Source organism: Shewanella sp. FDAARGOS_354, assembly GCF_002209245.2.
Taxonomy (GTDB): domain Bacteria; phylum Pseudomonadota; class Gammaproteobacteria; order Enterobacterales; family Shewanellaceae; genus Shewanella; species Shewanella xiamenensis.
The window spans coordinates 3,843,187-3,887,500 of sequence record NZ_CP022089.2 but is presented as its reverse complement, the minus strand read 5'-3'; the positions used below and the strand labels follow the sequence as shown (position 1 = coordinate 3,887,500).

Annotated in this window: 55 protein-coding genes and 4 tRNA genes (2 of these 59 running past the window's edge); 8 read left to right on the top strand and 51 right to left on the bottom strand. The window is 46.1% G+C overall.

From position 1 onward, the window contains the following. The 3 genes in view from nrfF to CEQ32_RS17460 are tightly spaced (at most 11 nt apart) and all read right to left on the bottom strand, a layout consistent with a single transcriptional unit that may run on beyond the window. Nucleotides 1-350, bottom strand: the 5' portion of a protein-coding gene (nrfF, locus tag CEQ32_RS17470; RefSeq protein ID WP_037422794.1) for a heme lyase NrfEFG subunit NrfF. 130 nt of this gene lie to the left of the window's left edge; only the first 350 of its 480 coding nucleotides appear in the window; its start codon is at nt 348-350; the stop codon falls past the left edge of the window. Then, the gene (locus tag CEQ32_RS17465) at nt 347-901 is read right to left on the bottom strand and encodes a DsbE family thiol:disulfide interchange protein (protein WP_037422791.1); all 555 of its coding nucleotides are present in this window, start codon (nt 899-901) and stop codon (nt 347-349) included. Before CEQ32_RS17465 ends, nrfF begins: the two co-directional genes overlap by 4 nt. Before the next feature lie 11 nt (nt 902-912). Continuing rightward, complete coding sequence (locus tag CEQ32_RS17460) at nt 913-2,892, bottom strand: heme lyase CcmF/NrfE family subunit (protein ID WP_037429822.1); 1,980 nt, start codon at nt 2,890-2,892, stop codon at nt 913-915. Nucleotides 2,893-3,291: 399 nt separating this feature from the next. Here CEQ32_RS17460 and ccmI point away from each other — a divergent pair, with 399 nt between their 5' ends. Continuing rightward, nucleotides 3,292-4,539, top strand: a complete 1,248-nt coding sequence (gene ccmI / locus CEQ32_RS17455; protein WP_037429823.1) for a c-type cytochrome biogenesis protein CcmI — start codon at nt 3,292-3,294, stop codon at nt 4,537-4,539. An 84-nt stretch (nt 4,540-4,623) separates the two neighbouring features. Here ccmI and scyA read toward each other — a convergent pair whose 3' ends face one another. Further along, entirely contained in the window at nt 4,624-4,923 is a 300-nt protein-coding gene (gene scyA / locus CEQ32_RS17450) for a monoheme cytochrome c5 ScyA (RefSeq protein WP_037422782.1), read from the bottom strand. Between the two features lie 324 nt (nt 4,924-5,247). On the opposite strand from scyA, the gene ccmA reads away from it, so the two are divergent. The 6 genes from ccmA to CEQ32_RS17420 all read left to right on the top strand — a co-directional run bounded on the left by ccmA (nt 5,248) and on the right by CEQ32_RS17420 (nt 9,145). Next, nucleotides 5,248-5,898: a cytochrome c biogenesis heme-transporting ATPase CcmA gene (ccmA, locus tag CEQ32_RS17445; RefSeq protein ID WP_037422780.1), complete on the top strand. Its 651-nt coding sequence runs from the start codon at nt 5,248-5,250 to the stop codon at nt 5,896-5,898. A gap of 11 nt (nt 5,899-5,909) precedes the next feature. After that, nucleotides 5,910-6,596: a heme exporter protein CcmB gene (gene ccmB / locus CEQ32_RS17440; RefSeq protein WP_037422777.1), complete on the top strand. Its 687-nt coding sequence runs from the start codon at nt 5,910-5,912 to the stop codon at nt 6,594-6,596. 1 nt (nt 6,597) lies between these two features. Next, a complete protein-coding gene (locus tag CEQ32_RS17435; RefSeq protein ID WP_055646935.1) occupies nt 6,598-7,344 on the top strand; it encodes a heme ABC transporter permease in 747 nt (248 codons plus the stop codon). After that, nucleotides 7,344-7,544 (top strand): heme exporter protein CcmD, encoded by a 201-nt coding sequence (gene ccmD / locus CEQ32_RS17430; RefSeq protein ID WP_037422771.1) that lies wholly within the window; start codon nt 7,344-7,346, stop codon nt 7,542-7,544. Before CEQ32_RS17435 ends, ccmD begins: the two co-directional genes overlap by 1 nt. Beyond that, the gene (gene ccmE / locus CEQ32_RS17425) at nt 7,541-8,026 is read left to right on the top strand and encodes a cytochrome c maturation protein CcmE (protein WP_037422767.1); all 486 of its coding nucleotides are present in this window, start codon (nt 7,541-7,543) and stop codon (nt 8,024-8,026) included. Before ccmD ends, ccmE begins: the two co-directional genes overlap by 4 nt. Nucleotides 8,027-8,212: 186 nt before the next feature. Further along, on the top strand, nt 8,213-9,145 hold the full coding sequence (locus CEQ32_RS17420) for an ABC transporter substrate-binding protein (RefSeq protein ID WP_226871842.1): 933 nt from the start codon (nt 8,213-8,215) through the stop codon (nt 9,143-9,145). A 62-nt stretch (nt 9,146-9,207) separates the two neighbouring features. Here CEQ32_RS17420 and rplQ read toward each other — a convergent pair whose 3' ends face one another. The 45 genes from rplQ to CEQ32_RS17195 form a co-directional block, all read right to left on the bottom strand. Then, nucleotides 9,208-9,603 carry a 50S ribosomal protein L17 gene (rplQ, locus tag CEQ32_RS17415; RefSeq protein ID WP_007644470.1) on the bottom strand — a complete coding sequence of 132 codons (396 nt, stop codon included), beginning with the start codon at nt 9,601-9,603 and terminating at the stop codon, nt 9,208-9,210. A 40-nt stretch (nt 9,604-9,643) separates the two neighbouring features. Continuing rightward, nucleotides 9,644-10,633 (bottom strand): DNA-directed RNA polymerase subunit alpha, encoded by a 990-nt coding sequence (locus CEQ32_RS17410; RefSeq protein ID WP_011070632.1) that lies wholly within the window; start codon nt 10,631-10,633, stop codon nt 9,644-9,646. A 24-nt stretch (nt 10,634-10,657) separates the two neighbouring features. Continuing rightward, nucleotides 10,658-11,278, bottom strand: a complete 621-nt coding sequence (rpsD, locus tag CEQ32_RS17405) for a 30S ribosomal protein S4 (RefSeq protein WP_037421477.1) — start codon at nt 11,276-11,278, stop codon at nt 10,658-10,660. 31 nt (nt 11,279-11,309) lie between these two features. Next, on the bottom strand, nt 11,310-11,702 hold the full coding sequence (rpsK, locus tag CEQ32_RS17400; RefSeq protein ID WP_006083577.1) for a 30S ribosomal protein S11: 393 nt from the start codon (nt 11,700-11,702) through the stop codon (nt 11,310-11,312). A gap of 14 nt (nt 11,703-11,716) precedes the next feature. Continuing rightward, nucleotides 11,717-12,073: a 30S ribosomal protein S13 gene (gene rpsM, locus CEQ32_RS17395; RefSeq protein ID WP_011070630.1), complete on the bottom strand. Its 357-nt coding sequence runs from the start codon at nt 12,071-12,073 to the stop codon at nt 11,717-11,719. A gap of 114 nt (nt 12,074-12,187) precedes the next feature. Then, on the bottom strand, nt 12,188-12,301 hold the full coding sequence (rpmJ, locus tag CEQ32_RS17390; protein ID WP_006083579.1) for a 50S ribosomal protein L36: 114 nt from the start codon (nt 12,299-12,301) through the stop codon (nt 12,188-12,190). A 22-nt stretch (nt 12,302-12,323) separates the two neighbouring features. Next, nucleotides 12,324-13,664, bottom strand: coding sequence for a preprotein translocase subunit SecY (gene secY / locus CEQ32_RS17385; RefSeq protein WP_011621032.1), 1,341 nt, complete (start codon nt 13,662-13,664; stop codon nt 12,324-12,326). Between the two features lie 7 nt (nt 13,665-13,671). Then, nucleotides 13,672-14,106, bottom strand: a complete 435-nt coding sequence (gene rplO, locus CEQ32_RS17380; RefSeq protein ID WP_011070628.1) for a 50S ribosomal protein L15 — start codon at nt 14,104-14,106, stop codon at nt 13,672-13,674. Nucleotides 14,107-14,109: 3 nt separating this feature from the next. Continuing rightward, the gene (rpmD, locus tag CEQ32_RS17375; RefSeq protein ID WP_007644440.1) at nt 14,110-14,292 is read right to left on the bottom strand and encodes a 50S ribosomal protein L30; all 183 of its coding nucleotides are present in this window, start codon (nt 14,290-14,292) and stop codon (nt 14,110-14,112) included. Nucleotides 14,293-14,298: 6 nt separating this feature from the next. Beyond that, nucleotides 14,299-14,802, bottom strand: coding sequence for a 30S ribosomal protein S5 (gene rpsE, locus CEQ32_RS17370; RefSeq protein WP_007644438.1), 504 nt, complete (start codon nt 14,800-14,802; stop codon nt 14,299-14,301). A 12-nt stretch (nt 14,803-14,814) separates the two neighbouring features. Then, the gene (gene rplR / locus CEQ32_RS17365) at nt 14,815-15,165 is read right to left on the bottom strand and encodes a 50S ribosomal protein L18 (protein WP_011715467.1); all 351 of its coding nucleotides are present in this window, start codon (nt 15,163-15,165) and stop codon (nt 14,815-14,817) included. 10 nt (nt 15,166-15,175) lie between these two features. Then, nucleotides 15,176-15,709, bottom strand: a complete 534-nt coding sequence (gene rplF, locus CEQ32_RS17360) for a 50S ribosomal protein L6 (RefSeq protein ID WP_037421473.1) — start codon at nt 15,707-15,709, stop codon at nt 15,176-15,178. Between the two features lie 10 nt (nt 15,710-15,719). Continuing rightward, nucleotides 15,720-16,112, bottom strand: a complete 393-nt coding sequence (gene rpsH / locus CEQ32_RS17355) for a 30S ribosomal protein S8 (protein ID WP_007644434.1) — start codon at nt 16,110-16,112, stop codon at nt 15,720-15,722. 24 nt (nt 16,113-16,136) lie between these two features. Then, complete coding sequence (rpsN, locus tag CEQ32_RS17350) at nt 16,137-16,442, bottom strand: 30S ribosomal protein S14 (protein WP_011070625.1); 306 nt, start codon at nt 16,440-16,442, stop codon at nt 16,137-16,139. Between the two features lie 10 nt (nt 16,443-16,452). Next, on the bottom strand, nt 16,453-16,992 hold the full coding sequence (gene rplE, locus CEQ32_RS17345) for a 50S ribosomal protein L5 (RefSeq protein WP_011070624.1): 540 nt from the start codon (nt 16,990-16,992) through the stop codon (nt 16,453-16,455). Between the two features lie 12 nt (nt 16,993-17,004). After that, complete coding sequence (gene rplX, locus CEQ32_RS17340; protein WP_011070623.1) at nt 17,005-17,319, bottom strand: 50S ribosomal protein L24; 315 nt, start codon at nt 17,317-17,319, stop codon at nt 17,005-17,007. An 11-nt stretch (nt 17,320-17,330) separates the two neighbouring features. After that, nucleotides 17,331-17,699 (bottom strand): 50S ribosomal protein L14, encoded by a 369-nt coding sequence (rplN, locus tag CEQ32_RS17335; RefSeq protein WP_006083590.1) that lies wholly within the window; start codon nt 17,697-17,699, stop codon nt 17,331-17,333. A gap of 177 nt (nt 17,700-17,876) precedes the next feature. Next, the gene (rpsQ, locus tag CEQ32_RS17330) at nt 17,877-18,125 is read right to left on the bottom strand and encodes a 30S ribosomal protein S17 (protein ID WP_011070622.1); all 249 of its coding nucleotides are present in this window, start codon (nt 18,123-18,125) and stop codon (nt 17,877-17,879) included. Continuing rightward, complete coding sequence (rpmC, locus tag CEQ32_RS17325; RefSeq protein ID WP_007644429.1) at nt 18,125-18,316, bottom strand: 50S ribosomal protein L29; 192 nt, start codon at nt 18,314-18,316, stop codon at nt 18,125-18,127. Before rpmC ends, rpsQ begins: the two co-directional genes overlap by 1 nt. Beyond that, the gene (gene rplP / locus CEQ32_RS17320) at nt 18,316-18,726 is read right to left on the bottom strand and encodes a 50S ribosomal protein L16 (RefSeq protein WP_006083593.1); all 411 of its coding nucleotides are present in this window, start codon (nt 18,724-18,726) and stop codon (nt 18,316-18,318) included. The genes rpmC and rplP overlap by 1 nt, the downstream gene beginning before the upstream one ends. 11 nt (nt 18,727-18,737) lie before the next feature. Continuing rightward, nucleotides 18,738-19,430, bottom strand: a complete 693-nt coding sequence (rpsC, locus tag CEQ32_RS17315) for a 30S ribosomal protein S3 (RefSeq protein WP_011070621.1) — start codon at nt 19,428-19,430, stop codon at nt 18,738-18,740. Between the two features lie 9 nt (nt 19,431-19,439). After that, complete coding sequence (gene rplV / locus CEQ32_RS17310) at nt 19,440-19,772, bottom strand: 50S ribosomal protein L22 (protein WP_006083595.1); 333 nt, start codon at nt 19,770-19,772, stop codon at nt 19,440-19,442. A gap of 15 nt (nt 19,773-19,787) precedes the next feature. Then, entirely contained in the window at nt 19,788-20,066 is a 279-nt protein-coding gene (gene rpsS / locus CEQ32_RS17305) for a 30S ribosomal protein S19 (protein ID WP_006083596.1), read from the bottom strand. Between the two features lie 14 nt (nt 20,067-20,080). Beyond that, a complete protein-coding gene (rplB, locus tag CEQ32_RS17300; RefSeq protein WP_011621028.1) occupies nt 20,081-20,905 on the bottom strand; it encodes a 50S ribosomal protein L2 in 825 nt (274 codons plus the stop codon). Between the two features lie 16 nt (nt 20,906-20,921). Beyond that, nucleotides 20,922-21,224, bottom strand: coding sequence for a 50S ribosomal protein L23 (gene rplW / locus CEQ32_RS17295; protein WP_037421480.1), 303 nt, complete (start codon nt 21,222-21,224; stop codon nt 20,922-20,924). Continuing rightward, nucleotides 21,224-21,829, bottom strand: coding sequence for a 50S ribosomal protein L4 (rplD, locus tag CEQ32_RS17290; RefSeq protein ID WP_011070618.1), 606 nt, complete (start codon nt 21,827-21,829; stop codon nt 21,224-21,226). Before rplD ends, rplW begins: the two co-directional genes overlap by 1 nt. Before the next feature lie 17 nt (nt 21,830-21,846). Then, a complete protein-coding gene (gene rplC / locus CEQ32_RS17285) occupies nt 21,847-22,485 on the bottom strand; it encodes a 50S ribosomal protein L3 (protein ID WP_011070617.1) in 639 nt (212 codons plus the stop codon). 27 nt (nt 22,486-22,512) lie between these two features. After that, nucleotides 22,513-22,824, bottom strand: a complete 312-nt coding sequence (rpsJ, locus tag CEQ32_RS17280; protein WP_011070616.1) for a 30S ribosomal protein S10 — start codon at nt 22,822-22,824, stop codon at nt 22,513-22,515. Between the two features lie 330 nt (nt 22,825-23,154). Beyond that, nucleotides 23,155-24,339, bottom strand: a complete 1,185-nt coding sequence (gene tuf / locus CEQ32_RS17275) for an elongation factor Tu (RefSeq protein ID WP_069453807.1) — start codon at nt 24,337-24,339, stop codon at nt 23,155-23,157. Between the two features lie 71 nt (nt 24,340-24,410). Beyond that, the gene (gene fusA / locus CEQ32_RS17270; protein WP_037418387.1) at nt 24,411-26,507 is read right to left on the bottom strand and encodes an elongation factor G; all 2,097 of its coding nucleotides are present in this window, start codon (nt 26,505-26,507) and stop codon (nt 24,411-24,413) included. Between the two features lie 78 nt (nt 26,508-26,585). Continuing rightward, the gene (gene rpsG, locus CEQ32_RS17265) at nt 26,586-27,056 is read right to left on the bottom strand and encodes a 30S ribosomal protein S7 (RefSeq protein ID WP_011070613.1); all 471 of its coding nucleotides are present in this window, start codon (nt 27,054-27,056) and stop codon (nt 26,586-26,588) included. An 80-nt stretch (nt 27,057-27,136) separates the two neighbouring features. Next, nucleotides 27,137-27,511 carry a 30S ribosomal protein S12 gene (rpsL, locus tag CEQ32_RS17260; RefSeq protein WP_011070612.1) on the bottom strand — a complete coding sequence of 125 codons (375 nt, stop codon included), beginning with the start codon at nt 27,509-27,511 and terminating at the stop codon, nt 27,137-27,139. A gap of 179 nt (nt 27,512-27,690) precedes the next feature. Further along, a complete protein-coding gene (rpoC, locus tag CEQ32_RS17255; protein WP_047539809.1) occupies nt 27,691-31,908 on the bottom strand; it encodes a DNA-directed RNA polymerase subunit beta' in 4,218 nt (1,405 codons plus the stop codon). 83 nt (nt 31,909-31,991) lie between these two features. Beyond that, nucleotides 31,992-36,029 carry a DNA-directed RNA polymerase subunit beta gene (gene rpoB, locus CEQ32_RS17250; RefSeq protein WP_037418393.1) on the bottom strand — a complete coding sequence of 1,346 codons (4,038 nt, stop codon included), beginning with the start codon at nt 36,027-36,029 and terminating at the stop codon, nt 31,992-31,994. A 242-nt stretch (nt 36,030-36,271) separates the two neighbouring features. Continuing rightward, nucleotides 36,272-36,640, bottom strand: a complete 369-nt coding sequence (gene rplL, locus CEQ32_RS17245) for a 50S ribosomal protein L7/L12 (RefSeq protein ID WP_007644333.1) — start codon at nt 36,638-36,640, stop codon at nt 36,272-36,274. A gap of 54 nt (nt 36,641-36,694) precedes the next feature. Next, nucleotides 36,695-37,195 (bottom strand): 50S ribosomal protein L10, encoded by a 501-nt coding sequence (rplJ, locus tag CEQ32_RS17240; protein ID WP_011070609.1) that lies wholly within the window; start codon nt 37,193-37,195, stop codon nt 36,695-36,697. Nucleotides 37,196-37,460: 265 nt separating this feature from the next. Continuing rightward, nucleotides 37,461-38,162 carry a 50S ribosomal protein L1 gene (rplA, locus tag CEQ32_RS17235; RefSeq protein WP_011070608.1) on the bottom strand — a complete coding sequence of 234 codons (702 nt, stop codon included), beginning with the start codon at nt 38,160-38,162 and terminating at the stop codon, nt 37,461-37,463. A gap of 4 nt (nt 38,163-38,166) precedes the next feature. Next, nucleotides 38,167-38,595, bottom strand: a complete 429-nt coding sequence (gene rplK / locus CEQ32_RS17230; RefSeq protein WP_037430687.1) for a 50S ribosomal protein L11 — start codon at nt 38,593-38,595, stop codon at nt 38,167-38,169. Nucleotides 38,596-38,722: 127 nt separating this feature from the next. Next, nucleotides 38,723-39,274 (bottom strand): transcription termination/antitermination protein NusG, encoded by a 552-nt coding sequence (gene nusG, locus CEQ32_RS17225; RefSeq protein WP_011070606.1) that lies wholly within the window; start codon nt 39,272-39,274, stop codon nt 38,723-38,725. A 9-nt stretch (nt 39,275-39,283) separates the two neighbouring features. Continuing rightward, nucleotides 39,284-39,655, bottom strand: coding sequence for a preprotein translocase subunit SecE (secE, locus tag CEQ32_RS17220; RefSeq protein ID WP_037418403.1), 372 nt, complete (start codon nt 39,653-39,655; stop codon nt 39,284-39,286). Nucleotides 39,656-39,926: 271 nt separating this feature from the next. Continuing rightward, on the bottom strand, nt 39,927-41,111 hold the full coding sequence (tuf, locus tag CEQ32_RS17215) for an elongation factor Tu (RefSeq protein ID WP_069453807.1): 1,185 nt from the start codon (nt 41,109-41,111) through the stop codon (nt 39,927-39,929). A gap of 116 nt (nt 41,112-41,227) precedes the next feature. Further along, nucleotides 41,228-41,303, bottom strand: a tRNA-Thr gene (locus CEQ32_RS17210). Between the two features lie 9 nt (nt 41,304-41,312). Beyond that, nucleotides 41,313-41,386, bottom strand: a tRNA-Gly gene (locus CEQ32_RS17205). 35 nt (nt 41,387-41,421) lie between these two features. Beyond that, a tRNA-Tyr gene (locus CEQ32_RS17200) sits at nt 41,422-41,506 on the bottom strand. A gap of 7 nt (nt 41,507-41,513) precedes the next feature. Beyond that, a tRNA-Thr gene (locus tag CEQ32_RS17195) sits at nt 41,514-41,589 on the bottom strand. Nucleotides 41,590-41,823: 234 nt separating this feature from the next. Here CEQ32_RS17195 and coaA point away from each other — a divergent pair. After that, nucleotides 41,824-42,774, top strand: coding sequence for a type I pantothenate kinase (coaA, locus tag CEQ32_RS17190; protein WP_037417855.1), 951 nt, complete (start codon nt 41,824-41,826; stop codon nt 42,772-42,774). A 2-nt stretch (nt 42,775-42,776) separates the two neighbouring features. Here the strand turns inward: coaA and birA are convergent, their stop codons facing one another. Beyond that, nucleotides 42,777-43,736, bottom strand: a complete 960-nt coding sequence (birA, locus tag CEQ32_RS17185) for a bifunctional biotin--[acetyl-CoA-carboxylase] ligase/biotin operon repressor BirA (protein ID WP_088586506.1) — start codon at nt 43,734-43,736, stop codon at nt 42,777-42,779. Then, nucleotides 43,729-44,314: the 3' portion of a UDP-N-acetylmuramate dehydrogenase gene (gene murB, locus CEQ32_RS17180; RefSeq protein WP_088587007.1), read on the bottom strand. 440 nt of this gene lie beyond the right edge of the window; 586 of the gene's 1,026 nt are visible here — the last part of the coding sequence; its start codon lies beyond the right edge, outside the window; the stop codon is at nt 43,729-43,731. Before murB ends, birA begins: the two co-directional genes overlap by 8 nt.

Below are 44,314 nucleotides of genomic sequence, written 5' to 3'. Positions count from 1 at the left end.
AAACCCACTGGACCTAACCAAAGAATATAGGTTTTAGTTTCCATTTTCGGTTTGTAGAGTACAAACTCACCATAACGGCTGGTCATAAACTCGATGATTTCATCGTCACCTTTGCCTTCATCGACCATTTTATACACTTCAAGGCGCAGATCTCGTGCAACTGGCGAGTTGGAATCGATCAAGTTTTGGTTCTGACATTGCGGGCAACGCAACTCATGCGCTAATGACAAACCTCGTTTTTGGTTTTCGGGTGATTTAAATTCGTAAGTATCAACCGGTGTGGCCATTACGGTTGTCACCATACTCAGCATTAACACCAGGCCACCAATGATTTTTGTCAAAATTCTCACGCTGCACCATCCTTCGCCGCTTCAGCTTGGAGTTGTTGAATCATAGGATAGAGAGTTTCACTCCATACACGCTGGTCAATAGGCCCTGCGTAGCGATAACGAATAATGCCATTATGATCAACAATAAAGCTTTCCGGTGCACCGTAAACGCCAAGATCTAAGCCTAAGCGTCCATCCTTATCAAAAATATTGATATTGTAAGGATCACCCTGGCGTTTTAATTCTTCCAGCGCGGGGATACGTTCGTCACGATAGTTAATCCCATAGATAGGCAGAATATTCTGACGTTTCAGCATGACTAAGAAAGGGTGTTCATACTTACAAGAGGGGCACCAAGTAGCCCAAACGTTAAGTAATGACACTTTTCCTTTCAGTTGCTCATTGGTAATCATCTCGTTTGGTGTTTCGAGACGTTCCAGTTGGAAAGCCGGAATAGGCTTTCCTTCCAGAGCTGAATCCAGTTTCTGCGGATTTAAAAACAATCCTTTGTATAAAAATACCCCCATGCCAAGAAAAATGACTAATGGGATAAACAGAACCAACTTCTTCATACATTCCCCAATTATTGAGCGGTAGCTAATTTCGCTTTTTCAGTTTGCGGCTTAACGATAGCAGCCACTTTTGAGCGATAGCGTTTATCCGATGCGGCAAAGAAACCACCGACCATCATGAATATTGCCCCAAACCATAACCAACGAACAAAAGGCTTGTAGTTCAAACGCACAGCAAATTCAGTGCTGCTGATTGGATCGCCCATGGTGACATATAAGTCACGGAACAGACCCCAATCGATACCGGCTTCGGTCATGTCCATAGTACGCACATTGTATTGGCGACGATCAGGCTTGAGTAACGTCAGCAGCTTATCGCCTTTGTAGATCTCAATTTGACCTTGTTGTGCGGTGTAGTTAGGACCAACGACGTTCTTAGTCTCAAGATATTTAAAGGTATAACCCGCAAGCTCTTGGCTTATGCCAGGCCCCATACGCACACTTTTCTCAACCGAGTAGTTAGATACCATAGTGGCACCGATAACCGACACAGCAATACCTAAGTGAGCTAAGATCATACCCAGCTCACTACGGCCCATACGTGCCACGCTTAATTCACCATCTTTAGGCTTCACGATATTGTAAGCGGCTCTAGCGGTTGCCAACACAATCCAAGCAGCGGCGGCGATACCCAAAGCAACCCACACGTTAAAAGCACCATCGACAATAAATGGCGTCACGATACCAATCGCGGCTGATACTAATGCAGGCACCAGCAATTGGCGTTTTAACTCACCCGCTTTTGATTTCTTCCAACGGATGATCGGACCCACGCCCATAAACGCAAACAGCACGAGCACGATCGGTACAAACACAGCATTAAAATATGGAGGTCCAACAGAGATCTTGCCCATACCTAAAGCATCGATCAGCAGTGGATATAACGTCCCTAACAGGACTGTACCAGCAGCGACAGTCAGCAATACGTTACAGACTAACAGCATGGTTTCTTTTGATTTCAATTCGAAGCGTGCTGGGCTGCTCATTTCACTTGCGCGGAAGGCAAACAACGTGAGCGAACCACCGATAGCTAAGCCAAGTAATAACAGAATAAACATACCGCGGCTTGGATCGGCTGCGAATGAGTGAACCGATGTCAGTACGCCGGAACGCACGATAAAGGTACCCAGTAAACTTAACGAAAATGCAAAGATTGACAGCAATACTGTCCAGTTACGGAACGCACCACGTTTTTCGGTCACAATCAGCGAATGCACTAAAGCAGTACCCACTAACCAAGGCATAAAGGAGGCATTTTCTACTGGATCCCAGAACCACCAGCCACCCCAGCCTAATTCGTAGTATGCCCACCAAGAACCTAATGCAATACCGCCAGTGAGGAAAATCCAAGCAGCCAAGGTCCAAGGACGAGACCAACGAGCCCAAGCCGAGTCAAGATGGCCACTCATCAATGCAGCAATTGCAAACGCAAAGCTTACAGAGAAACCCACATAACCTAAATACAACATTGGCGGATGGAAGATTAAGCCTACATCCTGCAACATTGGGTTCAAGTCGCGACCTTCGGCTGGCATTGGAAATAAACGTTCAAATGGGCTAGAAGTGAGCAGCATAAATAAGCTAAAACCAATCACAATCAGCGCCAATACAGCCAGCACCCTTGCAGTAAACACTTCTTCCAAGCCTTTACTGAATAATGCGACAGAAGCGGCCCAAGTCGATAACGCAAACACCCAGAACAACAGAGACCCTTCATGACCGCCCCATACGGCCGCAATCTTAAAGAAAATAGGTAACTGAGAATTAGAGTGATGTGCCACGTAGGCCACGGAGAAATCATCAACAGCGAAGCTATAACCAAGCGATACTACGGATAAAGCAATAAAAAAGAACATTCCGTAGGCTAACGGCCAAGCATACCTCACTAGGTATTGGTCTTTACGGGCAACACCTATAAGGGGAACGCTGGTTAACAAGAAGGCGAATGCCACTCCTATAATCAGCGAAAAGTGTCCAAGTTCTGGGATCATGGGTTTTCCTCAGTCTCTAATAATATGTTGATTTAGAAAAATTCCAAACCAACGCACAACATGCTGTTCACACAAATGCACGAAATTTGGTTCATTTTAGTATTTGCTATTGTTCCTGTCTGCCTCTTTCATACAAAACTGGGTGACTTGTCTCATTCTCGATTTTTGCCCAAATGGAGCCACCGCAGGCCTACAGTTTTGCATGTGACAGATAAATGAGCCTTAAGTTTCATATAAAATTTACCAGATGGAACAATTTGTGAACCAGTGCCCAACTCTCAGCTTTCACAGTTGTGAAGGTCTTATATTACTGTTCAATGAATAATCTTTACGTATAATCTTGCTTCCAAGCCAGCGGTAACAACCGCTTTTATGCAAACTAAAGTGAATATAGAAACAATGACGACATTTTGGATTTTTATTGCGCTTGTTGTGTTGGTCAGCTTAACACTGATCTGGATCCCACATTTCAGACAGCAAAAGTTATTGCGTACTGAGGAAGCTGGTGTTCGCAAACAAACGAACCTCGAATTGTTCAATGAACGTCTTTCCACCCTTGAGAAAGAACTTAATGAAGAACTGCTCGACCAAGCAGAATTTGATGCGCTTAAGAAAGAACTCGAAATCAGTTTACTCCAAGACATCAAACAAGCGAGCGATGATTCCCTTGTCAATCAAATCAAACCTAAAAGTATCCTTTGGCCATCAGTCATGTCGGTATGCTTGATTGCGATCTCAGGTTACCTTTATCAGCAATTAGGGGCCTTTGAAAATATTGGCAATACCCAAGCGGCTAACCCACATGCTGGTATGGATACTGCGCAAATCATGGGGCAGCGCGTACAAATGATGGAAGCCCAAGTGCAAGCCGAGCCAGAAAATAGTCAGGCTTGGTTTAGTCTAGGTCATGCATATATTTCGGCTAACCAATTTGATAAAGCAGTCGCGGCCTTCGACAAAGTGATGGATTTAGTGGGCAAACATGCCGAGTTAATCGGACCAAAGGCCACGGCGTTGTACTACAAAGCCGGTCAGCAAATGACACCAGAAATTCAAGCCTTAATAGACGAATCGCTAGCATTAGATCCACAGGATCCATCAACACTGTTGTTAGTTGGTATGGATGCTTTCTTTACTGCTAAGTACCAAAAAGCCATTGATTCATGGCAGACCATTCTTAATAGTGACCGCACAGATGTGGATCGCGCCGCACTGATGAATGCCATCGAAACAGCTAACTTACGTATGCAAGCCGAAACGACAGGTATGCCTAACGATGATGTACACAAGCAGGCAAAAGTCACAAGCAAATCAGTAAGTATTGAAATTTCAATTTCACCTGAACTTGCAGCGAAAGCGAGCCCAGAAGACACTATCTTTGTCTTTGCACGTGCAACTGAAGGTCCTAAAGTACCGCTAGCAGCAACCAAAGTTAGTGCAAAATCATTGCCTGTTACAGTGACACTAGACGACAGCACAGGCATGGGTGGCGATGTAAAATTAAGCCAAACTGCTAGCGTTGAAGTTATTGCAGTCTTATCCAAGCATGGCAATATCAAACCTCAGGCGGGTGATATTCAAGGAAAAATCAGCAAAGTTAATGTGGGTGAAACGGCAAACTTAGTACTGGATACCCAAGTGCAATAAGTTATCCGCACCTAGCACTAAGTTTCAGCTTAGCGCAGACATAAAAAAACCGGCTAATGCCGGTTTTTTTAACACTGCAAAAAATTACTTAGCTTTAGACATAAACTCGATAGCTGCTTTGTAATCATCATCAGTACAATCAGTACACATACCACCTGGTGGCATTGCGTTTAAACCTGTTTTTACACTTTTAACTAGATTATCAACACCTTTAGCTAAACGTGGTTCCCACTCCGCTGCATTGTGCGCTTTTGGAGCACCAGCAACACCCATGCTATGGCACACGGTACATGCCTTGTTGAAAATAGCTTCAGCATCTTGAGCTGAAACGTTGACTGACATAGTCAAAGCAGCGACTGCAGTCATTGCTAACAGTTTTTTCATGTTCAATGTTCCTAATGCAAATACGTACAAAGCTCGCGCTGCCCTTTGAGGCAGACTCATTATAGCGGACTAAGATTACTACAAACTTCAATAAATCTCATCTTTTTGTGATTAGAATCTCAGCACAAATGATATAAGGCGACAAGCGTGACAAATTCGTTAATATATTAGCAAGTATTAAAAAAGTTCGATTTGTACGAGAAATATTGCGGTTATTGGAACCACATCAAATTGCTGACATCTAGTCCCAAGCAAGTGTAAACCCGCAATATCGTTTGTGTTAGAATCACTTGTGTTTCCTTCCGGCTTGAGATAGAGGGTTCAGTGACAAATATAACTTCAGTAAACACACTGTTATCAGCGAGCAAGCTGACATGCATCCGTGAAGAACGCATTCTATTTGATGAATTAAGTTTTGAGATTAATGCTGGCGATATCGTCCAGATTGAAGGCCCTAATGGTGCCGGCAAAACCAGTTTATTACGCATATTAGCAGGTCTATCTCGTCCCTATGCGGGGCAAACCTTCTATATAAATGAAGATATCAACCGCTGTCGTGACGAATATAACGAAGATCTACTGTATTTAGGCCACCTTGCGGGAGTGAAATCCGAATTAACCGCTGAGGAAAACCTTAACTTCAATTTAAGAATCAGTGGCTATGATGATTTTGATACGTCTGCCATATTAGCTAAAGTAAATCTATCAGGTTTTGAGGAAGCACTTGCTGGGCATTTGTCCGCGGGCCAACATCGCCGAACAGCATTGGCAAGGCTTTGGCACAATGATTGTAAGGTGTGGATCCTAGATGAACCTTTTACCGCAATCGATAAAAAAGGCGTCGAAGAGCTTGAACAGTTATTTATTCAACATGCGGATAATGGTGGCTGTGTGATCCTGACCACTCACCAAGATATGGGCATTATCAAAGATGATAGGCTTCGTAAAATTCGTCTAGATTATCGCTTCGTATAAGGTTTGGCATAATGAAAAGAGGCATCAGCTTTACTCAAGCGTTTTTAACGTTACTTCAGCGGGATCTAAAGATTGCCATTCGACACCGTGGTGATATTTTTAATCCCCTATTATTCTTCATTATGGTTGTAACCCTATTTCCACTCGGCATTGGCCCAGAACCACAAATGCTAGCCCGTATTGCCCCAGGGATTATTTGGGTTGCGGCATTGTTAGCATCCATGTTGTCGCTGGAGCGTCTATTTAAAGCTGACTTTAGTGACGGCAGCTTAGAACAGATGCTACTTAGCCCACAACCTTTGTCTGTTTTAGTCTTAGCCAAAGTGTTAGCCCACTGGATACTTACGGGTGTTCCATTGATTATTATTGCCCCACTGCTGGCCGTGCTACTGAACTTAGATGCTAATAGTTATGGTGCATTGATTGCCACACTGGCTTTAGGCACCCCAGTGTTGTCACTCTTAGGTGCTATTGGCGTGGCATTAACCGTTGGTCTACGTAAAGGCGGCGTACTATTAAGCCTTTTGATTCTGCCACTTTATATTCCAGTGCTCATTTTCGCGACCAGCGCCATTGATGCGGCAGGAATGAATTTACCCTATGACGGTCAGCTCGCTATAATTGGCGCCATGTTGATCGGTTCGTTAACCTTAGCACCTTTTGCAATCGGTGCATCTCTGCGAGTGAGTACTAACTAAAATGTGGAAATGGTTACACCCTTACGCGGATCCTGAACGCGCATATAAGTTATCAGGAGCATTATTTCCATGGTTTGCCACCTTAGCCTGCCTTTTCCTTACAGTTGGCACCGTATGGGGTTTATTGTTTGCCCCGACAGATTACCAGCAAGGAGATAGCTACCGTATTATCTTTATCCATGTACCAGCTGCATCAATGTCAATGGCGGCCTACATGGGTATGGCGACAGCGGCATTTATTGGTCTTGTCTGGCAGGTCAAATTAGCAGACTGGGCAGCTGCGTCTATTGCTCCTATAGGAGCTGTCATCACCTTTATAGCACTCTTTACTGGTGCCGCTTGGGGCAAACCTATGTGGGGCACTTGGTGGGTATGGGATGCGCGTCTGACCTCTGAATTAGTACTACTATTCCTCTACTTAGGTGTGATTTCCCTCTACGCTTCTTTTGAAGACAAAGTGCTGGCTGCACGTGCAGCAGGGATCTTGGCAATCGTAGGGGTAATTAATATCCCCATTATTAAATATTCAGTTGAATGGTGGAGCTCATTGCATCAACCATCAACCATCAAAATTACCTCTAAATCGACCATGTCGAGTGACATGTTATACCCACTTTTAATCAATATTTTAGGTTTCGGGCTTATGATAGGCGCTATCACTATTGTGAGATTTAGAGCAGAAATCTTAGCAAGAAACGGCATGCGCCCTTGGGTACGTGAACTTGCTAAAGCTGAGGAGGTCAAATAATGCAATTCGATTCTATCAGTGATTTTTTCAACATGGGTGGCTATGCCTTTTATGTATGGCTTGCCTATGGTGTGACCTTCTTCTGTGTATCGACGCTGATCATCACTAGCGCACGCCAAAAGCGTAAGGTTTTGATTGAAATAGCGAAAAAGATGAACCGCGAAGAGCGCCTCAAAGAAACTAGGAGTAACAAATCGTGAACCCAAGACGCAAAAAGAGACTGACGTTAGCTATAGCACTAATCGGTGGCGTAGCCGCGATTGCTTCACTGCTGCTGTATGCGTTGAACTCCAACTTAAACTTATTCTATACACCGTCAGAAATCGTAAACGGTAAAACCGATACAGGCGTTAAACCCGAAGCGGGCCAACGTATTCGTGTAGGTGGCATGGTAACGGTAGGCTCTATGGTACGTGATCCAAACAGCCTGCATGTGCAATTTGCAGTACACGATTCCTTAGGTGGCGAAATTCTAGTGACCTATGACGATCTATTACCGGATCTATTCCGCGAAGGACAAGGCATCGTCGCCCAAGGTGTATTAGGGGAAGATGGTAAGTTGGCCGCAACTGAAGTCTTAGCAAAACATGATGAAAACTACATGCCTCCAGAAGTTGCAGAAGCAATGGGGCAAAAACATGAGAAGCTAGATTACAGTCAGCAGAAAGCGACAGCACAATAACGTAAGCACATCGCCGAAAAAATATTTAAAGCCTCATTATGAGGCTTTTTTATTGCCCGCCGGATACTCGAGGTTGGACTATACTCAAAGCTATATTCCACTAGGTATCTCTCCATGAATTTAATTAAGTTATTAATTAAAAGATGGCGACAGATTTTTACCTTAATGCTGGCATGTTTCATACCAATGGCATATGCGGCCAAGGTGGTTGTCATCGAGAGCTATCACCAAGGTTACACGTGGGATAAGCAGTATTATCAAGCCATACTCGATACATTGACACCTCTCAATGAGGTAAATCACTTTGAAATGGACACAAAACGGCTACCTAAAAATCTTCATGCAAAACGGGCAGAACTAGCATGGCAATTTATTCAACAACAAAAACCACAGTTAGTGATCCTAGCAGATGATAATGCCGTTAATTATCTACACCAACGGTTAAACTCAAGCCAAATTCCAGTGGTATACCTTGGCATTAATATGAACCCAAGAGAATATCACTTAAATGAATATAAGCGTTTTACGGGTGTGCTTGAAAGACCTCTACTCAGACGCTCTCTGCTATTACTGCAACGAATATTACCAATATCAAAGCACCGAAAAATCTTAGTTCTGTTCGATCAAAGTGATACGTCTAGACTTGCAGCGGAATATATCAGTAAGCAGCAACTGAGCATGTTGAGCGATGTGGAAGTTGAAATATTACAACTAAATCAACTTAGTGAATGGCAAAAGCAAGTCATTGCAGCTAAAGACAATGGCTTTAGTGCGATAGTCGTTGCACTTTATCATGCAGTGAGGGATGACAAAGATCAGTCGGTTGATGCTGAAGAATTATTAGGATGGGTTTCAGCTAACACGCCAGTACCCAATTTTGGTTTTTGGGGATTTAGCGTATACAACAACGGCAATATCGGCGGCTATGTTCTCGATGGTTACCAACACGGCAAGATCGCAGCCAAAATGGCCTCAAGGATCCTCGCAGGTGAGAAACCGGAAAACATATTCCCAGTAACAGATGACCTAGGACAATTTATGTTTAGCCGTAAAGGGTTAAGTAAATGGCACTTAACATTGCCTAAAGAAATCGAGAAACAAACGACTTGGGTCGAGTAAGTTAAAACGAGCTGAAATAAAAAGCCGGGCTTAGAGCCCGGCTTTTAAATTTGTAACCTTAATTACTCAGCAGCTTCAACATCAACAGCTTGAGCAGCTTCTGGACGACCTACTAGCTCGATGTAAGCCATTGGGGCTTTATCACCAGCACGTAAACCGCACTTAAGGATACGGGTGTAGCCACCAGGACGTTCCTGGTAACGTGGACCCAATTCAGTGAATAACTTACCTACGACTTCAGCGTCGCGAGTACGTGCAAACGCTAAACGACGGTTTGCAACGCTGTCACTCTTAGCAAGTGTTATCAGAGGCTCAACTACGCGACGCAGTTCTTTCGCTTTAGCTACGGTTGTCTTGATGATCTCATGACGAACCAGTGAGCTTGCCATGTTACGGAACATAGCTTGGCGGTGGCTGCTGTTGCGGTTAAGTTGACGACCACTCTTACGATGGCGCATGACCTAATCCTTATAACCTAAATCTGTACAAACCTGAGACTTATAGGTCGTCTGCTAAACTAGCTGGAGGCCAGTTTTCCAGACGCATACCTAACGACAGTCCGCGAGAAGCTAAAACGTCCTTAATTTCAGTAAGAGATTTCTTACCTAAGTTAGGGGTTTTCAGCAGCTCAACTTCAGTACGCTGTACCAGATCTCCGATGTAATGAATCGCTTCGGCTTTCAAACAGTTAGCCGAACGTACAGTTAGCTCTAAATCGTCGACAGGACGCAACAGAATCGGATCGAACTCCGGCTTCTCTTCCTTCATTTCTGGCTCAGTCACGTCACGCAGCTCAACAAACGCATCCAGCTGTTCAGCTAAGATGGTTGCAGAACGACGGATAGCTTCCTCAGGATCAATAGTACCATTAGTGGTCATATCGATAACGAGTTTATCCAAGTCAGTACGCTGTTCAACACGAGCTGCTTCTACATTGTAGGCAATACGTGCGACTGGCGAGAAAGAAGCATCAACCAGCAAGCGGCCGATTGGGCGATCATCGTCTTCTGTCTGTGCACGAGCAGATGCTGGCACATAACCACGACCACGCTCAACGCGAATACGCATGCTGATATCATTGTTACCTGTTAAATGACAGATAACATGATCAGGATTCACGATAGTGACATCACCATCATGCGTGATATCTGCTGCGATGACAGGGCCTGCGCCGGACTTGCTTAATGTAAGCATAGCCTCGTCTTTACCCTCGATAGTCACTGCTAATCCTTTCAGATTAAGCAAGATTTCAAGGATATCTTCTTGTACGCCTTCCTTACTGCTGTATTCGTGCAGTACACCGTCAATCTCGACTTCGGTAACCGCGCAGCCGGGCATAGACGACAATAGGATGCGACGCAACGCGTTACCTAAAGTGTGGCCGAAACCACGCTCAAGCGGTTCCAAAGTAACCTTGGCACGTGTTGAGTTAACCTGCTCGATATCAACGAGACGCGGTTTAAGAAATTCTGTAACAGAACCCTGCATTGTGTCCTCTCTTGTTTGTTAGCCTTACTTAGAGTAAAGCTCGACGATCAGCTGTTCGTTAATTTCCGCAGACAAATCGCTACGTTCTGGAATACGCTTGAAAGCACCTTCCATTTTCGCGCTGTCGACTTCAACCCATGTAGGCTTCTCGCGTTGACCAGCCACTTCTAAAGCCGCTTTGATACGAGCTTGAGTGCGTGACTTTTCACGGATGCTTACAACATCATTCGCAGACACTTTGAATGACGGAATGTTAACAACACGACCGTTAACCATAACAGATTTATGGCTTACTAGCTGACGTGATTCTGCACGAGTCGCACCGAAACCCATACGATAAACAACGTTATCTAAACGAGTTTCTAAAAGTTGCAACAGGTTTTCACCAGTGTTGCCTTTCAGACGTGCAGCCTCTTTATAGTAGTTACGGAATTGCTTTTCTAACACACCGTAAATACGACGAACTTTTTGTTTTTCGCGTAACTGTAAACCGTACTCTGACAGACGTGGCTTACGAGCGCCATGCTGTCCTGGTGCAGATTCCAGTTTACACTTAGAATCGATTGCTCTCACACCGCTTTTTAAGAAAAGGTCAGTACCTTCTCGGCGGCTGAGCTTGAGCTTGGGACCCAAGTATCTTGCCATGATCTTTCTCCAACTATCCTAATGAAACGCGTTATACACGACGCTTTTTAGGAGGACGACAACCATTATGAGGGATCGGCGTCACATCGGTAATGTTGGTAATTTTGTAACCAACAGCGTTCAGCGCACGAATGGCTGATTCACGACCTGGACCTGGACCCTTCACAAACACTTCAAGGTTTTTTAAACCGTAGTCTTGAGCAGCAGCGCCTGCACGCTCAGCAGCTACCTGTGCAGCAAATGGCGTAGATTTACGTGAACCACGGAAACCTGAACCACCTGAAGTAGCCCATGACAACGCATTACCTTGACGATCTGTAATGGTGACAATTGTGTTGTTGAAAGAAGCATGGATATGAGCCATGCCATCTGCAACCTGTTTACGTACGCGCTTACGCGGAGAACGTGACGGAACTTTAGCCATTGTCTACCTTCCCGTTACTTCTTGATTGGTTTACGTGGACCTTTACGCGTACGCGCATTGGTCTTAGTACGTTGCCCACGAAGAGGCAGGCTACGACGATGGCGGAGACCACGATAACAACCAAGATCCATAAGACGCTTGATGTTCATAGAAATCTCACGACGTAAGTCACCTTCTACTAAGTATTTGGCAACTTCTTCGCGTAGGGTGTCGATTTGAGCTTCGCTCAATTCCTTGATCTTAGCAGTTTCAGCAATTGACGTAGCTGCGCAGATTGCTCTAGCGCGAGTACGGCCGATGCCGAAAATTGCAGTCAATGCGATGACTGTATGCTTTTGATCAGGAATGTTAATGCCAGCGATACGGGCCACTATGCACTCCTTAAGTTAAAGGCCAACTGCGAAAAGCCCGAAAGGATACTCGACAGTTGACAAATTTGCAAACAATATTTGTTCAGCCCAACAGTGGGCTGAACAATTTCACTTTTAGCCTTGACGCTGTTTGTGTTTTGGTTCAACACAGATAACGCGCACAACGCCACTACGCTTGACGATCTTGCAGTTACGGCAGATCTTCTTCACGGAAGCTCGAACTTTCATTTCATCACTCCGTAAAGCTTACTTAGCGACCAAAACGATCTAAATTCGCTTTGTTAACTAGGTTAGCTTTCTTCATCACAGACTCATACTGATGTGACATCATATGGGTCTGAACCTGAGCCATGAAGTCCATGATTACGACTACCATAATTAGTAGTGAAGTACCGCCAAAATAGAACTGTACTTTCCACGCAATTAGCATGAACTCCGGAATTAAACAGATAAAGGTAATGTATAACGCGCCAGCTAATGTTAGGCGAGTCATTACTTTATCAATGTAACGCGAAGTCTGTTCTCCAGGACGGATCCCAGGGATGAATGCACCACTCTTCTTCAGGTTGTCTGCTGTTTCACGTGGATTAAATACCAACGCTGTATAGAAGAAACAGAAGAAGATAATCGCTGCTGCATACAATAATGAGTAAAGCGGTTGTCCAGGTGACACGGCTAATGAAAAATCACTTAACCATGACATAGACTCATTTTGACCAAACCACTGAGCCAGTGTGCCTGGGAACAAAATAATGCTTGACGCAAAAATTGGAGGAATTACACCCGCCATGTTTATTTTCAGTGGCAAGTGAGTAGATTGCGCAGCGAATACCTTACGGCCTTGCTGACGCTTAGCATAGTTAACGACGATACGACGTTGACCACGCTCTACAAACACCACGAAATAAGTCACAGCAAAAATAATTACCGCGAGCAACAACAACACTAACACATTCAGGTCACCTTGACGCGCCTGCTCAGCCGTTTGGCCGATAGCGGAAGGTAATCCAGCAACAATACCTGCGAAAATTAAAATCGAGATACCGTTACCTATACCTCGTTCGGTAATTTGCTCACCTAGCCACATCAGGAACATAGTCCCTGTCACTAAGCTCACAACCGCTACAAAGTAGAAACCGAATCCAATATTGACCACTAGGCCTGGGACTAAGTTTGGTAACCCTGTTGCAATACCGATCGACTGGAATGTACCCAGCACCAACGTACCCCATCGTGTGTACTGACTGATTTTTTTACGTCCAGACTCGCCTTCTTTTTTCAATTCAGCGAGTGCAGGATGCACAACAGTCAATAACTGCATGATAATCGATGCCGAAATGTACGGCATAATACCTAATGCAAAGATAGAAGCACGGGAAAGAGCACCACCCGAGAACATGTTAAACATGCCTAGGATGGTCCCTTTTTGCTGAGCAAACAGCTCTGCTAATACAGCTGCGTCAATACCAGGAATTGGTACAAACGAACCGGCCCTAAAGACGATAATCGCACCAATCACGAACAGGAGGCGAGCCTTCAACTCTGAAAGTCCACCTTTCGCGCTTTTTAAATCAAGTCCTGGTTTTGCCATCGACGTATTATTCCTCGATCTTACCGCCAGCAGCTTCAATTGCTGCACGTGCACCTTTGGTTACCTTCAGACCTTTTACAGTCACTGGGCGCTCAATGGTACCTGAAAGAACGATTTTCGCAAACTGGATGTTGCGAGTAATAACGTTCGCATCTTTCAGAGCGTTTAAGTCGATAACATCACCGTTAACTTTAGCCAGTTCGAGTACACGAACTTCAGCTGTTACCATAGCGCGACGCGAGGTAAAACCAAATTTAGGTAAACGGATCTTAAGTGGCATTTGACCACCCTCGAAGCCTGGGCGTACACCGCCACCGCTACGAGATTTTTGGCCTTTGTGACCACGACCTGCAGTTTTACCTAAACCTGAGCCCATACCACGGCCTACACGCTTTGGTGCATGCTTAGCGCCTGCAGCTGGAGATAGAGTATTTAAACGCATCTATTAATCCTCCACCTTAACCATGTAGTAGACCTTGTTGATCATACCGCGAACTGAAGGAGTATCTTCTAATTCAACAGTGTGACCAATGCGACGCAGACCAAGACCTGTTAAGGTCGCGCGGTGCTTTGGTAAACGACCGATAGCACTTTTAGTCTGAGTAACTTTTACAGTTTTAGTTGCCATGGTGCATTACCCCCGAATTTCGTCAACATTCAGGCCACGCTTAGCTGCGATTTGCGATGGTGACTTCATGTGCACCAGAGCATCTACAGTCGCGCGAACGATGTTGATCGGGTTAGTAGAACCGTATGCTTTAGACAGAACGTTATGAACGCCTGCTACTTCCAATACGGCACGCATTGCGCCACCGGCGATAATACCGGTACCCTGTGATGCTGGTTGCATGTATACACGTGAACCAGTATGACGACCTTTAACTGGGTGATGCAGAGTACCTGCATTCAACTCAACGGTCACCATGTTACGACGGGCTTTTTCCATAGCTTTTTGAATTGCTGCTGGAACTTCGCGCGCTTTACCATAGCCATAGCCGACCTTACCATTACCATCACCCACTACTGTCAGTGCTGTGAAGCTAAAGATACGACCGCCCTTAACTACTTTAGAAACACGATTAACTGCAATTAATTTCTCTTGCAGATCGTCTTTTTGCTGAGCTTCTAATTTAGCCATTTTTATAACCCCTTAGAACTGGAGGCCAGCTTCACGAGCAGCATCTGCTAGAGCAGCTACACGACCGTGATACTTGAAACCAGAACGATCGAACGCAACTGTCGTTACGCCTTTTTCGATCGCGCGCTCAGCAATAAATTTACCTACTGCTTTAGCCGCGTCTACGTTACCGGTACTCTTCAGTTGCTCTTTAACCGCTTTTTCCACGGTTGAAGCAGCTGCCACCACCTGAGCTTCAGGATTGATCACCTGAGCATAAATGTGACGCGGTGTACGATGTACAACCAGACGGTTCACGCCCAGCTCTTGGATCTTCTTACGAGCGCGAATAGCGCGACGTAAGCGAGATGTTTTCTTATCCATATCGCGTTACCTACTTCTTCTTAGCCTCTTTACGGCGTACTTCTTCGTCGTCATAGCGAACACCCTTGCCTTTATATGGCTCTGGTGGACGATATCCGCGAATCTCAGCAGCGACTTGGCCAATTAACTGTTTATCAACGCCACGTAGGACGATGTCAGTTTGGCTAGGGCACTCTGCAGTAACGCCTGCGGGCAGTTTGTGTACTAACGGATGAGAGAAACCTAAAGTAAGGTCAATGTCAGCACCGACGAGTTTCGCACGGTAACCAACGCCAACTAACTTTAATTTACGCTCAAAACCTTGAGATACACCAACAACCATGTTGTTTACTAATGCACGTGTTGTACCAGCCTGTGCCCAAGCGCCAACTGCGCCCTCAACAGGAAGGAATTTAATCACGCCACCTTCAATAACAACATTGACCGCATTGTTGATCACTCGAGTCAGACTTCCTTTCGCGCCTTTGACGGTCAGGGTCTGTTCGTTTAAGGTCACCTCTACGCCAGCTGGAATAGATACTGGTGCTTTTGCTACACGAGACATTCCTAGCTCCTTATGCTACGTAGCAGATAACCTCGCCACCCATGCCTGCAAGGCGGGCGGCACGATCAGTCATCAGGCCTTTAGAAGTGGACACAATTGCGACACCCAGTCCGCCCATCACTTTAGGAAGTTCGTTTTTACCTTTGTAAATACGAAGACCTGGACGGCTTACACGCTGGATAGTCTCAACGACTGGTTGGCCTTGGAAGTACTTTAAGGTAATTTCCAATTCAGGCTTGGCTTCATCTGCTACGGCGTAATCCGCGATGTAACCTTCTTCTTTAAGCAGTTTCGCAATAGCGACTTTCAGCTTAGCAGAAGGCATCTTCACAGATACTTTGTTAGCAGCTTGGCCGTTACGAATACGGGTTAACATATCCGCAATAGGATCTTGCATGCTCATATTAGCTTACTCCGTGACAAGTGCTTACCAGCTAGCCTTACGCAGGCCAGGAACTTCACCACGCATGGTTGCTTCACGTAATTTGATACGGCTTAAACCGAACTTACGTAGGAAACCATGTGGGCGACCAGTTTGATTACAACGATTGCGTTGACGCGATGCGCTGGAATCACGTGGTAGAGCTTGCAGCTTTAATACTGCATCCCAACGATCTTCATCAGAAGAAGCTGGACTTGCAATAATCACTTTCAGAGCAGCACGCTTTTCAGCGAACTTAGCTACGAGCTGTGCACGCTTTGCTTCACGTGCTTTCATTGATGTTTTTGCCATTACGCTACCCTTATTTCTTGAATGGGAAGTTAAAAGCGTCTAACAAAGCACGACCTTCTTCATCAGTCTTCGCAGAGGTAGTGATAACAATATCCATACCGCGAATTTTATCGATTTTATCGTAATCGATCTCTGGGAAAATGATCTGCTCACGCACGCCCATCGCGTAGTTACCACGGCCATCGAACGCTTTAGCGCTCAGACCACGGAAGTCACGGATACGTGGGATTGCGATGTCAACTAAACGCTCTAAGAATTCCCACATACGCTCACCGCGCAGGGTCACTTTACAGCCAATAGGGTAGCCTTCACGGATTTTAAAACCAGCAACTGATTTACGAGCAACAGTTACTACTGGTTTTTGACCAGCAATTGCAGTCATGTCACGGACAGCATGTTCCATAACTTTTTTGTCTGCAACGGCTTCGCCAACACCCATGTTCAGGGTGATTTTCTCAATCCGAGGGACTTGCATGACACTGGTATAACCGAACTTTTGAGTCAGTTCAGCGACAACAGTCTCTTGATATTTATCATGCAGTTTCGCCATCGTTTACTCCAGTTACTTAACGAGTTCACTGTTCGATTTAAAGAAACGAACTTTTTTGCCGTCTTCAAATCGGAAACCAACACGATCCGCCTTGCCAGTGACAGGGTTAAAGATCGCAACATTTGATGCTTGAATCGGTGCTTCTTTCTCAACAATACCACCGGCTACACCCAGTTGTGGGTTTGGCTTTTGGTGTTTTTTGACAAGATTGATGCCTTCAACAATTAACTTACCAGTAGGTAATACTTGAGCAACTTTAGCACGCTTGCCCTTGTCTTTACCTGCTAATACGATTACTTCGTCTTGACGACGGATTTTAGCTGCCATTTTGAAGCTCCTTACAGTACTTCTGGTGCCAGCGAGACAATTTTCATAAATTGCTCATTACGCAATTCACGTGTCACTGGTCCAAAGATACGAGTACCAATCGGCTGCAGGTTGTTGTTCAAAAGAACAGCTGCATTCCGATCGAAGCGAATGACAGAACCGTCTGGACGACGTACGCCTTTCTTAGTACGGACTACCACCGCGTTATACACATCACCTTTCTTCGCTTTAGCGCGAGGAATTGCTTCTTTAACAGAAACTTTGATAATGTCGCCGATACCGGCATAACGACGATGAGAGCCACCCAAGACCTTAATACACTGAACTCTGCGTGCGCCGCTGTTACATGCGACGTCAAGAGTCGATTGCATTTGGATCATTTTAAGTGCTCCGCTATCGTTACTACACAATTCCCACTATGGGACTATAAACACCATTTTTGCTTTGAATTTAGTCAAAAATGGGGCGCAAATATAACACCATAAATATGGAATGTATAGTATTAAAAAACAAACGGCCCCAAATACTGGAGCCGTTTACCTAAATGCCTAATATTATTAGGCCTTTGATACTACTTCAACCAGGGTCCAAGACTTAGTCTTAGACAAAGGACGACATTCGCGAATCGCGACTACGTCACCTTCATTGCACTGATTAGCTTCGTCATGTGCATGGATCTTAGTCGTACGCTTAATGTATTTCCCATAGATTGGGTGTTTCACTTGGCGTTCGATAGCGACAGTAATGGTTTTATCCATTTTGTTGCTAGTGACACGACCTTGCAAAGTACGGATTTTATCAGACATTATGCACCCGCCTTAGAAGTAATAATGGTCTTAACGCGCGCAATATTACGGCGCACCAATTTCAGTTGATGAGTCTGAGTCAACTGACCAGTGGCGTGTTGCATACGCAGGTTGAACTGCTCACGCAGCAGACCAAGTAGTTCAGCGTTCAGTTCTTCAACGCTCTTTTCTCTTAGTTCGCTCGCTTTCATTACATCACCGTCTTAGTTACGAAGGTAGTCTTGATTGGAAGCTTGGCAGCAGCTAAAGCAAACGCTTCACGAGCGATCACTTCAGAAACACCATTCATCTCATAAAGAACCTTACCAGGTTGAATCTGACATACCCAGTATTCAACGTTACCTTTACCTTTACCCATACGCACTTCAAGAGGCTTAGAGGTAATAGGTTTGTCCGGGAAAACTCGAATCCAAATTTGTCCCTGACGCTTAATGTGACGTGTCATGGCACGACGTGCAGATTCGATCTGACGAGCAGTTAAACGACCACGGCCGACTGCTTTCAGACCAAAAGTACCAAAGCTAACTTCGGTACCGTTCGCTAGACCGCGGTTGCGGCCTTTGAACATCTTGCGAAACTTCATACGTTTAGGTTGCAGCATTGCCGGCTCTCCTATTTACCACGAGGCTTGCGCTTAGGTTGCTGCTGTTTCGGCTCTTCAATCTGTGGCAGCATTCCGTCCAGAACTTCACCTTTGAAGATCCAAACTTTAATACCAATCACACCATATTGAGTGTGACTTTCAGAGGTTGAATAGTCGATATCAGCACGCAGTGTGTGCAAAGGTACACGACCTTCGCGATACCACTCAGAGCGCGCAATCTCAGCACCGCCTAAACGGCCACTAACTTCAACTTTGATACCTTGAGCACCAATACGCATTGCGTTTTGTACCGCACGCTTCATCGCGCGACGGAACATAACACGACGCTCTAATTGCTGTGCAATTGAGTCAGCAACTAACTTGGCATCTAGCTCAGGTTTACGGATCTCAGCGATGTTAATTTGAGCAGGAGTGCCAGCCAGTTTTGAAACGGCAGCACGCAATACTTCAACGTCTTCACCTTTCTTACCAATCACAACCCCTGGACGGGCTGTGTGAATAGTAACGCGGATGCTTTTCGCTGGGCGTTCAATAACAATCTTAGATACTGACGCAGCTTGCAGTTTGTCTGCAAGATACTTACGCACTTCCCAGTCGCTGTTCAGGTTATTTGCATAATCTGACTTATCTGCGTACCAGGTAGAGATCCAAGGCTTGGTGATACCCAGACGGATACCATTAGGATGTACTTTCTGTCCCATTGCTCTCTCCTAGCGATCTGATACAACCACAGTGATGTGGCTGGTACGCTTCATGATACGATCAGCGCGGCCTTTAGCACGTGGCATGATACGCTTCATAGTTGGACCCTCGTCAACGAAGACGGCGCCTACTTTTAGCTCATCAATATCCGCGCCTTCGTTGTGTTCGGCGTTTGCGATAGCTGAGTCAAGTACTTTTTTAACCAGTACGGCGGCTTTCTTTGGGCTGAAAGTCAAAATTTCGAGGGCCTTAGCAACAGGCAAACCGCGAATTTGATCAGCAACGAGACGAGCCTTCTGCGCAGACGTACGGGCAAAACGATGTTTAGCTAAAACTTCCATCTTATTCCTCCCGTATTAACGCTTCTTCGCTTTCTTATCAGCAGCATGGCCGCGATAAGTGCGAGTTGGTGAGAATTCACCAAGTTTGTGGCCGATCATTTCGTCAGTTACGAACACAGGAACGTGCTGACGACCATTATGGACAGCGATGGTCAAACCAATCATATTTGGAATGATCATAGAGCGACGTGACCAAGTCTTAATAGGCTTCTTGTCACCTGCTTCCATCGCTTTCTCTACCTTCTTCAGCAAGTGCAGGTCAATGAAGGGACCTTTCTTGAGAGAACGTGGCATGGCGAATCCTCTTACTATTTATTACGACGACGTACGATGTACTTGTCAGTGCGCTTGTTACTACGAGTCTTATAACCCTTAGTTGGCACACCCCATGGAGTCACTGGGTGACGACCACCAGAAGTACGGCCTTCACCACCACCGTGTGGATGGTCTACCGGGTTCATTGCAACACCGCGAACTGTTGGGCGAACGCCTCTCCAGCGCTTAGCACCTGCTTTACCTAACTGGCGTAGCATGTGTTCGGCATTACCAACTTCACCAAATGTTGCGCGGCAATCAACTGGCACTTTGCGCATTTCGCCAGAGCGAAGACGTAAAGTGGCATATGCGCCATCACGAGCAACAACTTGTACATAAGCACCCGCTGAACGCGCGATCTGAGCACCTTTACCAGGCTTCATTTCTACAGCGTGCACAACAGAACCTACTGGAATGTTGCGCAGTGGCATTGCGTTACCGGTTTTGATTTCGGCTTCAACACCAGACTGGATCTTGTCGCCAGCTTGCATGCCTTTGGCAGCAAGGATGTAACGACGCTCACCATCCGCATACAGTACTAGAGCGATGTGCGCAGTACGGTTTGGATCGTATTCCAGACGCTCAATTTTTGCAGGGATACCATCTTTATCGCGTTTAAAGTCGATTAAACGGTAGTGCTGCTTGTGACCGCCACCAACGTGACGAACAGTGATACGGCCAGTATTGTTACGGCCACCACTTTTAGATTTTTTCGCCAACAGGCCAGCAAAAGGTTTACCCTTGTGCAGGTCAGAGTTCACCACTTTAACAACGTGGCGACGACCTGGAGAGGTTGGCTTACACTTAATAACTGCCATGATAATTCTCCTTTGCTTACTCAGCGCCGCCGACGAAATCGATGTCAGCACCAGCAGCTAAAGTCACGTAGGCTTTTTTCCAATCGCTACGACGGCCAGTACGGCCACCAGTACGTTTAGTTTTGCCTTTGCTCACTAAAGTGCGAACTGATTCGACTTCAACTTCAAATAGCTTAGCAACAGCAGCTTTAATTTCAGCTTTAGTTGCATCGATAGCTACGCGGAAAACAACAGTGTTGTGCTTCTCAGCATTCACAGTGCTCTTTTCAGAGATGTGAGGTGCCAGAATTACTTTTAGCAAACGTTCTTCGCGGATCATCATGCTAGCATCTCCTCGATTTGCTTAACTGCATCAGCAGTCACAAGCACTGTGTTGAACGCGATCAGACTTACTGGGTCTAGACCTGCAACGTCACGAACGTCAACCTTGTACAGGTTGCGAGCTGCTAAGAATAAATTCTCGTCAACTTCTGAAGTCACAATTAACACGTCTTCTAAGTTCATTGCTTTCAGTTTAGCTTTCAGCTCTTTAGTTTTAGGAGCTTCAACGCTGAATGATTCAACAACAACCAGACGGTCTTGACGTACCAGTTCAGACAGAATGCTTTTCAGCGCGCCGCGGTACATCTTCTTGTTAACTTTTTGGCTGTGATCTTGAGTTTTAGCAGCGAAAGTTACGCCACCGCCACGCCAGATTGGGCCCTTAACACCACCCGCACGAGCGCGGCCAGTGCCTTTTTGGCGCCATGGCTTTTTGCCAGAGCCAGTTACTTCCGCACGAGTCTTTTGAGCACGAGTGCCCTGACGCGCGTTTGCAGCGTATGCTACAACTACCTGATGAACCAGTGCCTCGTTAAAGTCACGGCCGAAGGTAGTTTCGGAAACTTCAAGAGCGCTTTGCGCGTCTTTCAATACCAATTCCATTACTATCTCCTCAGACCTTAAGCTTTAACTGCAGGCTTGATGATCAGGTCGCCATTAGTTGCGCCCGGAACAGCACCTTTAACCAGTAGCAGGTTACGTTCAACATCTACACGTACAACGTCTAGATTTTGAGTAGTAACACGCTCGGCACCCATATGGCCTGACATTTTCTTGCCTTTAAATACGCGACCAGGCGTTTGGTTCTGACCGATAGAACCGTTCGAACGGTGCGACAAAGAGTTACCGTGCGTCATATCTTGAGTACGGAAGTTCCAACGCTTAACACCGCCTTGGAAGCCTTTACCTTTTGATTGACCAGTAACGTCAACTTTCGCTACATCAGCGAAGATACCTACGTTTAGCTCAGCACCAACTTCAATGCCTTCGCCTTCACCGTCTGCCAGACGCAGTTCCCACAGTCCACGACCGGCTTCTACGCCGCTCTTAGCAAAGTGACCTGCTTCTGGTTTAGTGATGCGATTGGCTTTTTTGGTACCAGTAGTAACTTGAAGTGCGCGGTAGCCGTCAGTTTCTAAAGTTTTCACTTGAGTAACACGGTTGCCAGCAACTTCAATTACTGTAACAGGTATAGAAACACCATCTTCAGTGAAGATGCGAGTCATACCAACTTTACGACCAATAAGACCGATAGCCATCTCTCAAACCTCTTCTAAGGATCTCAATTAACCCAAGCTAATCTGTACGTCGACACCAGCCGCAAGATCTAAACGCATTAGAGCGTCTACAGTCTTTTCAGTTGGCTCTACGATGTCAACCAGGCGCTTGTGAGTACGTAATTCGTACTGGTCACGAGCATCTTTATTAACGTGCGGAGAGATCAAAACGGTATAACGCTCTTTGCGCGTAGGTAGTGGAATAGGACCACGTACTTGGGCGCCAGTACGCTTAGCAGTTTCAACGATTTCCGCTGTAGACTGATCAATTAAGCGATGATCAAACCCTTTTAAGCGGATACGGATTCTTTGGTTCTGCATTGACCAGAGCTCCTAAAATGGACACATAAAAAATCACCCTCTAGCTTCTTCCTTACTGGAAAAGCAGAGCGAGATGATTTAACCGTTCGACTCCCAATCGGAGCCGCTATGATAATGATAAGTTCAAATACTTGTCATTTAATTCGTTAACCTAGGTTAACGAGGGGGCCATTATACTCATCTGAAATCAGATTTCAAGCCCGCTGTGTAAATAGTCATCAAAAACTATTCAACGTCAGAGTGGCGAGCATTTTACACAAATTTCAGAATAACACCAGCCCAAAATAAAAAAGGAAGCCTAAGCTTCCTTTTTTCTAATCACAATTGCTATTAAGCAATGATCTTAGCTACAACACCAGCGCCTACTGTACGGCCACCTTCACGAATTGCGAAGCGTAAACCTTCGTCCATCGCGATTGGGCAAATCAGCGTAACAACCATCTTAATGTTGTCACCAGGCATTACCATCTCTACGCCTTCTGGCAGTTCAATAGTACCGGTTACGTCAGTTGTACGGAAGTAGAACTGTGGACGGTAGCCTTTGAAGAATGGAGTGTGACGACCACCTTCTTCTTTTGACAGAACGTAAACTTCTGATTCAAAAGTAGTGTGTGGGTTGATTGAACCTGGCTTAGATAATACTTGACCACGTTCTACGTCATCACGCTTAGTACCACGTAATAAAATACCACAGTTCTCACCTGCACGACCTTCGTCAAGCAGCTTACGGAACATTTCTACGCCAGTACAAGTTGTTTTAGAAGTCGTGCGGATACCAACGATTTCTACTTCGTCGCCCACTTTAACGATACCACGCTCTACACGGCCTGTTACTACTGTACCACGACCAGAAATAGAGAATACGTCTTCGATTGGCATCAGGAATGGCTTATCGATATCACGCTCTGGCTCTGGAATGTAAGAGTCTAAAGCTGCTGCCAGCTCAAGGATCTTCGCTTCCCACTCTGGCTCGCCTTCTAGCGCTTTCAGAGCTGAACCTTGGATTACTGGTAAGTCATCACCTGGGAAGTCGTATTCTGATAACAGTTCACGTACTTCCATTTCCACTAATTCTAACAGCTCAGCATCGTCAACCATGTCACATTTGTTCATGAATACGATGATGAATGGTACGCCAACCTGACGAGACAGCAGGATGTGCTCGCGAGTTTGTGGCATTGGACCGTCTGTAGAAGCAACTACCAGGATCGCGCCGTCCATCTGTGCAGCACCAGTGATCATGTTTTTAACATAGTCAGCGTGGCCTGGGCAGTCTACGTGTGCGTAGTGGCGAGTTGGGGTGTCATATTCGATGTGAGAGGTATTGATGGTAATACCGCGCTCACGCTCTTCTGGAGCGTTATCGATTTGAGAGAAGTCTTTAGCTTCACCACCGTAGGTCTTAGCCAGTACGTGAGAGATAGCTGCAGTCAGAGTGGTTTTACCATGGTCAACGTGACCGATGGTGCCCACGTTTACGTGAGGCTTACTACGTTCAAATTTAGCTTTTGCCACGATATATTCCTTTCTTTTCAGAATAGTCCTGCATTGACAGGACCATATTACATTTATGTCGTAACTGGAAATTAGCTACGAGATTCAATAATCGCTTTCGCAATGTTTTGCGGTGCATCAGTGTACTTCAAGAACTCCATGGAGTAAGAAGCACGACCCTGAGTTGCAGAACGCAAATCAGTTGCATAACCAAACATTTCAGAAAGAGGCACTACTGCATGGACTATTTTGATGCCACCAAAGCCATCATCCATACCTTCAATCAAACCACGGCGACGGTTTAAATCACCAACAACATCACCCATATAGTTTTCTGGAGTAGTTACTTCTACTTTCATGCAAGGTTCGAGCAACACAGGTTTCGCCTCAAGCGCACCCTTTTTGAAGCCCATAGAACCCGCAATTTTGAACGCCATTTCATTCGAGTCCACATCATGATATGAACCATCGAATAGAGTGACCTTCACGTCCAATACAGGGAAGCCAGCGAGAACGCCATTCTTCATCTGCTCTTGGATACCTTTATCAACCGCAGGGATGAATTCACGTGGAACTACACCGCCAACGATTGCGTTGATAAATTCGTAACCAGCGCCTTCTTCATTGGGCTCTAGTTTTAACCAAACATGACCGAATTGTCCACGGCCACCTGATTGGCGTACAAATTTACCTTCAGCCTCAACTGATCCACGAATGGTTTCACGGTAGGCCACTTGTGGCTTACCTACGTTACACTCAACACCAAATTCGCGACGCATACGATCAACGATAATGTCTAAGTGTAACTCACCCATTCCAGAAATCAGTGTTTGTGATGATTCTTCGTCAGTCTCAACCCGGAATGAAGGATCCTCTGCTGCAAGTTTTTGCAGTGCGATACCCATTTTGTCCTGGTCGGCTTTTGACTTAGGTTCAACGGCAATGGTAATTACAGGTTCTGGGAACTCCATGCGTTCCAAGATTACTTTGTGGTCATTATCACAAAGTGTATCACCCGTGGTTACGTCTTTTAGACCAATAGCCGCGGCAATATCACCTGCACGGACTTCTTTCAGTTCTGTGCGGTCGTTAGCGTGCATCTGCACGATACGGCCAATACGTTCACGTTTCTGTTTAACAGAGTTGTAAACGCCAGAACCTGATTCAAGTACGCCTGAGTACACACGAATAAAGGTTAAAGTACCCACGAACGGGTCTGTAGCAATCTTAAATGCCAACGCCGCAAAGGGGGCGTTGTCATCTGATGGGCGCTCAACTTCTTGCTCATTGTCATCGATGCCCTTAATCGGTGGCACATCGACTGGTGCAGGCAAGAATTCTACTACCGCATCAAGAACCGCTTGAACGCCTTTGTTCTTAAATGCAGAACCACAGGTCGCTAAAACGATTTCATTATTTATAGTACGTTGACGCAGTGCTTTTTTGATCTCTTCTTCTGACAGGGTACCTTCTTCAAGATACTTGTCCATCAGTTCATCAGAGGCCTCAGCGGCTGCTTCAACCAGATACTCATGCATTTCAGCCGCTTTAGCTGCTAAATGTGCAGGGATCTCTTCATAAGAGAACGTCATCCCCTGGTCCGCTTCGTTCCAGTTAATGGCTTTCATCTTGATTAAGTCGATCACGCCAGTGAAGTTTTCTTCTGCGCCGATATTTAATTGGATCGGTACACAAGTTGCTCCAAGGCGAGTTCTGATTTGCTTCACTACACGTTCAAAGTCCGCGCCTGCACGGTCCATCTTGTTGACAAATACGATGCGTGGAACGCGGTATTTGTCAGCTTGACGCCATACGGTTTCCGATTGAGGTTCAACACCTGAAGCACCACAGAAAACCACAACAGCGCCGTCAAGAACGCGCAAAGAACGTTCAACTTCAATAGTGAAGTCAACGTGACCAGGGGTATCGATGATATTGATGCGGTGTTCAGTGAATTGAGCATCCATACCACGCCAGAAAGTAGTGACAGCAGCCGAGGTGATAGTAATACCACGCTCTTGCTCTTGCACCATCCAGTCAGTGGTCGCGGCGCCGTCATGCACCTCACCGATTTTATGAGACAAACCGGTATAGAACAGAACACGTTCTGTTGTGGTGGTTTTACCTGCGTCCACATGAGCACAAATACCGATATTACGATAACGCTCAATTGGGGTTGTACGAGCCACGATTATACCCTCTCCACCAAAACCTAAGTCTTGGCAATATCAACAACAATGGTGTGGGCCTAAGCCCACACCATCAGATTACCAACGGTAATGAGCAAAGGCCTTGTTAGCTTCAGCCATGCGGTGCACGTCTTCACGCTTCTTAACAGCAGTACCTTTGTTTTCAGACGCATCTAGCATTTCACCTGCTAGACGTAAAGCCATAGATTTTTCACCACGCTTACGTGCAGCTTCAACTAACCAGCGCATCGCCAGTGCGTTACGACGCACAGGACGAACTTCACATGGTACCTGGTATGTAGAACCACCCACGCGACGAGATTTAACTTCAACTGATGGGCGAACGTTGTCCAGGGCTGCTTCAAGGATGTCTAAATGGTTAGCGCCTTTCTTTTCAGCGATAACATCAAGAGCCTTGTAAATGATTTTTTCAGCAGTCGACTTTTTGCCGTCCTGCATAATGACGTTGATGAACTTAGCCAGCAACTCACTGTGAAACTTTGGATCTGGTAGGATTTTACGTTGTCCTACAACGCGACGTCTTGGCATAACAATTCTCCGTATGCTTCAGGGATTTCCAAAACTGGAATTCTCAAAATAAACTAGCTTGGCCTTACTTAACGGATACGTTAAGACTTAGGACGCTTAGCACCGTACTTAGAACGGCTTTGGCGACGTGAAGTCACGCCTGCACAGTCTAATGCGCCACGAACAGTGTGGTAGCGAACACCAGGTAAGTCTTTAACACGACCACCACGGATCAAAATCACGCTGTGTTCCTGCAGGTTGTGGCCTTCACCGCCGATGTACGAAGTAACTTCGAAACCGTTAGTTAGACGCACACGAGCTACTTTACGTAGTGCAGAGTTAGGTTTTTTAGGGGTAGTTGTGTACACACGTGTACAAACACCACGCTTTTGTGGGCACGCATTCAACGCAGGCACATTAGTCTTGTCGACTTTTGGCGCGCGTGGCTTACGTACCAACTGGTTTACAGTTGCCATGTATAGCTCCGAGTCAGTTGAATCAAACTCAACGATAAGGTGTGAAAAATCTATATCCCACAATGGTGGGACGCGGAATTTTAGAAAGGTAAAGCCTAACTGTCAAGAAATAGCCAACTTTTGCGGCATATTCCAATAAAAAAGGCGCCAACGGCGCCTTTTTGTTACAAACTGATTACTTAATCTTGGCTGCCAGCCAAGTTTAAGAGGTCTGCAAGGTTTTGTTCTGCTTCACTTGCAGTGATCTTATTCACTACAACTGGCTCGTCTTTCTTAGCACGGGCATCGTTACGGGTCTTGTGATAAGCGTAACCAGTACCGGCTGGGATCAGACGGCCAACGATTACGTTTTCTTTCAGACCACGTAAGTTATCAGACTTGCCGCCTACGGCAGCTTCTGTCAGTACGCGAGTTGTTTCTTGGAACGATGCTGCAGAGATAAACGATTCTGTTGCCAGAGACGCTTTGGTAATACCCAGCAGTTCACGTTCGAAGGTCGCAGGCACTTTGCCTTGTTCGATCAGGTCGCGGTTAGCGATCTTCACGCGAGACACTTCTACTTGTTCGCCTTCTAAGAACTCACTATCACCTGCAGAGGTGATTACGCACTTACGCAGCATTTGACGGATGATCACTTCGATATGCTTATCGTTGATCTTCACGCCTTGTAGACGATATACGTCTTGTACTTCGTTCACAATGTAGTTAGCTACGTTGTGGATGCCACGTAGACGCAGAATGTCGTGCGCCGCTTCTGGACCGTCAGCAATAACTTCACCACGTTCGACTTTTTCACCTTCGAACACGTTTAAGTTACGCCATTTCGGGATCATCTCTTCGTACTGTTCACCGCCATCCGCTGGTGTAATCACCAGACGACGCTTGCCTTTAGTCTCTTTACCAAACGAGATGGTACCAGAGATTTCCGCCAGAATTGCTGGCTCTTTTGGCTTACGAGCTTCGAACAGGTCAGCAACGCGTGGTAGACCACCCGTGATGTCGCGTGTTTTAGACGATTCTTGTGGAATACGTGCTAACGCGTCACCCACAGCGATTTGCGCGTTGTCGTCGAGGTTAACGATCGCACTGCCTGGTAAGAAGTATTGTGCAGGTACTTCAGTACCTGGGATCATCAGGTCGCTACCGTCGGCACCAACCAGACGGATCATTGGGCGCATTTCTTTACCCGCTGAACCACGTTGACCCACGTCGAGGATCACGATTGAAGACAGACCTGTCAGTTCGTCTGTTTGACGAGTCATGGTCACGCCGTCGATCATGTCAACGAACTTAATACTACCCGCCACTTCAGTGATGATTGGGTGAGTATGTGGGTCCCAGTTAGCGATGATATCGCCTGCTTCTACTGATGCTTCTTCTAACTTCTCGAGCACAGTACCGTAAGGCACTTTATAACGCTCTTTCTCACGACCTAATTCGTCGATGATTGCCAGTTCAGAAGAACGAGAAACGATAACCAGCTTGCCGTCTGTGTTTGTTACGTACTTAGCGTTGTGCAGTTTCAACGAACCTGAGTTCTTCACTTGAACGTTGTTTTCTGCAGAGGCACGTGACGCAGCACCACCGATGTGGAACGTACGCATCGTTAACTGTGTACCAGGTTCACCGATGGATTGTGCAGCCACAACACCGATCGCTTCACCGTGGTTGATGATATGGCCACGAGCCAAATCACGGCCGTAACAGGCAGCACACACACCAAAATCGGTATCACAGGTAATGACTGAACGAACAATCACTTCATCGATTGAATGCTCTTCTAACTTGTCACACCATGCTTCATCGAGCAGCGTGTTACGTGGTGCCAGTACGTCTTCAGTGCCTGGATAGAACACATCAACAGCAACCACACGACCCAGTACGCGTTCACGTAATGGCTCAACCACATCACCACCTTCAATCAGCGGCTTCATGGTTAGACCTTCGTGAGTACCACAATCGTCTTCAATGACGACTAAGTCTTGAGCAACGTCTACCAGACGACGAGTCAGGTAACCCGAGTTCGCTGTCTTCAATGCAGTATCGGCAAGACCTTTACGCGCACCGTGAGTAGAAATAAAGTACTGAAGTACGTTTAGACCTTCACGGAAGTTAGCGGTAATTGGCGTTTCAATGATCGAACCGTCTGGTTTCGCCATCAGACCACGCATACCCGCTAACTGACGGATCTGTGCAGCACTACCACGAGCGCCAGAGTCGGCCATCATGTAAATGCTATTGAACGAAGCTTGTTTTTCTTCAACGCCATCACGGTTAATCACTGTCTCAGTTGACAGGTTTTCCATCATCGCTTTAGAAACTTTTTCGTTCGCACTTGCCCAGATGTCGATAACTTTGTTGTAACGCTCACCAGCAGTAACCAGACCTGATTGGAACTGCTCTTGAATTTCGAGCACTTCGGCTTCAGCGTCAGCAACTAAGGTGTACTTCTCAGCTGGGATCACCATGTCGTCGATACCGACAGATGCACCAGAGATAGTGGCGTAACGGAAACCTGTATACATCAGTTGGTCAGCGAAGATAACGGTATCTTTCAGACCTAATTGACGGTAACAGGTGTTCAACAGCTTAGAAATCTGCTTTTTGCCCATGTTCTGGTTAACCAGATCAAATGACAAACCTGCTGGCAGAATCAATGACAGCAGAGCACGACCGACTGTGGTATCTACGATACGACGTTGTTCAGTACGCTCACCATTGTCACCGATAACGGTTTCAGTGATACGCACTTTCACGCGGGCATGCAGTTCAGCAGCGCCAGTTGCATAAGCTTTTTCAACTTCAGCAACAGACATAAAGTACATACCTTCACCACGGCCGTTAATACGCTCACGGCTGGTGTAGTACAGACCTAATACCACGTCTTGAGACGGCGTGATTACAGGCTCGCCGTTGGCTGGTGACAGGATGTTGTTGGTAGACATCATCAGGGCACGGGCTTCAAGCTGCGCTTCCAGTGTTAACGGTACGTGTACCGCCATTTGGTCACCGTCGAAGTCGGCGTTGTATGCCGCACAAACGAGTGGGTGTAACTGGATGGCTTTACCTTCAATCAGTACAGGTTCGAACGCTTGGATACCGAGTCTGTGCAGTGTTGGTGCACGGTTAAGCATCACTGGATGTTCGCGGATCACTTCATCCAGAACGTCCCAAACTTCCGCCACTTCACGCTCTACCATCTTCTTAGCCGCTTTGATGGTTGTCGCTAAGCCACGACCTTCCAGCTTGCCATAGATGAATGGCTTGAACAGTTCCAGTGCCATCTTCTTAGGAAGACCACATTGGTGCAGACGTAAAGTAGGACCTACGGTAATTACCGAACGACCTGAGTAGTCAACACGCTTACCTAACAAGTTCTGACGGAAACGACCTTGTTTACCTTTGATCATGTCGGCCAAAGATTTCAGAGGACGTTTGTTAGAACCGGTAATTGCACGACCACGACGACCGTTATCTAATAGCGCATCAACAGACTCTTGTAACATACGCTTTTCGTTGCGTACGATGATGTCCGGCGCAGCTAAATCTAACAGACGCTTCAAACGGTTGTTACGGTTGATCACACGGCGGTACAGATCGTTCAGATCTGACGTCGCGAAGCGGCCGCCATCGAGCGGTACCAGCGGACGTAAGTCAGGTGGTAACACAGGCAGTACTTTTAAGATCATCCACTCTGGCTTGTTACCAGAAGTGTGGAACGCTTCCATCAACTTAAGACGCTTGGTCACTTTCTTGCGACGAGTCTCAGAGTTGATTGATGGCAGCTCTTCACGCATTTGTTCGATTTCTTTTTCAAGATCGATTGCGCGCAGCAGTTCTAATACCGCTTCAGCACCCATCTTGGCTTCGAATTCGTCACCGTACTCTTCTAATGCGTCCAGATAGTTTTCTTCTGTCAGCATTTGGCCACGCTCAAGGCTGGTCATGCCAGGCTCGATCACGACGAAAGATTCAAAATACAGTACGCGCTCGATATCACGCAGCGTCATGTCCAGCATTAAACCGATACGGGACGGCAGTGATTTCAAGAACCAAATGTGGGCAACTGGGCTAGCCAGTTCAATGTGACCCATACGCTCACGACGTACTTTAGTCTGGGTAACTTCTACACCACACTTTTCACAGATCACACCACGGTGCTTCAAACGCTTGTACTTACCGCACAAACATTCGTAATCTTTGACTGGGCCAAAGATACGCGCACAGAACAGACCTTCACGCTCAGGCTTGAAGGTACGGTAGTTAATGGTTTCTGGCTTCTTAACTTCACCAAAAGACCAAGAACGGATCAGATCAGGCGATGCCAGACCAATTTTGATGCCGTTAAATTCTTCAGTCTTGCTTTGCTGTTTCAGAAACTTTAATAAGTCTTTCACGTTTCTCTCCTGAAGGAGTTAAACCGGGTGCTCCGCGACTGCGGAGCACCATTCTGTTGCCAAACGTTGCCTTAAGGCGACGCTTATTCCTGATCCAACTCGATATTAATACCGAGTGAACGGATCTCCTTCAGTAATACGTTGAAGGACTCTGGCATGCCAGGCTGCATCTGATGGTTACCGTCGACGATGTTCTTATACATCTGAGTACGACCGTTAACGTCATCCGATTTAACGGTGAGCATTTCTTGAAGCGTATAAGCGGCACCGTATGCTTCGAGTGCCCACACTTCCATCTCCCCGAAACGCTGACCACCGAACTGAGCTTTACCGCCCAATGGTTGTTGAGTTACTAAGCTGTACGAACCGGTAGAACGGGCGTGCATCTTGTCGTCAACTAAGTGGTTCAGTTTGAGCATGTACATGTAACCAACAGTTACTGGACGCTCAAATTCGTTACCGGTACGACCATCAAATAATTTCAGCTGACCAGAGGTTGGCAAGCCTGCAAGCTCAAGCATCTGCTTGATCTCTTTCTCTTTAGCACCGTCGAAGGCTGGCGTAGCAACTGGGATACCGCCTTTCAGGTTGTTCGCTAAGCGCAATAACTCATCGTCAGTGAATGAATCGATGTCGACGCGCTGCTGCACTTCGTCACCTAATTCGTACACTTGCTTGATGTAGTTACGAACTTCTGCAAGTCCCTTCTCGCGCTGATCTTCCAGCATGGCAGCAATCTTGTTACCAATACCTTTAGCCGCAGCACCTAAGTGAACTTCAAGAACCTGACCGATGTTCATACGTGATGGAACGCCTAGCGGGTTCAACACGATGTCCACAGGGTTGCCTTGCTCGTCGTACGGCATGTCTTCAATTGGGTTAATCTTAGAGATAACACCCTTGTTACCGTGACGACCCGCCATCTTGTCACCTGGTTGGATAGTACGTTTAACCGCTAAGTAAACCTTAACGATCTTCAGTACGCCTGGCGCCAAGTCATCACCTTGGGTGATTTTGCGACGTTTGATTTCAAACTTCTTATCGAAGTCTGCTTTCAGCTCTTCATGCTGTTCAGCTAATTGCTCAAGCTCAGTTTGTTTGGCTTCATCGTCAATGACTTGAACCAATACATCTTTACGTGGCAATGCTGCGATTTGTGCTTCAGTGAAACCGGCACTTAATAATAAGTTGCGCGCACGGCTCAATACGCCTTCTTCAAGGATCTTGAACTCTTCGCCTAAGTCTTTACGAGCTTGGGCAATGTGCATTTCTTCGATTTCAATGGCGCGTTTGTCTTTCTCAACGCCGTCACGGGTAAATACCTGAACGTCGATGATGGTACCTTTAACAGAGTTAGGTACACGCAGTGAGCTGTCTTTCACATCAGACGCTTTCTCACCGAAGATGGCGCGCAGTAACTTCTCTTCTGGAGTCAGTTGTGTTTCGCCTTTTGGCGTCACTTTACCTACCAGAATGTCACCGCCCTTCACTTCTGCACCGATGTAAACAATACCTGACTCGTCGAGTTTCGACAGCGCAGATTCACCTACGTTCGGAATGTCAGCAGTGATTTCTTCGCTACCTAGTTTGGTATCACGAGCGATACAAGACAGCTCTTGAATGTGGATAGTGGTGAAACGGTCTTCCTGTGCAACACGCTCAGAAATTAAGATCGAGTCTTCGAAGTTGTAACCGTTCCAAGGCATGAACGCGATACGCATGTTCTGGCCAAGGGCTAAGTCACCTAAGTCAGTAGACGGACCGTCTGCTAACACGTCACCACGAACCACTGGCTCACCAACAGAACAGCAAGGACGTTGGTTGATACAAGTGTTTTGGTTAGAACGGGTGTACTTAGTCAGGTTGTAAATGTCGATACCGGCTTCGCCTGGGCGCAGCTCGTCTTCATTTACTTTAACTACGATACGGCTCGCATCAACGTAGTCGATCACACCGCCACGTTTAGCGGCGACTACTACGCCTGAGTCCACAGCTAACGTGCGCTCAATACCTGTACCGACCAGAGGCTTCTCTGATTTCAGCGTTGGTACCGCTTGACGTTGCATGTTCGCACCCATCAATGCACGGTTCGCGTCGTCGTGTTCTAAGAACGGGATCAGTGACGCAGCAACAGAAATAATCTGTTGTGGCGATACGTCCATGTATTGAATGTCAGATGCGCGCATAAAGGTAGATTCACCTTTGTGACGACATGCGATCTGCTCTTCAACCATGCGGCCTTCTGAGTCAACTTCGATGTTCGCCTGTGCAATCACATAACGACCTTCTTCAATCGCTGACAAGTATTCCACTTCGTCAGTGATCACACCGTCTACCACTTTGCGGTATGGTGTTTCTAAGAAGCCGTATGAGTTAGTACGGGCAAAGCTTGCTAATGAGTTGATTAGACCAATGTTTGGACCTTCAGGGGTCTCAATTGGACATAAACGACCATAATGCGTTGGGTGTACGTCGCGGACTTCGAAGCCTGCACGTTCACGGGTCAAACCACCTGGGCCAAGAGCAGAAATACGACGCTTATGCGTTACTTCTGACAGCGGGTTGTTTTGGTCCATGAATTGTGACAGCTGAGAAGAACCGAAGAACTCTTTCACTGCAGCAGAAATTGGCTTAGCGTTGATTAAGTCTTGTGGCATCAGCTCGTTCAGATCGCCTAATGACAGACGTTCACGCACGGCGCGCTCAACACGGACCAGACCAACACGGAATTGGTTTTCAGCCATCTCACCCACAGAACGAATACGACGGTTACCTAAGTGGTCGATATCGTCCACTTCGTCGAAGCCGTTACGGATGTGAATGATGTTCTTCATTACTGCAACGATGTCTTCTTTAGACAGTACGCCACTACCTTCGTCATCAGGAATGCTGAGACGACGGTTGAACTTCATACGACCGACTTTCGACAGGTCATAACGTTCTTCGCTGAAGAATAAGTTTTGGAACAGGGCTTCTGCTGCATCTTTGGTTGGTGGCTCACCAGGACGCATCATGCGGTAGATCTCAACTAACGCTTCTAAGCGGTTAGTGGTTGGATCAATACGCAGAGTGTCAGAGATGTAAGCACCGTGGTCCAGCTCGTTAATGTATAACGTGCTCAACTCTTTGATGCCTGCCAGTGATAACTTCGCTAAGTCTTCTAAGCTGATTTCACTGTTAGCAGAAACTAATACTTCGCCCGTGTCCGGATCGATGTAATCTTGAGCAGCATATTTGCCCACGATGTACTCAACTGGTACTTCGAGTTCAGTGGTGTTGGTTTTTTCGAGTTGGCGAATATGACGTGCAGTCACGCGACGGCCCGCTTCAACCAATACAGTGCCTTCTGCATCCTTGATGTCGTAGCTGGCGGTTTCGCCACGCAGACGCTCAGGGACTAAGGTCATAACCAGAGTATCTTTCTTGATCTTGAACTCAACGCGTTCGAAGAACAGGTCAAGGATCTCTTGAGTAGAGTACTCTAATGCACGCAGAATGATGGTCGCTGGTAATTTACGGCGACGGTCGATACGTACGAATAGTGCATCTTTAGGATCGAATTCAAAGTCTAACCATGAACCACGGTAAGGAATGATACGTGCGTTATATAGCACCTTACCTGATGAGTGGGTTTTACCACGGTCGTGATCGAAGAATACGCCTGGGCTGCGGTGTAATTGAGAAACGATTACACGCTCAGTACCGTTGATAACAAAGGTACCGTTGTCAGTCATCAATGGGATATCACCCATGTAGACTTCTTGTTCTTTAATATCTTTTACAGTGCCGGCCGCTGCTTCACGGTCATACAACACCATGCGTAATTTAACGCGCAGTGGAGCTGAATATGTAACACCACGGATCTGACACTCTTTCACATCAAAAACAGGCTCGCCAAGCTTATAGCTGACGTATTGCAGTTCTGAATTACCAGAAAAGCTCTTGATGGGAAAAACGCTACGGAAGGCGGCTTCAAGACCGCGCTCACCGGTAGGATCTTGATCGGTGAACTTCTTAAAAGAGTCTAACTGAATAGACAAAAGGTAAGGAATATCCAACACCTGTGGACGCTTACCAAAGTCTTTGCGAATACGCTTCTTTTCAGAATAGGAGTAAACCATGGGTTTCCTCTGCTTACGAGATGTGACCAAGACTGAATCAATAACCTGAGTTATTACATTCAGCACGTTTGCCCATCACCGTTGATGGCAAGAACCTAACCAGTAATCTCTGCTAGGGACTGCAAAATCTGGCGACAAACGGTGAAAAAAAATCGCCGGCGCATATAGCGCAAAAAAGGCCGACGGTTAAAAAACCGCCAGCCTCCACCCAAGTGGCTTGGGTGAGCAAGCTAAATAATAGCTTACTTGATTTCTACTGAAGCACCAGCTTCAACTAGTTCTTTCTTCAGAGCTTCAGCTTCTTCTTTAGAAACGCCTTCTTTAACTGCTACTGGAGCAGCTTCAGACATTGCTTTAGCTTCTTTCAGGCCTAAACCAGTTGCGCCACGGATGGCTTTAATAACTGCAACTTTGTTGTCGCCGTGTGCAGTCAGAATTACGTTGAATTCTGTTTGCTCTTCAACAGCAGCAGCAGCTTCGCCACCACCAGAAACAACAGCAGCAGCGGCAGAAACGCCAAACTTCTCTTCCATTGCTTCGATCAGTTCAACAACTTCCATTACAGACATAGCTGCAAAGGCTTCTAAGATTTGGTCTTTAGTGATAGACATAACAAATGTTTCCTATTGTTCTGAATTCAATTCTATTAAGCAGCCAGCTTGAAATTAAGCGGCTTCTTGTTTTTGATCGCGCAGGGCGGCCAGTGTACGAACGAACTTGCCAGCAGATGCTTCTTTCATAGTCATCATTAACTGTGCTAGTGCTTCTTCGTATGTTGGCAGTTTCGCCAAACGATCAATGTCAGCTGCAGGGATGAAATTCCCTTCAAAGGCTGCGCCTTTAACTTCGAAATTAGCTTGCTCTTTAGCAAAGTCTTTTAACAGACGAGCTGCAGCACCTGGGTGCTCGTTAGAGAAAGCAATCAAAGTTGGGCCAGTGAACGTTTCTGCTAGGCACTCAAATGCAGTACCTTCAACAGCACGACGAGCCAGAGTGTTACGTACTACACGTACATAAACACCAGCTTCGCGAGCTTTTTTACGCAGACCGGTCATAGCACCTACAGTTACACCGCGAGAATCAGCGGCAACTGCAGATAGCGCACCTTTGGCAGCTTCGTTGACTTCAGCAACAATCGCTTTTTTGTCTTCGAGTCTTAATGCCATTGGCTTTACTCCTGGATTCTACCTAGGGTATTCCCTAGTATTTACCATACTAAATACTTATGTATTTAGTGACTTACGGTGCAGATTATCCAGTAACAAAATTTAGCTGGGGCCTGACACCGTCTACGCAGGAAATTAAGTAAACCGTTAAAGTAAACACCTGCGGTCTTGGACGGAAGCCTAATTAATGATGCTTAAAGCATCAAAAACAGGCTTCAACCCACAAAGTGCGCGCATTATAGACTAATGCACTCACCTTGTAAAATTAGTTAGCTGTTTCGAGAGAAGCTTGGTCAACAGCAACACCTGCACCCATAGTGGTGGAGATGCTTACTTTTTTCACGTATACACCTTTTGCAACTGCAGGCTTAGCCTTTTTCAGTGCAGAGATTAACGCTTCCAAGTTTTCTTTCAATTGAACTGGTGTGAAATCCACTTTACCGATAGTAGTGTGGATAATACCGTTCTTGTCGTTGCGGTAACGAACTTGACCTGCTTTAGCGTTCTTAACTGCTTCAGCAACGTTAGGCGTTACTGTGCCAGTTTTTGGGTTAGGCATTAAGCCACGTGGGCCTAAGATTTGACCTAACATACCAACAACGCGCATTGCGTCTGGAGATGCGATAACTACGTCGAAGTTCATTTCACCGGCTTTGATTTTCTCAGCCAGATCATCCATACCAACAAGTTCTGCACCAGCAGCTTTAGCAGCTTCAGCATTCGCACCTTGTGTAAATACTGCAACGCGAACGTCACGACCAGTACCGTGTGGCAACACAGTTGCACCACGAACGTTTTGGTCAGATTTACGTGGGTCGATACCCAGGTTAACAGCAACGTCAACACTTTCAACGAACTTAGCAGTTGCTAATTCTTTTAACAGAGCAACAGCGTCGTTGATTTCGTATAATTTAGTACCGTCAACTTTCTCGCGGATTACGCGCATGCGTTTAGTTAGTTTTGCCATTATATTAACCCTCTACAACCAAACCCATTGAACGCGCAGTACCTTCGATTGAGCGAGTCATCGCTTCAATATCAGCACCAGTCATATCGGCGGCTTTCATTTCAGCAATTTCCTGAATCTTAGCACGAGCGATAGTACCTACTTTCTGAGTGTTTGGACGTGGAGAACCTGATTTCAGGCCTGCAGCAGTCTTCAGTAAGTAAGAAGCTGGTGGTGTCTTAGTTTCGAAAGTGAATGAACGGTCACTGTATACAGTGATCACGACTGGAATAGGCATGCCTTTTTCCATTTTTTCTGTACGAGCGTTGAACGCTTTACAGAATTCCATGATGTTCACACCTTTCTGACCCAGAGCTGGACCAACTGGTGGTGAAGGGTTCGCAGAACCTGATTTCACTTGTAGCTTAATATAAGCATCAATCTTTTTTGCCATCTGACATTTCCTCAGTTTGGGTTCAAACGCATATCAGCGACATGCCAACATGCTCCCCCGAAAACAACGGGTGCGGATTATATAGAAATCCGCACCCGTTGCCAAACGGATTTTGTATTTAATTTAATCAGCCTTTTTCGACCTGACTAAAATCGAGCTCAACTGGTGTAGAACGACCGAAGATCATTACCGACACTTTTACGCGGCTCTTGTCATAATCCACTTCTTCAACGGTACCGTTAAAGTCAGCAAATGGACCATCACATACACGCACCACTTCGCCTGGCTCAAAAATAACGCGGTGAGTTGGCGAAGCTGTGGTTTCTTGTAAGCGACGCAGAATAGCATCCGCTTCTCTATCTGAAATTGGAGCAGGACGATCAGATGTTCCGCCAATAAAGCCTAAAACACGCGGGATGCTTTTGACTAAATGCCAGCTATCATCGTTCATTTCCATCTGGACCAAAACATAACCAGGGAAAAACTTACGCTCGCTCTTACGACGCTGGCCTGCACGCATTTCAATGACTTCTTCAGTCGGAACTAAGACTTCACCGAAGTATTGTTCCATGCCGTGCATTTTAATGTATTCAATCAGTGACTTACAAACTCGGCCTTCATAGCCAGAGAATGCCTGCACTACATACCATCTTTTTTTAGCTTCTTTAGCTTCAGTCATTCGAGGTGCCTATACGCCAGTGATAAAATTGACAATTCGCATTAACACTGCATCTAAACCCCATAAAATGAGAGCTAAGATACCTGTTGCAGCAAGGACAATAAAAGTGGTGTTAAGCGCTTCTTGACGTGTTGGCCATACGACCTTACGCACTTCAATTTGCGACTCACGCGCGAATGCTAAAGCTTTTTTACCCTTTTCGGTTTGCAGGGCAATAAAACCAGCAATAGCGAATGCAACGATAACAGCCAGTGCGCGGATCACGGCACTCGCCTCGCTATACATTTGATTGCCAATAACAGCAGCGGCCAGCAATAGGATCGCTAAACCCCACTTCACGATATCCAGAGAGTTAGTCTGGTTTTCAGTATTTGTTGTCATCGGTTATTCCGTTACTCAATACGGCCTGAGCTTGAGCACAATAATTAGGGACATACGACCCAGTTACAATACGCTTTAGATACTCTGAATCCCGAATACCCTTAGAAACGCATGTTGCATAAGCTCAGGGTCAAAAATCGGCCATAGATTGTATTCTGATTCGACTTTGTTAGCAAGGATGCACAACAGTTGCAACCCACAAAACCCACTAAATAATCGACTTAAACAAAAAAGGAAGCCTAAGCTTCCTTTTTTCTAATCACAATTGCTATTACGCAATGATCTTAGCTACAACACCAGCGCCTACTGTACGGCCACCTTCACGAATTGCGAAGCGTAAACCTTCGTCCATCGCGATTGGGCAAATCAGCGTAACAACCATCTTGATGTTGTCACCAGGCATTACCATCTCTACGCCTTCTGGCAGTTCAATAGTACCGGTTACGTCAGTTGTACGGAAGTAGAACTGTGGACGGTAGCCTTTGAAGAATGGAGTGTGACGACCACCTTCTTCTTTTGACAGAACGTAAACTTCTGATTCAAAAGTAGTGTGTGGGTTGATTGAACCTGGCTTAGATAATACTTGACCACGTTCTACGTCATCACGCTTAGTACCACGTAATAAAATACCACAGTTCTCACCTGCACGACCTTCGTCAAGCAGCTTACGGAACATTTCTACGCCAGTACAAGTTGTTTTAGAAGTCGTGCGGATACCAACGATTTCTACTTCGTCGCCCACTTTAACGATACCACGCTCTACACGGCCTGTTACTACTGTACCACGACCAGAAATAGAGAATACGTCTTCGATTGGCATCAGGAATGGCTTATCGATATCACGCTCTGGCTCTGGAATGTAAGAGTCTAAAGCTGCTGCCAGCTCAAGGATCTTCGCTTCCCACTCTGGCTCGCCTTCTAGCGCTTTCAGAGCTGAACCTTGGATTACTGGTAAGTCATCACCTGGGAAGTCGTATTCTGATAACAGTTCACGTACTTCCATTTCCACTAATTCTAACAGCTCAGCATCATCAACCATGTCACATTTGTTCATGAATACGATGATGAATGGTACGCCAACCTGACGAGACAGCAGGATGTGCTCGCGAGTTTGTGGCATTGGACCGTCTGTAGAAGCAACTACCAGGATCGCGCCGTCCATCTGTGCAGCACCAGTGATCATGTTTTTAACATAGTCAGCGTGGCCTGGGCAGTCTACGTGTGCGTAGTGGCGAGTTGGGGTGTCATATTCGATGTGAGAGGTATTGATGGTAATACCGCGCTCACGCTCTTCTGGAGCGTTATCGATTTGAGAGAAGTCTTTAGCTTCACCACCGTAGGTCTTAGCCAGTACGTGAGAGATAGCTGCAGTCAGAGTGGTTTTACCATGGTCAACGTGACCGATGGTGCCCACGTTAACATGGGGCTTAGAACGTTCAAATTTAGCTTTAGCCATGGTATTGCCTCAATCCAAGAGTCTTGGTGATGAAAACATACATATAGAAAAAATCCGATGCATATAAATGACATCGAACCGATTAATTTAGGTATAGGAGCTTAATTCAGAAAGGCTGGTGCTGATAGGCAGATTCGAACTGCCGACCTCACCCTTACCAAGGGTGTGCTCTACCAACTGAGCCATATCAGCAACTAAATTTGGAGCGGGCAGCGGGAATCGAACCCGCGTTATCAGCTTGGAAGGCTGGAGTAATACCATTATACGATGCCCGCGCAACCTAACTAAGGCTACCTAACTACCTAGAAAATGGTGGAGGGAGAAGGATTCGAACCTTCGAAGGCGGAGCCGTCAGATTTACAGTCTGATCCCTTTGGCCACTCGGGAACCCCTCCAGTAAAATGGTGCCGGCACCAAGAGTCGAACTCGGGACCTACTGATTACAAGTCAGTTGCTCTACCAACTGAGCTATGCCGGCAAATCATTTCGGAACGGGATATTAGGTAAATGTGTGCCCAAGTGCAAGCGAAAATCGACGATTTGTTTAAAAAAAGCAATCAAATGATGCTTTTTTACCCTCAAACTGATGTTGGCAAGCATTTATCCAGTAAATAAGGCTAGAAGAGCTAGAAACCGAGCTTCATGAATTGATTTTATATTGTCGATACTTAAGTCATGGTGTACTGTGCGATTCCTAAGCCGAGGAAAGCCAATGACGTCAAAAAATCCAATTCAAAAAGCACTCTATCTTGCCTTTGAGCGCGCACAGTGGTCTGTTTTGAGGGACGCAGTGCCAATGACGCTGAGTGAACAAGACTTGGAGAATCTTCGGGGTATCAATGAAAAGGTTTCGCTCTCCGAAGTCACTGATATTTATTTGCCTCTGAGCAGGTTGCTTAACTTAATTGTAAAAGCCAAACAACAACGTGGTTTAGTCCTTGATGAGTTTCTCGGGCAAAAGCCCTCAAGCAGCCCTTATATCATCAGCATTGCCGGTAGTGTTGCCGTGGGTAAAAGTACCACTGCGCGTATTTTACAGGCGTTACTAAGCCAGTGGCCCGAGCATCCTAAAGTCGATTTAGTTACGACCGATGGTTTTCTATATCCTCTGGCAGATTTGAAGCGTAAAGGGCTATTGCAACGCAAAGGCTTTCCTGAAAGTTACGATATGAAGATGTTGGTCGAATTTATTTCGGCGGTAAAATCCGGGCAAGCCCATGTAAATGCGCCTATCTATTCCCACGTGACTTACGATCGTATTCGCGGCCAGCATCAAACCGTTTCGCAGCCCGATATTTTGATCCTCGAAGGACTGAATGTTTTACAAACTGGTTTAGATTCGCCAGTCGATATACGTAGGCCCTTTGTCTCCGACTTTGTCGATTTTTCGATTTATGTCGATGCCGAAGAGCATTTATTGAAGCAATGGTATCAAGAGCGCTTTTTGCAATTTCGCAAAGGGGCATTTAGTGATGAAAAGTCCTATTTCCATCACTATGCTAGCCTGACGGATGATGAAGCCTATACTATAGCGGCGAAAATATGGGACACAATCAACGGTCCCAATTTGCAGCTCAATATTCAGCCCACAAGGGAACGAGCGCATCTGATCCTACAAAAAGGACAGGATCATTTGATGTCACACGTTTTACTGCGTAAATAATCTTATCTTGCTCTTAAACTGATTTCTCCGCCGATATAGGCTTGTATGCCATCGGCGGTTTCTAACAATACTGCACCTTGTTCATCGATCCCTCGACAGATGCCGTCAACGTGATTCTCACCCATCAGTAAACGAATTTCTTTACCATGGAATAGATCCGCCTGTTTCCAGCGCGTTTTAAAGGCTGCCAGCCCTTCACGCTCAAACAACTGTATGTCTCTCTTCAACTGTTTGTGTAGTGCAATCACGAGGTCCGTTTTATTTGGCATATCCGTCAAGCTAGACAAGTCGCTCCAAGGCTGGTCAATTCCCTTACCTTGGTCTTCCGACATAGCCATGTTAACACCAATACCAATGATTAATTGGCACTCGCTATCCGCCTGCCCGGACATTTCAATTAAAATCCCAGCAAGCTTTTTATAATTAAGATAAATATCGTTTGGCCATTTCACGCCGATATTATCAACACCAAAGGATTTCAGTACCTCAACTAAACTACAAGCCACCACTAGGCTTAAGCCCATGGCCTGTGCAATCCCTTGGGGGAATGACCAAAACTGCGAGAAATACAAATGATGTCCATAGGGAGACACCCAAGTTCGTCCTCTACGTCCTCGTCCCGCTGACTGGTACTCAGCCACACACACATCGCCACTCTTCAGCTCACTGGTATGGCTTAACATAAAGCCGTTAGTGCTCGGGATTTCATCAAAGTAAAAGCATCGATTATCGATCGACTGAATTAAACGAGCCGAGTCGATAAGGGAGATAGGATTAGCTAACTTGTAACCGCGGCCTTTGACACTGTAGATCGCCACGCCATAGTCTTCCAAAGCATCGACATGCTTGCTCACCGCCGCACGAGAAATACCCAGTTGCGTAGCCAATTCTTCACCTGAGACAAAATGTTCGCTCGACAGTAATCCCAGTATTTCGCGTTTTCTCACCCAGTTATCAGACATCGAGACTCGTCTCCCCAGTTAATCCCATAATTCTTGGCTCGGCTTCGAGCTTAACACCAAAAACCTCATTCACTCGCGCAATCACATGCAATGCTAATCGACAAATATCTTGGCCAGTCGCATGACCTAAATTGACTAATACTAAAGCTTGCTTCGCATGCACTCCCGCATTCCCAAGAACAAACCCCTTAAGACCTGCATGCTCAATTAGCCACCCCGCAGCCAGTTTAACCTCACCATTGGGTTGAGCATAACCGACGATACTCGGGAAACGCGCAGCAAGCTGCATATAAGTCGCCGCGCTTACGATTGGATTCTTAAAAAAACTCCCAGCGTTACCTAGCACCTCAGGATTCGGCAGCTTCTCACTCCTCACCTCACAGACACGGTCAAAAATCTCCCTTGGGGTCACCGTCTCAGCGTTAAATGATTGCAACGGGCCATAGGCCAATTTTGGTTGCCAAGCTTTAGGGAGGCGCAAACCAACAGCGGTAATCACAGCTTTGTCGCGTAAGCTGCCTTTAAATATCGACTCGCGATATGAAAACTCACATTCATCGACCGTAAGCCTTAGTAAG

Bases quoted from the DNA above. Each gene is read 5' to 3' on its own strand.
- CEQ32_RS17465 (WP_037422791.1), bottom strand. From the start codon at position 901: ATGAAGAAGTTGGTTCTGTTTATCCCATTAGTCATTTTTCTTGGCATG.
- CEQ32_RS17460 (WP_037429822.1), bottom strand. From the start codon at position 2,892: ATGATCCCAGAACTTGGACACTTTTCGCTGATTATAGGAGTGGCATTC.
- ccmI (WP_037429823.1), top strand. From the start codon at position 3,292: ATGACGACATTTTGGATTTTTATTGCGCTTGTTGTGTTGGTCAGCTTA.
- scyA (WP_037422782.1), bottom strand. From the start codon at position 4,923: ATGAAAAAACTGTTAGCAATGACTGCAGTCGCTGCTTTGACTATGTCA.
- ccmB (WP_037422777.1), top strand. From the start codon at position 5,910: ATGAAAAGAGGCATCAGCTTTACTCAAGCGTTTTTAACGTTACTTCAG.
- CEQ32_RS17435 (WP_055646935.1), top strand. From the start codon at position 6,598: ATGTGGAAATGGTTACACCCTTACGCGGATCCTGAACGCGCATATAAG.
- ccmD (WP_037422771.1), top strand. From the start codon at position 7,344: ATGCAATTCGATTCTATCAGTGATTTTTTCAACATGGGTGGCTATGCC.
- CEQ32_RS17420 (WP_226871842.1), top strand. From the start codon at position 8,213: ATGGCATATGCGGCCAAGGTGGTTGTCATCGAGAGCTATCACCAAGGT.
- rplQ (WP_007644470.1), bottom strand. From the start codon at position 9,603: ATGCGCCATCGTAAGAGTGGTCGTCAACTTAACCGCAACAGCAGCCAC.
- CEQ32_RS17410 (WP_011070632.1), bottom strand. From the start codon at position 10,633: ATGCAGGGTTCTGTTACAGAATTTCTTAAACCGCGTCTCGTTGATATC.
- rpsD (WP_037421477.1), bottom strand. From the start codon at position 11,278: ATGGCAAGATACTTGGGTCCCAAGCTCAAGCTCAGCCGCCGAGAAGGT.
- rpsK (WP_006083577.1), bottom strand. From the start codon at position 11,702: ATGGCTAAAGTTCCGTCACGTTCTCCGCGTAAGCGCGTACGTAAACAG.
- rpmJ (WP_006083579.1), bottom strand. From the start codon at position 12,301: ATGAAAGTTCGAGCTTCCGTGAAGAAGATCTGCCGTAACTGCAAGATC.
- secY (WP_011621032.1), bottom strand. From the start codon at position 13,664: ATGGCAAAACCAGGACTTGATTTAAAAAGCGCGAAAGGTGGACTTTCA.
- rplO (WP_011070628.1), bottom strand. From the start codon at position 14,106: ATGCGTTTAAATACTCTATCTCCAGCTGCAGGCGCTAAGCATGCACCA.
- rpmD (WP_007644440.1), bottom strand. From the start codon at position 14,292: ATGGCAACTAAAACTGTAAAAGTTACTCAGACTAAAAGTGCTATCGGT.
- rpsE (WP_007644438.1), bottom strand. From the start codon at position 14,802: ATGGCTAAATTAGAAGCTCAGCAAAAAGACGATCTGCAAGAGAAATTA.
- rplR (WP_011715467.1), bottom strand. From the start codon at position 15,165: ATGGATAAGAAAACATCTCGCTTACGTCGCGCTATTCGCGCTCGTAAG.
- rplF (WP_037421473.1), bottom strand. From the start codon at position 15,709: ATGTCTCGTGTAGCAAAAGCACCAGTATCTATTCCAGCTGGCGTAGAG.
- rpsH (WP_007644434.1), bottom strand. From the start codon at position 16,112: ATGAGCATGCAAGATCCTATTGCGGATATGTTAACCCGTATTCGTAAC.
- rpsN (WP_011070625.1), bottom strand. From the start codon at position 16,442: ATGGCAAAAACATCAATGAAAGCACGTGAAGCAAAGCGTGCACAGCTC.
- rplE (WP_011070624.1), bottom strand. From the start codon at position 16,992: ATGGCGAAACTGCATGATAAATATCAAGAGACTGTTGTCGCTGAACTG.
- rplX (WP_011070623.1), bottom strand. From the start codon at position 17,319: ATGGCAGCTAAAATCCGTCGTCAAGACGAAGTAATCGTATTAGCAGGT.
- rplN (WP_006083590.1), bottom strand. From the start codon at position 17,699: ATGATCCAAATGCAATCGACTCTTGACGTCGCATGTAACAGCGGCGCA.
- rpsQ (WP_011070622.1), bottom strand. From the start codon at position 18,125: ATGTCTGATAAAATCCGTACTTTGCAAGGTCGTGTCACTAGCAACAAA.
- rpmC (WP_007644429.1), bottom strand. From the start codon at position 18,316: ATGAAAGCGAGCGAACTAAGAGAAAAGAGCGTTGAAGAACTGAACGCT.
- rplP (WP_006083593.1), bottom strand. From the start codon at position 18,726: ATGCTGCAACCTAAACGTATGAAGTTTCGCAAGATGTTCAAAGGCCGC.
- rpsC (WP_011070621.1), bottom strand. From the start codon at position 19,430: ATGGGACAGAAAGTACATCCTAATGGTATCCGTCTGGGTATCACCAAG.
- rplV (WP_006083595.1), bottom strand. From the start codon at position 19,772: ATGGAAGTTTTAGCTAAACATCGTTTTGCCCGTACGTCTGCGCAGAAG.
- rpsS (WP_006083596.1), bottom strand. From the start codon at position 20,066: ATGCCACGTTCTCTCAAGAAAGGTCCCTTCATTGACCTGCACTTGCTG.
- rplB (WP_011621028.1), bottom strand. From the start codon at position 20,905: ATGGCAGTTATTAAGTGTAAGCCAACCTCTCCAGGTCGTCGCCACGTT.
- rplW (WP_037421480.1), bottom strand. From the start codon at position 21,224: ATGATCCGCGAAGAACGTTTGCTAAAAGTAATTCTGGCACCTCACATC.
- rplD (WP_011070618.1), bottom strand. From the start codon at position 21,829: ATGGAATTGGTATTGAAAGACGCGCAAAGCGCTCTTGAAGTTTCCGAA.
- rplC (WP_011070617.1), bottom strand. From the start codon at position 22,485: ATGGCTATCGGTCTTATTGGTCGTAAAGTTGGTATGACTCGCATCTTC.
- rpsJ (WP_011070616.1), bottom strand. From the start codon at position 22,824: ATGCAGAACCAAAGAATCCGTATCCGCTTAAAAGGGTTTGATCATCGC.
- rpsG (WP_011070613.1), bottom strand. From the start codon at position 27,056: ATGCCAAGACGTCGCGTTGTAGGACAACGTAAAATCCTACCAGATCCA.
- rpsL (WP_011070612.1), bottom strand. From the start codon at position 27,511: ATGGCAACTGTAAACCAGTTGGTACGTAAGCCACGCGCGCCAAAAGTC.
- rpoB (WP_037418393.1), bottom strand. From the start codon at position 36,029: ATGGTTTACTCCTATTCTGAAAAGAAGCGTATTCGCAAAGACTTTGGT.
- rplL (WP_007644333.1), bottom strand. From the start codon at position 36,640: ATGTCTATCACTAAAGACCAAATCTTAGAAGCCTTTGCAGCTATGTCT.
- rplJ (WP_011070609.1), bottom strand. From the start codon at position 37,195: ATGGCATTAAGACTCGAAGACAAAAAAGCGATTGTTGCTGAAGTCAAC.
- rplA (WP_011070608.1), bottom strand. From the start codon at position 38,162: ATGGCAAAACTAACTAAACGCATGCGCGTAATCCGCGAGAAAGTTGAC.
- rplK (WP_037430687.1), bottom strand. From the start codon at position 38,595: ATGGCAAAAAAGATTGATGCTTATATTAAGCTACAAGTGAAATCAGGT.
- nusG (WP_011070606.1), bottom strand. From the start codon at position 39,274: ATGACTGAAGCTAAAGAAGCTAAAAAAAGATGGTATGTAGTGCAGGCA.
- secE (WP_037418403.1), bottom strand. From the start codon at position 39,655: ATGACAACAAATACTGAAAACCAGACTAACTCTCTGGATATCGTGAAG.
- tuf (WP_069453807.1), bottom strand. From the start codon at position 41,111: ATGGCTAAAGCTAAATTTGAACGTTCTAAGCCCCATGTTAACGTGGGC.
- coaA (WP_037417855.1), top strand. From the start codon at position 41,824: ATGACGTCAAAAAATCCAATTCAAAAAGCACTCTATCTTGCCTTTGAG.
- birA (WP_088586506.1), bottom strand. From the start codon at position 43,736: ATGTCTGATAACTGGGTGAGAAAACGCGAAATACTGGGATTACTGTCG.